The sequence below is a fragment of the Lewinella sp. IMCC34191 genome (assembly GCF_003390935.1).
Classification (GTDB): domain Bacteria; phylum Bacteroidota; class Bacteroidia; order Chitinophagales; family Saprospiraceae; genus Neolewinella.
The window spans coordinates 519,043-576,713 of sequence record NZ_QNQZ01000001.1 but is presented as its reverse complement, the minus strand read 5'-3'; the positions used below and the strand labels follow the sequence as shown (position 1 = coordinate 576,713).

The 57,671-nt window shown below is 57.5% G+C and carries 39 protein-coding genes (2 of these 39 only partly in view); 19 read left to right on the top strand and 20 right to left on the bottom strand.

Going from position 1 to position 57,671, the window contains the following annotated elements:
* A protein-coding gene (locus tag DRW39_RS02230) for a hypothetical protein (protein ID WP_116105349.1) crosses the window boundary here: on the top strand, window positions 1–27 show its end. 540 nt of this gene lie to the left of the window's left edge; only the last 27 of its 567 coding nucleotides appear in the window; the start codon falls outside the window, past its left edge; it ends in the stop codon at window positions 25–27.
* Window positions 28–87: 60 nt separating this feature from the next.
* On the opposite strand, the gene DRW39_RS02225 is transcribed toward DRW39_RS02230, so the two are convergent.
* Window positions 88–2,856, bottom strand: coding sequence for a putative LPS assembly protein LptD (locus DRW39_RS02225; protein ID WP_157975868.1), 2,769 nt, complete (start codon window positions 2,854–2,856; stop codon window positions 88–90).
* Between the two features lie 222 nt (window positions 2,857–3,078).
* On the opposite strand from DRW39_RS02225, the gene DRW39_RS02220 reads away from it, so the two are divergent.
* The gene (locus DRW39_RS02220; RefSeq protein WP_116105347.1) at window positions 3,079–4,482 is read left to right on the top strand and encodes a HEPN domain-containing protein; all 1,404 of its coding nucleotides are present in this window, start codon (window positions 3,079–3,081) and stop codon (window positions 4,480–4,482) included.
* A 644-nt stretch (window positions 4,483–5,126) separates the two neighbouring features.
* Here DRW39_RS02220 and DRW39_RS02215 read toward each other — a convergent pair.
* Together DRW39_RS02215 and DRW39_RS02210 are read right to left on the bottom strand one after the other, a co-directional pair.
* Window positions 5,127–7,106, bottom strand: coding sequence for an OmpA family protein (locus tag DRW39_RS02215; RefSeq protein ID WP_116105346.1), 1,980 nt, complete (start codon window positions 7,104–7,106; stop codon window positions 5,127–5,129).
* Window positions 7,107–7,214: 108 nt separating this feature from the next.
* Window positions 7,215–8,078: a hypothetical protein gene (locus DRW39_RS02210; protein ID WP_157975867.1), complete on the bottom strand. Its 864-nt coding sequence runs from the start codon at window positions 8,076–8,078 to the stop codon at window positions 7,215–7,217.
* Window positions 8,079–8,252: 174 nt separating this feature from the next.
* Here DRW39_RS02210 and miaB point away from each other — a divergent pair, with 174 nt between their 5' ends.
* The 4 genes from miaB (at window position 8,253) to DRW39_RS02190 (ending at window position 13,683) form a co-directional block, all read left to right on the top strand.
* The gene (miaB, locus tag DRW39_RS02205; RefSeq protein WP_116105344.1) at window positions 8,253–9,689 is read left to right on the top strand and encodes a tRNA (N6-isopentenyl adenosine(37)-C2)-methylthiotransferase MiaB; all 1,437 of its coding nucleotides are present in this window, start codon (window positions 8,253–8,255) and stop codon (window positions 9,687–9,689) included.
* 69 nt (window positions 9,690–9,758) lie between these two features.
* Window positions 9,759–11,021: a sigma-54 interaction domain-containing protein gene (locus DRW39_RS02200; RefSeq protein ID WP_116105810.1), complete on the top strand. Its 1,263-nt coding sequence runs from the start codon at window positions 9,759–9,761 to the stop codon at window positions 11,019–11,021.
* Between the two features lie 98 nt (window positions 11,022–11,119).
* On the top strand, window positions 11,120–12,160 hold the full coding sequence (locus DRW39_RS02195) for an MlaD family protein (RefSeq protein WP_116105343.1): 1,041 nt from the start codon (window positions 11,120–11,122) through the stop codon (window positions 12,158–12,160).
* A gap of 11 nt (window positions 12,161–12,171) precedes the next feature.
* Window positions 12,172–13,683, top strand: a complete 1,512-nt coding sequence (locus DRW39_RS02190; protein ID WP_116105342.1) for an NAD(P)H-hydrate dehydratase — start codon at window positions 12,172–12,174, stop codon at window positions 13,681–13,683.
* Here DRW39_RS02190 and DRW39_RS02185 read toward each other — a convergent pair.
* Window positions 13,677–14,447 (bottom strand): SDR family oxidoreductase, encoded by a 771-nt coding sequence (locus DRW39_RS02185; protein ID WP_116105341.1) that lies wholly within the window; start codon window positions 14,445–14,447, stop codon window positions 13,677–13,679. The genes DRW39_RS02190 and DRW39_RS02185 overlap by 7 nt on opposite strands.
* Before the next feature lie 78 nt (window positions 14,448–14,525).
* Here DRW39_RS02185 and lon point away from each other — a divergent pair, with 78 nt between their 5' ends.
* Window positions 14,526–16,943, top strand: a complete 2,418-nt coding sequence (gene lon, locus DRW39_RS02180) for an endopeptidase La (protein ID WP_198664758.1) — start codon at window positions 14,526–14,528, stop codon at window positions 16,941–16,943.
* On the opposite strand, the gene DRW39_RS02175 is transcribed toward lon, so the two are convergent.
* Complete coding sequence (locus tag DRW39_RS02175; protein ID WP_116105340.1) at window positions 16,909–18,309, bottom strand: hypothetical protein; 1,401 nt, start codon at window positions 18,307–18,309, stop codon at window positions 16,909–16,911. The two genes, lon and DRW39_RS02175, sit on opposite strands and share 35 nt — an antisense overlap.
* 409 nt (window positions 18,310–18,718) lie before the next feature.
* Between DRW39_RS02175 and DRW39_RS02170 the strand changes: the two genes are divergently transcribed.
* From DRW39_RS02170 to DRW39_RS02160, 3 genes are all read left to right on the top strand, one after another.
* Window positions 18,719–19,675, top strand: coding sequence for an SPFH domain-containing protein (locus DRW39_RS02170; protein ID WP_116105339.1), 957 nt, complete (start codon window positions 18,719–18,721; stop codon window positions 19,673–19,675).
* Window positions 19,676–20,200: an AAA family ATPase gene (locus DRW39_RS02165; RefSeq protein WP_116105338.1), complete on the top strand. Its 525-nt coding sequence runs from the start codon at window positions 19,676–19,678 to the stop codon at window positions 20,198–20,200.
* Between the two features lie 271 nt (window positions 20,201–20,471).
* The gene (locus tag DRW39_RS02160; protein ID WP_198664757.1) at window positions 20,472–21,839 is read left to right on the top strand and encodes a hypothetical protein; all 1,368 of its coding nucleotides are present in this window, start codon (window positions 20,472–20,474) and stop codon (window positions 21,837–21,839) included.
* An 11-nt stretch (window positions 21,840–21,850) separates the two neighbouring features.
* Here the strand turns inward: DRW39_RS02160 and DRW39_RS02155 are convergent, their stop codons facing one another.
* Window positions 21,851–23,377: a GH3 auxin-responsive promoter family protein gene (locus tag DRW39_RS02155; RefSeq protein ID WP_116105336.1), complete on the bottom strand. Its 1,527-nt coding sequence runs from the start codon at window positions 23,375–23,377 to the stop codon at window positions 21,851–21,853.
* Between the two features lie 3 nt (window positions 23,378–23,380).
* On the bottom strand, window positions 23,381–24,181 hold the full coding sequence (locus DRW39_RS02150; protein WP_198664756.1) for a patatin-like phospholipase family protein: 801 nt from the start codon (window positions 24,179–24,181) through the stop codon (window positions 23,381–23,383).
* 75 nt (window positions 24,182–24,256) lie between these two features.
* Between DRW39_RS02150 and DRW39_RS02145 the strand changes: the two genes are divergently transcribed.
* The gene (locus tag DRW39_RS02145) at window positions 24,257–24,976 is read left to right on the top strand and encodes an SDR family oxidoreductase (RefSeq protein ID WP_116105334.1); all 720 of its coding nucleotides are present in this window, start codon (window positions 24,257–24,259) and stop codon (window positions 24,974–24,976) included.
* 220 nt (window positions 24,977–25,196) lie between these two features.
* Here DRW39_RS02145 and DRW39_RS02140 read toward each other — a convergent pair whose 3' ends face one another.
* Window positions 25,197–26,516: a serine hydrolase gene (locus DRW39_RS02140; RefSeq protein WP_116105333.1), complete on the bottom strand. Its 1,320-nt coding sequence runs from the start codon at window positions 26,514–26,516 to the stop codon at window positions 25,197–25,199.
* 147 nt (window positions 26,517–26,663) lie between these two features.
* Here DRW39_RS02140 and ahcY point away from each other — a divergent pair, with 147 nt between their 5' ends.
* Window positions 26,664–27,977, top strand: coding sequence for an adenosylhomocysteinase (gene ahcY, locus DRW39_RS02135; RefSeq protein WP_116105332.1), 1,314 nt, complete (start codon window positions 26,664–26,666; stop codon window positions 27,975–27,977).
* 119 nt (window positions 27,978–28,096) lie between these two features.
* The gene (locus DRW39_RS02130; protein WP_116105331.1) at window positions 28,097–28,387 is read left to right on the top strand and encodes a hypothetical protein; all 291 of its coding nucleotides are present in this window, start codon (window positions 28,097–28,099) and stop codon (window positions 28,385–28,387) included.
* Between the two features lie 9 nt (window positions 28,388–28,396).
* On the opposite strand, the gene DRW39_RS02125 is transcribed toward DRW39_RS02130, so the two are convergent.
* The 3 genes from DRW39_RS02125 to DRW39_RS02115 all read right to left on the bottom strand — a co-directional run bounded on the left by DRW39_RS02125 (window position 28,397) and on the right by DRW39_RS02115 (window position 34,408).
* Window positions 28,397–30,316, bottom strand: coding sequence for a DUF3857 domain-containing protein (locus DRW39_RS02125; protein WP_116105330.1), 1,920 nt, complete (start codon window positions 30,314–30,316; stop codon window positions 28,397–28,399).
* Window positions 30,313–32,307 (bottom strand): DUF3857 domain-containing protein, encoded by a 1,995-nt coding sequence (locus tag DRW39_RS02120; RefSeq protein ID WP_116105329.1) that lies wholly within the window; start codon window positions 32,305–32,307, stop codon window positions 30,313–30,315. Before DRW39_RS02120 ends, DRW39_RS02125 begins: the two co-directional genes overlap by 4 nt.
* Before the next feature lie 106 nt (window positions 32,308–32,413).
* The gene (locus DRW39_RS02115; protein WP_116105328.1) at window positions 32,414–34,408 is read right to left on the bottom strand and encodes a DUF3857 domain-containing protein; all 1,995 of its coding nucleotides are present in this window, start codon (window positions 34,406–34,408) and stop codon (window positions 32,414–32,416) included.
* A gap of 134 nt (window positions 34,409–34,542) precedes the next feature.
* On the opposite strand from DRW39_RS02115, the gene DRW39_RS02110 reads away from it, so the two are divergent.
* Both DRW39_RS02110 and ppk1 read left to right on the top strand, forming a co-directional pair.
* Entirely contained in the window at window positions 34,543–35,451 is a 909-nt protein-coding gene (locus DRW39_RS02110) for a DUF72 domain-containing protein (RefSeq protein WP_116105327.1), read from the top strand.
* A 19-nt stretch (window positions 35,452–35,470) separates the two neighbouring features.
* Window positions 35,471–37,546 (top strand): polyphosphate kinase 1, encoded by a 2,076-nt coding sequence (ppk1, locus tag DRW39_RS02105; RefSeq protein WP_116105326.1) that lies wholly within the window; start codon window positions 35,471–35,473, stop codon window positions 37,544–37,546.
* Between the two features lie 3 nt (window positions 37,547–37,549).
* On the opposite strand, the gene DRW39_RS02100 is transcribed toward ppk1, so the two are convergent.
* From DRW39_RS02100 to DRW39_RS02090, 3 genes are read right to left on the bottom strand one after another with little or no spacing between them, the layout of a single operon-like run.
* Window positions 37,550–38,602, bottom strand: coding sequence for an XdhC family protein (locus tag DRW39_RS02100; protein WP_116105325.1), 1,053 nt, complete (start codon window positions 38,600–38,602; stop codon window positions 37,550–37,552).
* Entirely contained in the window at window positions 38,577–39,182 is a 606-nt protein-coding gene (locus tag DRW39_RS02095) for an NTP transferase domain-containing protein (RefSeq protein ID WP_116105324.1), read from the bottom strand. The genes DRW39_RS02100 and DRW39_RS02095 overlap by 26 nt, the downstream gene beginning before the upstream one ends.
* A gap of 1 nt (window position 39,183) precedes the next feature.
* Window positions 39,184–39,741, bottom strand: coding sequence for a hypothetical protein (locus DRW39_RS02090; RefSeq protein WP_116105323.1), 558 nt, complete (start codon window positions 39,739–39,741; stop codon window positions 39,184–39,186).
* A 91-nt stretch (window positions 39,742–39,832) separates the two neighbouring features.
* On the opposite strand from DRW39_RS02090, the gene DRW39_RS02085 reads away from it, so the two are divergent.
* Entirely contained in the window at window positions 39,833–40,666 is an 834-nt protein-coding gene (locus DRW39_RS02085; protein WP_232830040.1) for a YitT family protein, read from the top strand.
* Window positions 40,667–40,676: 10 nt separating this feature from the next.
* Here DRW39_RS02085 and DRW39_RS02080 read toward each other — a convergent pair whose 3' ends face one another.
* Genes DRW39_RS02080 through DRW39_RS02070 form a run of 3 tightly spaced genes read right to left on the bottom strand, consistent with a single transcriptional unit; the run spans window position 40,677 to window position 46,242 of the window.
* Window positions 40,677–43,817: an efflux RND transporter permease subunit gene (locus DRW39_RS02080; RefSeq protein ID WP_116105321.1), complete on the bottom strand. Its 3,141-nt coding sequence runs from the start codon at window positions 43,815–43,817 to the stop codon at window positions 40,677–40,679.
* A gap of 7 nt (window positions 43,818–43,824) precedes the next feature.
* Window positions 43,825–44,940, bottom strand: a complete 1,116-nt coding sequence (locus DRW39_RS02075; protein WP_116105320.1) for an efflux RND transporter periplasmic adaptor subunit — start codon at window positions 44,938–44,940, stop codon at window positions 43,825–43,827.
* Window positions 44,941–44,952: 12 nt separating this feature from the next.
* Window positions 44,953–46,242 carry a TolC family protein gene (locus DRW39_RS02070; RefSeq protein ID WP_198664755.1) on the bottom strand — a complete coding sequence of 430 codons (1,290 nt, stop codon included), beginning with the start codon at window positions 46,240–46,242 and terminating at the stop codon, window positions 44,953–44,955.
* 248 nt (window positions 46,243–46,490) lie between these two features.
* Here DRW39_RS02070 and DRW39_RS02065 point away from each other — a divergent pair, with 248 nt between their 5' ends.
* Window positions 46,491–49,037, top strand: a complete 2,547-nt coding sequence (locus DRW39_RS02065; RefSeq protein WP_116105318.1) for a hypothetical protein — start codon at window positions 46,491–46,493, stop codon at window positions 49,035–49,037.
* Here the strand turns inward: DRW39_RS02065 and DRW39_RS02060 are convergent, their stop codons facing one another.
* The 3 genes from DRW39_RS02060 to pgi all read right to left on the bottom strand — a co-directional run bounded on the left by DRW39_RS02060 (window position 49,038) and on the right by pgi (window position 53,802).
* Window positions 49,038–51,140: an alpha-glucuronidase family glycosyl hydrolase gene (locus DRW39_RS02060; RefSeq protein ID WP_116105317.1), complete on the bottom strand. Its 2,103-nt coding sequence runs from the start codon at window positions 51,138–51,140 to the stop codon at window positions 49,038–49,040.
* A gap of 109 nt (window positions 51,141–51,249) precedes the next feature.
* The gene (locus DRW39_RS02055) at window positions 51,250–52,116 is read right to left on the bottom strand and encodes a mechanosensitive ion channel family protein (RefSeq protein WP_116105316.1); all 867 of its coding nucleotides are present in this window, start codon (window positions 52,114–52,116) and stop codon (window positions 51,250–51,252) included.
* Window positions 52,117–52,149: 33 nt separating this feature from the next.
* Window positions 52,150–53,802: a glucose-6-phosphate isomerase gene (gene pgi, locus DRW39_RS02050; protein WP_116105315.1), complete on the bottom strand. Its 1,653-nt coding sequence runs from the start codon at window positions 53,800–53,802 to the stop codon at window positions 52,150–52,152.
* Window positions 53,803–54,003: 201 nt separating this feature from the next.
* Here pgi and DRW39_RS02045 point away from each other — a divergent pair, with 201 nt between their 5' ends.
* Together DRW39_RS02045 and DRW39_RS02040 are read left to right on the top strand one after the other, a co-directional pair.
* Window positions 54,004–55,299 (top strand): fasciclin domain-containing protein, encoded by a 1,296-nt coding sequence (locus DRW39_RS02045; RefSeq protein WP_116105314.1) that lies wholly within the window; start codon window positions 54,004–54,006, stop codon window positions 55,297–55,299.
* A gap of 114 nt (window positions 55,300–55,413) precedes the next feature.
* Window positions 55,414–57,671, top strand: partial view of a WD40/YVTN/BNR-like repeat-containing protein gene (locus DRW39_RS02040; protein WP_116105313.1) — the 5' portion only. Its footprint extends 628 nt past the window's final position; the window shows 2,258 of its 2,886 coding nt (coding positions 1–2,258); the start codon lies at window positions 55,414–55,416; its stop codon lies beyond the right edge, outside the window.

The window sequence follows — 57,671 nt, the reverse complement described above, 5'->3', positions numbered from 1 at the left end:
ACCAGGGCCTCCCGACAGACCCTCTAATTGACTTCCACGGTTAATCAACTAACCCGTCTTCCTTGCAGGAAGACGGGTTTTTTATTGTCAACTCCCAAAGAGATTCCGCCCGTCATAGCGGTTTTGATTGACCGGCACTTCCAGAAAGTCAAAGGTGCCCGGCTTGACGGCGATCGAAAACTGGTAAGTATTCCGCTGCGGGGCCCAACTGAAGCGCATCTCCCAGCAGTGGAGGTCACGGGCAAAACTGAGGTAGGGATAGGTGATCCGCTTGCTCGTGAAGTCGTAGCCGATCTGACCGATATTGACGCTCCAGTTTTCCGTGAGCTGGAGAGCGCCGCGCAGCTCGATGCTGTTCGCTCTGGTATTAAAGCGTAACGTATCCCGGGCACCCTCCTCGGCATTTAGCGCGACCTCCCGGTCGAGGCTATAATTGTAGGTGTGGCGTATGCTGAACTTCTCAAAGAGGCTCAAAATATCGGTCTCTTCGAAGAGTGTATTTTCCTCTTCCCGCAACTGCCGCCGCTCCTCGGCGATATCCTCGACGTACTCTTCTTCTTGCCCCTGGAACAGTTCCCGGATCTTGGCTACCGTAAGATTAGTCGATATCGTCCCGCTGAAGTTCGTAAGTTGAAAGGGCACGCCGCGCTCGGACAACGTAGTGCGGTCTACGCGATTCACCCGTCTGGTCCGCTCGTCGTACACGCTTACGTAGGGATCGACCGTGGCACGCAGGTTAACCTGCGTGAGTCCCTTGAAGAAGCGGGTGCTTCCACTGATTCGAACGGGACTCCAGTTCAGGGTATCGGCGGCCAGATCGTAGCTGCCGGTGACTCCTATATTCTGGAACAGTTTCACGATGTTGTCCGTACTATCCTTGCGATTCCAGACCTTGGCCTCAAACAGGTTGGAGATGCTGTAGCTGGCCCGGAAGCTCATATCGCTGCTGCTGGGAGCCCCGAATATCTGACCCGCGAAGGGGGAAACGAACCGGTTTGGATCCCCGCGATCGGGATCTACGATATTCTCCCGGATAAAGTACGGCACGTCGCCGCTGATAAAGTCACGGGAATCCTGGTAAGACGGGCTATACCCGATGCTCACCGACGGTTTCATCACGTGGCGTAGTCCCTTCAGCCCAAATAAGCCACGGCCTCCCATTTGTATCGTCCCGAACAACTGGGTGCTCACGCTTACGCCGGCGTTGAAATTTCGAAAGCCGGCCAGTCCGGGATTGAGACGGGATTTAATGGTGGCGAAGTTCGTGGTATCCACGGCGGGGTTTCCGTTTTCGTCTATGATGTCCTCCGTTTTCAAGGTCGACCGGTCCAGGTAGTACTCCAGCGTTTTGCCGTAATAGGTTTCGGCGTAGCTTACATTCGGACTCACGTTAAAGTACCGGAGCACATTGAGGCTCAGCGCGCTGGTCACCCGGTGGTTGAAACCATACTGCGCCTGATCGATTGCCTGCTCGAGGGTGGTCGTATCGGTACCCGCGAACTCACTTCGCAGCTCGCTGACGTAGCGCAAGCTCAGCTTCTTATACCAGGCCCGCTGACTTCCCGGCAGATTCCGCAGGGGGTAAATGGTCTGGGTCTGGAAGCGGGCATCGGGGAAATTCACGTTGAAGGCCCCGGTCTGGTTGTTCTGGCTGTGGGAAACGCCGGCTGTCAACGTACTCTTGAGATTCGGGAAGGTCTTGGTGATGTTCATGGCGGACCGGATCACGTTCGTGCTGGCCGCCTCGTAGCTATTCAAATAGCGCTGGTTGGTCTGGTTGGTCTGAAAGTTGATGCTTCCCCCGAAGGTGAAGGTGGGGTGCGCCCGGGGATCCTGCCGGTGCCGCCAGCCGAATGAGAAACCCTGATTACTGAATTCTTGGTAGCCGTCCGGTATACCGCTAGTTTCTACCAGCCGTCGGTAGCTAAAGTCGAAGTTACCACTGTATTTATACCGTTTGCGGTAGCTGCTGGCGGTGTTGATGGTGAAGGTCCCGTTGAGGTAGATGTCGCTGGTGACCTGCAGGTTGACGTGCTCTCCCAGCGGGAAAAACCACCCAATGCCCTGGAAGCCGAAGCCCCACTGGTTGCTGTACTGATAGTCACTCGGAAAAAGGAGACCGGTCGAGCGGCCGCTTTTTAAAGGAAAGAAGCCGAAGGGTAACCAGAAGGGCGTCGGCACGCCCATGATCTCCAGGTTGGAAGGGCCGATGATGGCCAGCTTATTCGGGATAACCTTCGCCTTCTGCGTCCGCACGCCAAAGTGCGGGTGTTCCGCCGAACAACTCGTAAAGATGGCTCCCTCGGTGTAGATCACGTCGGAGCGGGTACTGTCGTTCGTCTGCACGGCTCCGCTGACGAATTTCGATTTCCCGCCGCGGACGTACACATCGTCCTGGGTAGTTACCGTTTCGGTTACGATCCCCTTCTTGGACTTAAAGTTGTACATTATGTTCGTAGCGACAAATTCCTGACCTCCATCGCTAAATTTAGGATCACCTACCAGCGTTCCGGAACTATCCGGCCAAGCTTCGGCGGTTACCAGGTTGGTTCCGTAATCTAGTACGATGTGGTCGGCCTGCAGGCTGATGGACTGATAATTGACCTGCCCGGCCCCGTACAGGTGAATACGTTGCTGAACGAGATCGACTTCCATACTGTCCCGAGCCTGGTAATCAACCGGTGCCGTGAGGCTGTCTTCGCTGATCCGGTACTGGGCCGTATTGCCGCTGAAGGTCGGTTGAACGGGTATGCTGTCCACTGAACTGCTGTCTACCTGCGCTCCGCCGCCCAATGAATAGAGCAGGAGAAAGACTAGAATGGCGACGGGGCGCAGGTAGAAAGACAATCGGTTCAAGCTGGTAGTTAATAGTATGTAGCCAACGATACCGCGTGGGATTTCGCGGTTGGTCGGAGAGGCCTTTAACGCTTCGTTAATACTACTCCCGTCGGGCGGGCAAAAGTACGACAAGTGCCAACGGCCGCCCAAGCTAATAGCCGACCGGTTATGCTCTCCCTGGCTAAATGGCTATATTTCCGGAAATCAATATTTATCCAACCCTAGTCAATTATTTATGATATGTCGTCCAACTTCATCTTCGAATTGCTCTGTATCGACCCCGATGACATCAGCGATCAACGCGGATTTATTCATGCGATCAGCTACAGCAACGACGTCTGGAATGGCAAGTCTCCCATCATTACCAAAGACAAGAACGGCAACGACTTCATCAAGGGTGAAAGTGGCCTGACCGTAACCGTTATTAATGTTGACACCAGTAAAATCCTGACCGATTTAGTAGAGGCCGCCTTCGTTTTACGTGTTGAAAGCCCCATGTTCGAGCCGCTGGAGCCCTTCCGGCAGCGCCTGCTCCGCCACCTCAGCGAGAAGCTTCGCTTTGCCCACCTGCGCGTTCTGCAGGACGATATCAGTAGTGAAATCGCCAACCAGCTTTACCCCAAGATCAATGCGGTAGAAAATCTCCTCCGCCGCTACCTGATCAAGTTCTTTTTCCAGCGCGTGGGTATGTCGTGGTGGGAGGTGACCGCCACCCCTAAGATGATCGAGAAGGTCAAGGCCCGGCAGCGTAACCGGTCCAACCAATTTAGCTACTTCATCAACAGCGACATCGAGTTCGCCGACTTCGACGATCTGGGCCTGCTCATCTACAAGCAATCCACCGGCTTCAACGAACCGGAAAAAGTACTGGAGCGACTGACCAACATCGAAACCCTGGAGGAGCTGCAGGAGCTCAAAGGCAACCTAGAAGGAAACTATACGAAGTACTTCAAGACCTTCTTCCGCGACAAGAACTTCGAGCGCCTCTGGAAGGAGATGTCCAAGATTCGCAACAAGGTCGCCCACCAGGCCACCTTCTTCCACGCCGAGCTACGCAAGGGCATCGAGCTCTCCTCTGAACTGACCTCGATCATCAAAGAGGCCGAAAGCCACATCGACGAGATCGTACTCTCCCTGAAGGAAAAGCAAGCCATTCACCAGGCGGCGGCCGAGGTCGTCCGGGAGGAGCAGGAAGAAGCGGCCGTCCAGCAAGCGCACGACATCAACAACCGCAGCGGCCACCCTTCGGTCGTTGAGGGGGAGTCTTCTCCCCTGCCCCCCACCCCCCAGGAAAAGGAGGCCGCCGGCGAGTACCGCGTCAAGCTGACGGGCCCCAAGATCATCGGCAAGATCAAGCTGGAGCACAAGACCAATACCTACCGCGATACCGCTCCCCCCGGCTACCGCGTCATCACCGCCGAGGAAATCATGGAGGAGCTCCACGAGGCGCTGCACCTGAACTTCACCACCTACGTCGGCCTCAAGTGGTTCGTCACCCAGTACCTCGCCAATAAAGGCTACGCCATCGGTACGACCTACAGCCTGGTCAACATCCTCATCGAGCAGACGCACATCGAGTTGTACGACTACGAAAGTCCGGAGGGGTATATGATCAAGGCGGTGCGGCTACCGGTGGGTAAGTAGTGAATTTTTGAGGGACTGGATTAGTGAATGGCCTGCCTGGCTTGCTCGCTTCGCTCGTGGGAAGGAGTGAATGGTTGAAGGACTGGATTAGTGAATGGCCTACCGGTGTTTTTTGCTCGCTTCGCTCGTGCGGCTTAGGGCCTACCGGCGGGGTCCACTCGCTGCGCGAGGTATACTCGTGTGATAGGCACTGTAGACTCCACGGATTGATGCGTAGATTTTGAAGTCTAATCGGGTTAAGCAAATGACCGGCTACGCCTCCCCCCAAATAGCACTCCCCCCACCGCGGCCCTGGAAGGGACGCCAACCCCAGCGAGGTCAACGCCACGCGAGGCGTGCGGAGGCCTCGCGCCAAGGCCAGCAGCACGCCCCCCTCAACGAAACACGGCCCTGGAAGGGACGCCTACCCCCAGCGAGGTCAACGCCACGCGCAGCGTGCGGAGGCCTCGCGCCAAGGCCAGCAGCACGCCCCCCTCAACGAAACACGGCCCTGAAAGGGACGCCTACCCCCAGCGAGGTCAACGCCACGCGAAGCGTGCGGGGGCCTCGCGCCTATTCCCAACACCTATAACACGAATACCACCCGCAGAAACAAGCGGCAGCCAAATCACTAATCCAGTCCCTCAACCATTCACTCCCTACTCCTACTCCAAAATCCGGAAAGTAGTCCGCCGATTCAACTGGTGCTGCGCTTCCGTGCACCGCTCGCAGATACAGTCGGCGACGGGTTGGGTTTCGCCGTACCCGCGGGCGGTGAGACGTTCGGCGGGGATGCCCTGCTCGACGAGGTAGGTGACGGCGGCGGTGGCGCGGGCTTCACTGAGGGTTTCGTTGTAGCGGTCGGTGGCGCGGCAGTCGGTGTGGCTGCCGAGCTCGATGGAAATATCGGGATTGCGACGGAGCAGCTCGGCGAGTTCGTTGAGGGTGGGCTGGGCGTCTTCGCGGATGAAGCTTTCGTCCAGGTCGTAGTAGATGTTTTCGAGAACGATCTCGCGGTTGGGGAAGATCTTCTCGATTTCGAGTTCGAGCTCGTAGCGCTGCTCGGGGGCTTCGGGGTCACGGGGCAGGTTGCGGCTGCTGAAGCGACCTTCGGCCGCCAGGTAATCGGGGCGCTCGGCGCGGAACTCGTAGCGCTGATCGTCGGTGAGGACGAGGCTGAGTACGCCTTCCTCGTTGGTGGCTACGGTACGGCTCTGTTCACCGACGCGGGCTACGACGGTAGCATTCGGGACGGGGCGCAGGCCCAGCGTGCGGCTGGTCGGATCCGTGGGGTCCTCATAAATCTTTTCGACGACGGTGACGTCGAGTACGTTACGGTATTCTATGGGCGTCGGATCGGGCGGCGGTGGGGGTAGCACCGTTTTGGTATAGGCATAGATATCGTCGCTGCCGCTACCGCCGGGGCGGGAGCTGCTGAAGTAGCCGATCGTGGTGGCCCCCACACCGGTGCCGTTGCGTTGCATGATGGTATAGGCGAAATCGTCGGCGCCGCTGTTGATGGGCAGCTTCAGGTTGCGGGGAGCGGCGTAGCGGCCGTCATCCAGGGGCCAGGTGCGGAAAATGTCCAGGCCACCAAGACCTTCGAGACCGTCACTGGCGAAGTAAAGGGTATCGCCATCCAGGTAGGGGAACTGCTCGTTGCCGGCGGTATTGATGGCGCGGTTCATGAGATCGGGGGTGCCCCACTGTCCGTCGGCGGCCAGGTCGACGGCGTACAGATCGTAACCGCCCCACCCTTCCGATAAATTGGCGGAGAAGATCATGCGGCGTCCATCCGCGCTGAGGGCGGGGTGCATGAAGTTGGCTTCGGGAGTTACGAAGGGCAGTTTTTCGGCGGGGCTCCAGCCGTCGCCCAGTCGTTCGCTCCGGTAGATCCCGCAGTAGGCGTCGGCGCGCTTTTCGGGGGAGGTACAGCGGGTGAAATACATGACGGAACCGTCGGGGCTGAAGCTCGGCGTCCCCTCGTTGTATTCGCTGTTGACGGTCGGGTTGAAGGCCTGGACGTCACTAACCTCGGGGTCAACCAGAAAGAGATCGCTGAAGCTCCGGCCCGTCCAGTTATAGGTGGCATCGCCGGCGGCGGAGGCGCGATCGCTGGTGAAGACCAGCCGGTCGTCGTAGCTCACCGCGGCGTAGTCGGCTCCCGGGCTGTTGAAGTTGGCGGCGGTTACTTCGTACTCTTTCACCTCCTGGGCCGCGCGCTCGGCCTGTAGTCGCATGGCCATTTCGGCGCCGGCAATATCTTTCCGAAACTCATACCGCGATCCGATCTCGAAGCCGAGATCCGTGTAGGCCTGGATGGCTTCCTCGTACCGCTCCAGCCGTTTCAGGGCGTCGGCCTTTTCCCGCAGGGCTTCCGGCCCCACCCCGTTGTCGTAGGCGGTTTGAAACCACTCGACCGCGTCCTCGTCGTTGCCCGTTTCCCGGTAGCTGACGGCCAGGTTCATGGCGATATCGCCCTGTTCGACACGGCTTTTAGCGCGGCGGTACTCCCGCTCCAGCATAGGCACCGCTACGTCGTACTGCTTGCGGTCCACGGCCGTGGCCCCGTCGGTGATCTTGGCGGTGTACGTACAGCCGGCCACCAGGGTGACCGCTAGGACAAGAAACAGGTATCGGAACATCAACGAGCGATTTCCAGGAAAACGGTTCTTTGCGGCCTAAGTTGAGGGGGCGGCGGGGCGCAGGTGCAGCGCGTTTGACGAATCGGCCGGTTTCCACCTCAGCCTGATTCATTCCAAGCGTAACAGCGTGTAGAGATTCTCATTGGTACCCAGGTCCCGCAACTGCAGCAAGTAGTTCCCTGCCGACCAGCTTCGCAGCGGAATTTCATCCCGGCCACGGCCCACGGAAAAACGCTCGACAACCTGACCTTCCCGGGAAACCGTAAGTAATTTTTCCGCCCCCTCCAGCTGGAGAAGCAGCTTAGACCGCTCCTTTAATTTCAGTGTCCGCACCGGAATGTCCGGGTGCCTGGAGGTGAAGTCGGCCCGCTCCAGATCGTATCCCTCTACCGTTACGGGAAAGGAAGTGCGTTCACCGCTTTTCAGGTTTTCAATGGTCACGGTGACCCGGTGGCTGCCCGTATCCGGGATGATCGTAAAGGGTACCCCACTTTCAACGGCATGCTTCAAAACGATCTGCGTGTCCAGCGCGATGACGGAACTTGCCGTGTAGATGCGAACGCGCTCTCCCGGGCCGATTTCCGGGACACGCCCAATTTGCAAGGTGTCGTACAGCTCGGAGCCAACGTAGCCGGAATAGTAAGTTGCAGGAATGAAAACGCGGTGAGGATCCGGGCTGCGTGTACCACGAGACGGAAATAGCGGCGGCCGGGAGATAGCCCCGTCAGCCAAACGATTCCCCGCTGCGTCCCAGTAATGAATACTGTCCCGAATATATATGGTATCTCCTGGCTTCAGGTGAACGAGTCCCCTTTGAAAGGCTTCGGCCTTGGTTAAATCCTCACTCAGTTTGAGGGTGTAAAAACTGATACTGGCTACTTCGTGGTTGTCGTGATAGGTCGTGTCCAGAAGGTCCGCTTGCGCGGTCAACAGAAGCGGGAAAACCAATACCGCAGCGAGAAAATATTTCATCTTAAAGGGTGTGGTGGCCGAAAGATGCGCGGTAGACCGTCGCTGGTGGTTACGTAATATAATAGGATCGTGTCGTCTAACCGAATGATGCGACCTGCCCCGGATTACGGCTTCGGCCTGCACTGACAATCTGTCAGCCAAAATAACTACCTTTGCGGCCTAAAGCGGTGTGCGATGTATAATGACAACCCTACCCTAGCCAATGTACAGGACAAACAGGTTGACGAAGCCAAGCAGGGCCAAGTCTACGGCGAGGCGGCTACTCAGCCGGCTGCCGGTTCTAAGCAGTTTTATATAGAGAGCTACGGCTGTCAGATGAATTTCAGTGATTCGGAAATCGTAGCCAGTATCCTGGGCGAAGCCGGATACGGGCCGACCCGCGATCTGGAAGCGGCCGACCTGATCCTGATCAACACCTGCTCCATCCGCGAAAAGGCCGAGGAAACCGTTCGCAAACGGCTCCGCGTATTCGATAAAGTCAAGCACCGCAAACCCGGCACCATGGTCGGGGTGCTCGGTTGCATGGCCGAACGGCTCAAGGCCAAGTTCCTGGAAGAAGAAAAACTGGTCGATTTGGTAGTCGGGCCGGATGCCTACCGTGATTTGCCCACCCTCGTAGCCGGGGCGGAGGAAGGGGAAAAGGGGGTCAATGTATTCCTGAGCCGGGAAGAAACCTACGCCGATATCAATCCGCTGCGCCTGCAGAGCAATGGCGTGACGGCCTTTATCTCGATTATGCGGGGCTGCGATAATATGTGCTCCTTCTGCGTCGTACCCTACACCCGTGGACGCGAGCGGAGCCGCAATGCCTTCAGCATCGTGGCTGAAGCCACCAACCTCTTCGACCGGGGTTTCCGCGAGGTAACCCTGCTGGGGCAAAACGTCGACAGCTACAAATGGACCAACCCGGAAACGGGTGAGCTCGTGAACTTCGCGCAGCTGTTGGCCATGACCGCCGCCGTGCATCCCGATCTCCGCATACGCTTCAGCACCAGCCACCCGAAGGACATCACCGACGATGTGTTGTATACGATGCGAGACCACGAGAACATCTGTAAGTATATCCACCTGCCGGTACAGTCGGGCAACAGCCGCATTCTCGACCTGATGAACCGCACCTACGACCGGGAATGGTACAAGAGTAAAATCGATCGCATCTACGAGATCATGCCCGACTGCGCTATCAGCTCGGACGTGATCACCGGCTTCTGCTCCGAAACGGAAGACGAGCACCGCGAGACGCTGAGCATGGTGGAGTACGCGCGCTACAGCATGTCTTACATGTTCTATTACTCCGAACGCCCGGGCACGCCGGCGGCACGCAAGCTGACGGATGATGTCCCGCTCGACGTCAAGAAGCGTCGTTTGCAGGAGGTCATTGACCTGCAGACCACCATCAGCGATGAACTGAACCGCAAGGATATAGGCAAATCGTTCAAAGTATTGATCGAGGGAGAAAGTAAGCGGTCGGACGCCGACTGGAAAGGCCGTAACAGCCAGAACAAGATGGTGATCTTCCCCAAGGTACCCGGTACCCAGCCTGGCGATTACGTCGAGGTATCCGTCCACGATGCCACCAGCGCCACCTTACTCGGTACGCAAATCGCCTAAATCAATCTTTGCCCGAACATCCCCCCTCCCGTCCGGTACATGCAACGGACGACACTTTTTAATGTACACATGGCCAATATTCCCGCCACCAAACGCCGCTACGGCATCGTCGGTCGCTCCCCCGCGCTTGAGAATGCCCTCAACACCGCCCTTCGGGTCGCCCCGACCGATCTGTCCATTCTCATCACCGGGGAGTCGGGGGTAGGAAAGGAAGTCTTCAGCCGAATCATTCACGACAACAGCCCGCGCAAGCACGAGAAGTTCATCGCTATCAACTGCGGGGCCATCCCCGAGGGAACGATCAATAGCGAACTGTTCGGTCACGTAAAGGGCGCCTTTACCAATGCTTCCGGCGACCGCAAAGGATACTTCGAAACTTACGACGGCGGCACCATCTTTCTCGACGAGATCGGGGAAATGCCCCTGGATACCCAGACCTATTTACTTCGCGTGCTGGAGAGCGGCGAGTTCATTCGCGTGGGGTCCAGCACCGTACAGCGTACCGATGTCCGTATCGTAGCCGCCACCAATAGGAAGCTCGACGAGCGCATCCAAAAGGGCAAGTTCCGCGAGGACCTCTTCTACCGGCTGGCGACGGTCAACATCGAATTGCCCAGCTTACGGGAGCGACCGGAGGATATTTACCTGCTTTTCCGGCACTTCGCCAACAACTTCGCCGAGCAACAAGGTTTCGAACCGATCCAGATCGACGAAGAAGCCCGCTGGCTCCTCGAGAACTACCAGTGGCCGGGTAACATTCGCGAACTTAAGAACGTGGCCGAGCAACTGAGCATTCTCGCCGAGAAGCGGGAGCTGACCGGGGTGGATCTCATGACCATGATGCCGAAACTGCGGGAACGCCACTTACCGGCCACCACCCAGAATGGCGATGCCAACGGCATGCAGGAGCGGGAGATCCTGTACAAAGTGCTCTTCGACATGAAGAGCGACCTGAACGACCTCAAGGGATTGATCTTCGAACTGATCCGCAACAACGATCTACGGGTGCCCGACATGGGAAAGATCAGGTCATTACAGCTACCCGGCGCCTATCCCGACGCTGCGGACGAGATCGACCGGCGGGCCGGTGGCGAGGTAAATCATTTCCGTTCCGCCCCGGAGGATCCGATCATCGTGGACAGCAGCCTGCAACGGGAGTACGAGCGGAGTGAAATCGTGGAGGAAGACCTTAGCCTTGCCAATGCCGAGCGGGAGCTGATCCGTAAAGCGCTGAAAAAACACAACGGCAGACGCAAGGAAGCCTCTAATGAATTGGGTATCAGTGAGCGGACACTGTACCGGAAGATCAAGGAGTACGAAATCGAGGACTAAGCCCCCCGGCGCGACGCAAACCTAAGTCGATACGATGGCGTTACAGTCCCGTATCACTAGTAGGCTTATGCAGCAAATTCTCTACACCCCAATCCCTTATGCGTAACGAAGTCAAAATTGGAATCCTGGCCTTAGTGGCTATACTACTGGCCTTTTGGGGTTTCAAGTTTATCCAGGGGAGCAATCTCTTTTCATCATCCCAGGTTTTCTACGTGGAATACACTGACGTAGCCGGCCTCACGGTAGGCACGCCGGTCCAGATCAGCGGGGTGAACATCGGATCGGTCAAGGCCATCCAACTCGACCAGCAGAAAAAGCAGGTCGTGGTCACCCTGGAAGTAAAAAAGAACGTCAACATTCCCGAGAGCACGCAAGCCTATATCACCACGGTCAGCCTGCTGGGCGAAAAGGCGGTCGTGCTTCAATATGACCGCCCATGCTTCGGCGACGGAGACTGCGCCGAAAGCGAAACGTACCTCAACGGAGCCACCAAGGGAATTCTCGCGTCCTTCCTGGGCACGGACCCCGATGCCGACCCAGCCGAAGGCGTAAAGGCGCAGATCGGCGAAGCCGTCGACAGCCTGCAGTGGACGCTTTTCAGTGAAGACAGCAATAACCCCATCGCCCGGGCCTCCCGCGACCTGGCCGTAACGATGGAAAACCTGAAGGGGACCAGCAACCGGCTGGATCGTATCCTGGCCGCCAACAGCCGGGAGATCGAGGAAACCTTCGGCAATCTGGCCAGTCTTAGCCGGACCCTTACGGAAAATGAAGAATCCATCGCCAGCATCCTGCAGAATGCGGACTCGCTGACTGAGAACCTGAGCGGGCTGGAGCTCGATCAATCGATCGAGGAATTTAATACTACTATTGCCAGCCTCCGCAATACCTTGGATGAGGCCGATAGGGCTATCGGCGGCGTCAGTTCGGTGATCGCCGACGTACAGAATGGCCAGGGAACCCTGGGCAAATTACTGACCAGCGACGAGGTGTACAATCAGTTGAACGACGCTACCCTGGCGGCGGACACACTATTCACTGACCTACAGGAGCGTCCATATCGTTACGTTCCCTTCAAGAGTCGCCGTCGCGTCCTCAAGTTCGACCGCAAAGACGAAGCCGCCAACGAGGACGAATAAGCCTACCCTATATGCGCATACTGACCGCCGAAGAGCATCGCCAGCTGGATGCCGCCACCATAGAGCAGGACGGTATCACCAGCCTGGAACTGATGGAGCGGGCCGCCACGGCATGGGCGAAGCGGTTTATGCAGCTCTATCCTGACAAGGACCGAGAAATCGTGGTCCTCTGTGGCCCAGGCAATAATGGGGGTGACGGACTTGTCATCGCCCGTCTCTTGCGCTTTGAGGCGTACACCGTCAGCGTGATGTGGGCCGAAATAGCATCCGGATCGGATGATAACCTTACTAATCGCCGCCGCGCCCGGGATATCGGGGTGCACATCCGCACCCTTAGCGAAGGCGACGCATTACCGACTTTCCGCCGCCACAGCCTGGTCTTGGATGCCCTATTTGGCACGGGCCTTAGTCGGCCGATCGAAGGCTACTGGGGCAGGCTCGTCGAGCATGTGAATGAACAGCCCGTGACGCGAGTAGCCGTCGACCTGCCCAGCGGATTGTATGCGGACCGCCCCTCCGAGGGAGCGATTATCAGGGCCCACCGGACGCTAAGTCTCGGCTACCCTAAACTGTGTCTGTTTGCTCCATCAAATACCGAATTCCTGGGCCACTGGGAACTCGTACGCTTTCGGCTGGCCCGGCCGGCCGAGGCTACCGATGGCGAGGTCCCCAATATCATGCTTAGCCGCGCCCTCGTGCGACCCTTACTGCGGGAACGTAGCGCCAACGACCACAAGGGCACCTTCGGGCATGCGCTCCTGATTGCCGGCAGTTACGGCAAAATGGGGGCCGCCATCATCTCCGCCCGTGCCCTGCTACGGGCGGGCGCCGGATTGGTCACGGCCCACATTCCCCGCGTGGGTTATGAGATCATGCAGATCGGGCTACCCGAAGCGATGTGCATCGTTGACGATCACCGGTACCATTTCACTTCCGCCGAAGGCGTTTCCGACTATGACGCGGTGGCCATCGGCCCCGGTATAGGGAAGGATTCCGCTACGCAAGACGGACTATTCCGATTGATTGAGGACCGCGACGGTCCACTCGTGGTCGATGCCGACGCGCTGAATATATTAGGCGAGAATCCGGATTGGATAGCGCGTCTACCGAAATCGAGTGTCCTGACCCCCCACCCGAAGGAATTCGAGCGCCTCTTTGGCAAAACGGAGAATGACTTCGATCGATGGAAACTCCAGCGGGCGAAAGCACGGGAACTCGGTCTCGTTATACTCCTTAAGACCGGCTATACGACCATTGCCGACCCGAGCGGACAGCTTTACTTCAATACAACCGGGAACCCGGGGATGGGTACCGGGGGCACGGGAGATGCCCTGACCGGCATCATTACCGGCCTGCTGGCACAGGGATATGCTTCCGTCGATGCCGCCCGCCTGGGCGTGTTTCTGCATGGCCTGTCGGGAGACATTGCCGCCCGCGAGTTACAGCAGGAAAGTCTGTTGGCCGAGGACGTCGTCAGCCACCTGGGGCGGGCCTTCGGTAAATTGAAAAAGGGTCGTCAGTAGCCGATCACCCTGCGTAGTACCCACCGCCGTAGCCAAAACGGGAACACCTTCCCGGCCATGGCGTACACTTTCGTATCCGCTCCAACGTAATGATGGACTTGATTACTGTCTAAGCTGGCGTAAATAGCTTCGGCCACATCCTCGGCTGTAAGCCGGATGTCGCGCTCGGGTAGCTTCCGCAAAAACTCCCGGTTCGTAGCCATCATATTGGTGCGTGCGTACATCGGATTGATATCGCACACTCGAATGTCATCCTTTGCCCATCCAATATCCAGGCTTTCCGTAAAGCTGTTGACCGCTCGCTTCGTCAGGCTGTAGGCGACCAATTCGGGATTGCCGTGCAGGGCGGACGCACTACCGAGATTGATCAAGCGAGCGCCGGGAGTGTCGCGCAATAAAGGGTGCGCGTGGTAAGCGACGTTCATTGTACCCCGGAGATTGACGTCCACGATGCGGTGTTCCTCCGCTAGTGCGCGCGACTCGAATTCGCCCACGCCCATAATCCCGGCGTTGTTGAGCAGCACGTCCATACGGCCGTCGGTTCGTTCTCCAAAGAAAGCTACCGCACCTTGACAGTCTTCGGGATCGGTCACGTCCAGTCTACGCGTGCAGCAAACCTCCGGGCCGTATTGATCCGCCATCTCGGTCAGCCCCCGCTCGTCCAGATCGAAGAGTCCTAGGTAATACCCGTGGCGGGCGAATAATTGCGCGCAGGCTCGGCCGAAACCACCGGCCGCACCCGTGATAAATATGGTTTTTGTCATCACCGACCAAGGTAAGCTTCCGCCGAACAAATCCTTCCGGGCCTTAGTAATGTACCGAAAGCTAAAAAGAAGCCCCCCTTGCAAGACGGAATTGACCACAACGACTTAAACGACCTGATGCCCGACGGTTCGATGCAATTAATCGACCCGAGTTTGCCCCAGCTATTAACTATTCTCCCCCTTTCCCAGCGCCCGATCTTTCCCGGCACCGCCCTACCCATGACCTTTTCGGGCCAGGATAAACTGATGGCTATTAAAATTGCCGTCGAACAGCACGACGGCTTCATCGGCGCGGTCCTGGAGCGCGAAAGCGACGACGACGATTACCGGGAGTCAACCTACTACGAAGTCGGTACCGTATACCAGATTATCAAGGCCATGCCGATGGGTCCGAACGGGATGCAGGTGCTCGGTCGAACGATCAAGCGCTTCCGCAAGCAACGGGTCGTCCAGACCGAGCCCAGTCTACGCTGGCGGGTGGAGTACGACAATCAGCCGCAGGTCAAGCCCGACGCTGAACTCAAAGCGTACATGCTAGCCATCAGCTCGGATATCAAGAGCCTGCTCGCGCTTAACCCGTTGTTTCAGGAGCAGGTCAATATGGTGGTCACGCAGCTTAACTACGATAAACCGGGGCAGACCATCGACGTAATCAGTAACCTGGTCAGTTCCGAAAAGGAAAAACTACAGGAACTGCTGGATCTATGGGATATCTCCGAGCGGGCCAAGATGCTGCTCAACATTATTAAGGACGAGCTCCAGGTCGCGAAGATTCAGTCCCGTATCAATAAGCAGATCGAGGAAGGCGTGAACGCCAAGCAAAAAGAGTATTTCCTTCGGGAACAACTCTCGGCCATTCGCCGCGAACTCGGGGAGGAGCAGGATGACGGCGACTCCATTTCGGAGCGTATCATGACTATGCTCGAAGGGAAGGAAATGCCCGAAACGGTCCGCGAGGTATTCGATCGGGAAATGAATAAGCTGCGCACCCTGAATACCCAGAGTCCGGAGTTCAACGTAACCCGCACCTACCTGGAAACCCTGGCCAGCCTGCCCTGGGGCATTTTCAGCCCGGATACGAATGACATCGCCGAGGCCCGCCGCATCCTGGATGCCGATCATTACGGCCTGGAAGATGTGAAGGATAACATCCTCGAGTTTCTGGCGACCATTATTAAGCGCGATTCCGTCGCCGGCAGCATCATCTGCCTCGTGGGCCCTCCGGGCGTAGGTAAGACCAGCATCGGCCAGAGTATAGCCAAGGCCCTGGGCCGGGAGTTTTACCGCTTTAGCGTGGGCGGTATGCGCGACGAAGCCGAAATTAAGGGGCACCGCCGCACCTATATAGGGGCCATGCCAGGTAAACTGATTCAGGCCATCGACCGCGCCAAGAGCAGCAATCCCGTGATCCTGATCGATGAGATAGACAAACTGGGCAGCGGACAGGGTGACCCCGCCTCCGCCCTCCTGGAAGTGCTGGATCCGGAGCAGAATGATTCCTTCGTCGATCACTACCTCGACGTTCCTTACGATCTGTCGAACGTGCTCTTCCTCACTACGGCTAACCAGCTGGATAGCATCCCCGGTCCGCTACTCGACCGGATGGAAATTATCCGCCTCAGTGGTTACATCAAGGAGGAGAAAATCAAAATCGCGCAGCAGTACCTGATTCCCCGCCAACTCAAGGATCACGGGTTCGCTACCGATGAAGTTACTTTCACGCAAGAGGCCCTCAATTTCCTTGTCGACCGCTACGCCCGGGAAGCCGGCGTCCGGAACTTGGAAAAGCAGCTTCGCAAGATCATCCGGAAGCTCGTTCTGAAGCAGGCGGAAACCGATCAGCACACCTTCCAGGTTACACCGGACACCATCAACGAAATGCTGGGGCGTCCGCGCTTTAACACCGAAAAGTTATACGAGCGGACTATACCGGGCGTTGTCCTCGGCCTGGCTTACACCGCCCTGGGTGGGGCTACTCTCTACATTGAGGCCACGGGAATTCCGGCGGAGAATGCCGGTTTCCGCCTCACCGGTCAACTCGGGGATGTTATGAAGGAAAGTGCTCAGATCGCACTGAGCTACGTGCGATCGATCTTGAGCAAGGAAGGATCCGACTTCTTCGATAAGCACCATATCCACCTGCATGTCCCCGCCGGAGCCACCCCTAAGGATGGGCCGAGCGCGGGCATCACGATGGCTTTGGCACTTTACACACTGGCTACGGACCAACCCACACGGGACAGCCTGGCCATGACGGGTGAACTCACCCTTACCGGTCGGGTACTTCCAATTGGCGGCGTGAAAGAAAAAACCATTGGCGCCCGCCGTGTAGGTATAGATACCCTCATCTTCCCGGAGGAGAACCGACGCGACTACGAGGACCTGGACGAATACCTGCGGGAGGGACTAACCGCTCACTTCGTCAAGACCTTCGACCAGGTCCTCGAGGTAGCGCTGGAAACTACGCCGTCTTCTTCCGTTTCCGTGGTGTCTTGAAGAACTCCTTCAGCTGCTTCTCGGTCATGAAGTTGTAGTCCGTCCAGGTTGCAACGGTCGTCTTCTTGATGTCGCGGTAGTCCTTGCCGCGTTTATTGGTGTGCACTTTGATGAGGCGCTTGGTATACCGGATGGCCAGCTGGCGAAGCTCCTGGTTGAACTGCTCGTTGGCGAAGATCTTCATGTAAATCGGAAACTGCTTTCCGGTGAGGGCGAACCACTCGTTGTAATCATCGGTGCCGAGGCTGGCCGCGAAGGTGTCGAAGTAGGCCAGAACGGACTGCCGGATGTTCTCATTGAACTCGCTAAGCCCTTCCTGCTTGAGCACCTCCTCCTGTACCGCTTCCTGCACTTCGGGCTCGGTGTAGCCGTCGTTATGGATTTTGTCCGTCAGGTTGAAGTAGGCGGTGAGGTCGTCGTCGATGTCCCGCTCGACAATCTCACCCAGGTTCAGCTCCTCAAGTTGGCCGAACGTGATCGTAGGATCGTTCTTCAGGCGTAGCATAAAGGCCATTACCTGATCATTGACGCGCTTCGGTTCCGCCTTCCGCTCACGGGTCAATACATCCTTGATGGCCTGCTGGGCATCGCCCTCCGGACTCAGATATGCCGCGTAGATTACGATGGGCTCGATGAGTTCCTTACGACCGGCGAACGCTTCGTTGGTAGCCATGTCGTACAGCGGCCCGGGCAGGGCATCGTTATTCATCTCCTCCTTGCTGACACGGTATAGCAGAAAATCTACCATATGGTCGGTGTGGGAAATGAGTTCGTTCTCGGCGAGCGGGAAGGGGGCGTAGTGGTAGTTCCGACTACGGAATTGCCGTTGATAGCGCTGAAATATTTGCTTGCGGCCATCCGCCGTACGAGCGTTGTCCGCCTTCTGGGTCAGCAGAAATTGCCGTACCCGCTTGGTGGGGATCTCGTCAATGAGACCGGTAACGTAGATGTCACTACTCAGCGCGAAGCCGACCTGCACGGCCTGGCCGATACGGCTGCGCAGTTGATCGAAATTGACGTTGCCGGCGATGTACGAAAGGATTTGCCCGAAGTGATCGTTCTGCCGCGAGTAGAAAAAGAGCTCGTTGATTTGCGGCCGCAGCACGCTGTACCCCAGAACGCGGGGCAGGAACAGGCCCTCGAAGCGGTCGTCCAGCAGGTAGCGCTCGAATGATTCGATCTCAAAGGGGGAATAATGGTTGATCTGCTCGTGGGCCGCCTCCAGTTGGGGTTCAAACTCCGCCTTCAGCGCTTCGTAGTATTCATCTTCCTCTTCTTCCAGGTACTGGGCGAGCGTGGGGCTGGCCTGAATTGCCTCGGCGATCGAATCGAGGTGGGCTTTATAGGTATCGTTCAGTTCGTACATGACGGTCGTTTAGCTTAGCTTAGTAAAAGAAAACCCGGTAGTGCCATTTAAGGCATTACCAGGGTCCGGCGGCTCCCGTGAGCGCGCTTGTGGGGCGAAGATAGGGAAAATGAGCGGCTTAGCGTCGGTTGATCGAAGGTAAAGTGGTTTGCCTAATAATGTTTGAATAGGAATCACCGGCCCCGCTCCCGATCGGCTGTATATAACCTGCGCTCCGCCGCCCACTTCCTAATAGAAGATTTCTGCGGCGGAGCGCAGGTATAAGCCCTGCCAACGGCCGGAAATTTGCCAAAAAGTCGCCATTCCCCCAATCGAACGCAACCGCTGCGGCCTTGCGGAGCAGGCGGTGAGTGTAACAATTCGCAACTGCAATGCATCCATAACGTTATCTTTCCATAAATTCGGTCTCATGTCTATCGCACTTATCGTTATTTTAATACTGGCTCTCCTGATCGTCACGGGTAGCTTTTTCACCGTTCGCCAGCAGAACGCGGCGGTTCTCGAGCGCCTGGGGCGATTTACCTCCGTACGGGGGTCCGGCTTTCACTTCAAGTTACCCTTCATCGATAATGTCGCCGGAAAGGTCAGCCTCAAGGTTCAGCAGCTCGACGTCAACGTGGAGACGAAGACTAAAGACAATGTTTTCGTCAAGCTGAAGGTGGGCGTCCAGTTCGCCGTCGGGCCGGAAAGCGTCTACGATGCTTTCTACAAACTGGATAACCCCTACGAGCAGATCAACTCCTACATCTTCGACGTGGTCCGCGCCGAGGTCCCCAAGATGAAGCTGGACGATGTGTTCGAACGCAAGGACGACATCGCCAATGCCATTAAGTTGGAGCTGCAGGACGCCATGAATAGCTACGGATATAATATCGTTCGGGCACTGGTTACCGATATCGACCCGGATGCCACCGTCAAGGTTGCCATGAACCGCATCAATGCCGCCGAGCGGGAGAAACTCGCCGCGGAGTATGAAGGCGAAGCCGACCGCATCCGCATCGTCGCCAAAGCCCGTGCCGAAGCCGAATCCAAGCGCCTGCAGGGTCAGGGTATTGCCGACCAGCGTCGCGAGATAGCGAAGGGTCTGGAAGAGTCCGTCGACATTCTAAACAGCGTTGGCATCAATAGCCAGGAGGCATCCGCGCTCATCGTCGTTACCCAGCACTACGATACCCTGCAGAGCATGGGCGAAAACGTCAACTCCAACCTGATCATGCTTCCGAACGCGCCCACCGCCGGATCGGATATGCTCGCCAATATGACCGCCAGCTTCATGGCCAGCCAACAGATGGGCGAAGACATGAAGGAACAGAGCGAAAAACTGAAGGCAGAGAAGAAGCGTAAGAAAATCGAACTGGAGCGGTAATTGAAGATACTGGTCACCGGCCCGGAATCAGCCGGCAAGTCCACGCTAGCACGGGGACTCGCCTGGGTTCTGGACGGTATATACGTAGAGGAGCAAGCACGAAGCTATTTACACGCTCGGGGTGGTCACTATACGGCTGAGGATCTTCCCCGGATTCTCGCGCAACAACTGAGCGCCGAGCGTCAGGCTGTTGCCCTAAACTCATCGTTCGTACTGTGTGATACCGGCGCCGAGGTTATTCGGGTCTGGTCGGAGGTAAAGTATGGAGGTTGCGATCCATTCGTACTGAATGCATTTCACGACAGCAGTTACGATCTTACGCTGCTCTGCGCGCCCGATATTCCCTGGGCGCATGATCAGCTGCGCGAATCCCGTAGCCGTGAAGAACGCGAAGCTCTTTTTCATAGGTATCGGTCAATACTGCCCAACGCCATCATCATCGACGAGAAACACCGTCTCGAACGTGCCTTGTCCATTGTGATCGACTATTCAAGGCGCTCAGGAGCCCCTGATGGGATCACTTAGCTATATATTTCCCCGGACTACATGCGAAAGATAACCCGTGCTGCGCAAGGGTTTTTTAGTTTTGCACGTAACCTTCGATTAGTCTACCGGATGTATCCAATGTCGCTATGCAGCGGCTGAACGGTTGCTGACATAGCCCATATACCCCAATAAACGCGTCCGCTCCGTGGCGAAATATCTCCTTCTAGCTTTAGTAGCGGTAGCTCTCGTAGTTCTCCATGCCTTTTACTTCTACGGGCATTTTGGAGCGGACGATATGACGTACGCACAGATGGGCTATGACCTGCTTCATGGTAAAGCCGACTGGACGCATCCATTCACTTACCGCATCATTCCGATAACGCTGCTCGCGGCTTGTTACCGACTCTTTGGGGTGAATGACTGGGCTTCCGCTATTCCGGCGATGACGGCATCATTCTGCATCGCCTGGCTCTTTTATCGAGCCCTCCGCTATCAAGCCTGGTGGGTGCTGGCGCTGGCTATCTCGGCCTACTTCGGCATGCGATGGAACACCTTCTACTCGGACAAAATAATGGCTGACATCCTGGTCAGCGCCTTGTCTCTGGGAGCTTTAGTGGCTTACCTGAATCACCGGTGGCATGGCGCTTCTCCTATCCGCAATGCCGCGCTTGCCGCTCTGCTGCTGTTTCTCGCGTATAACTGTAAGGGTTCGGTCATCCTGTTAGCTCCGGTATTTATACTCCTTTTGCTGCTGGACTTGTGGCGCGGTAGGTCCAAAACGTTCTGGTTCACCTTCATCGGGGTCAACACCGCTCTCCTTCTAGCCTACCTGGTGGCTTGCTACGTTTTTTTCGGGTCGGCGCTAGCACGGTTTCAAGTGATTGAAGCTCATCGCTATTTGAATGAGTGCAGCTACGACATCTTGCCTTTGAGCCATTTAATCGAGCGATTGACCACCGGCTACTGGGCTATGCTGGTCGATTCCCGAATGGTGGTTCACCTTGTCATTGCGATCCTGTTCCTGACTTACCTCTTGATCCGTCGTAGGCTGCGCAGCAGGGAAGCGATCCTGCCGGTAATCGCCATAATGGTCTTTCTCTCCATCAACTTCATGACGATCTCTTTCAATTCCTACAATCCGGTCTGTACCGACCCCCGGCATATCATGCTATTCGGTCCGATCCTGAGTTTGTGCAGCGCGCTTTCCGTAGCCAGCGTGGTTGAGTCATTTGGTCTGCACAAGAAATCACCGTGGTTTGAGATGGGCGTGATTAGTATTTGCATCGCGTTGCTCTATCCCGCATATCAGATCGCGACTTATAGTAAAACCCTCGAGTACGATAAGGTAAAGGCACGTTACGAAGCGGCTTTACCCCGGCTTCAAGGCCCTGCTGTCGTGTATGGCACGCGGGTTACGCGTATGATCAGTCCATACATCCTGGGCTTCAAGCACGAAGAGCAAAAGCTGACTTTCGTTGACTTCCGTGATCTTCCACCCTGCAATGCAATTTCCACCGATACGACGCGATACATTTTGCAGACCTGGTACGCCGACTGGCATTCCAAGGTTGGCAGTACGGAGATCGACACGACGCTGTCGAACAAGGGCTACATCCGCAAACCTTCTGAAGCATCGGTAACCGGACTGGACGTTTACCTGCTGAAATGTGATCCTTAGAAAGGCTTTCTTCAGGAATCGCGCGGCAATCTGGCCAGGATATCCTCGACAAATCGACGGTGGTTCGCCAGGCGAGGTACCTTGTGCTGCCCCCCCAGCTTCCCTTTATCCCGTAGCCACTCCCGAAAAAAGCCCGCGGGCAGCACGGTGAGTTCGTGTCGCGTGATGGCAAAATCGTTGGACCGCTTGGCAGCGTAATTGTTATTCTTATCCCGAAGCGCGCGATCCAGCGTCTGGTTAAAAAGCTCCATGTCCTCCGGCGGTCGCTCGAATTCGATCAGCCAGTGGTGGCGCCCCTTTTTGCCTACCTCGATATACTCCGGTGCCACCGTGAAGTCGCGCACGATAGCGGATGCCGTCTCGCAGGCCTCCATCAGCGCGCTTTCGGCCTCCGACCGCAAAAGGTCTTCGCCAAAGGCATTAATGAATTCCTGCGTGCGACCGAGGATGCGAATGCGAAATGGATCGGTCTCCGTAAATTCAATGAGGTCACCCATCGGGTAACGGTATAGTCCCGCTACCGTCGTTATCAGCATGACGTAGGCCGTATCCGTCTTGACGCCGGACAGATCAACGGCCGCCATTTCGCCACGCTGGTAGGCTTCCCAGGGAATAAACTCGTAGTAGATGCCCGTGGTCAGCAGAAGCAGCATGGTGCGTAGCTCGTCCCGGTCCTGTACGGCGAAGAAGCCTTCGGTGGCATTGTAAATTTCCTGGAAGATGAAGCCTGGTTTTGGAAACAGCCGTTCGAACTGGGCGCGGTAGGGCTCAAAATTGACCCCGCCGTGCTTGAAGGCTGCCGCTTCGGGCCAGACGTCAAGCATATTGTCCCCACCGTGAATTTCCAGGATTCGGCGATACAGTGGCAGGTTCCAGGTGGGAACCCCGCCCAGGATGGTGATGCCCGGTTCATGGGCGGCCAGGTGAGCGATCTTCTCGATCTTGTCTTCGTAGCTGGGTGCGGTAGCCAGATCGATGTCGGGGATATAGAACGGCCGCATGACCCGCGGAATGCTCTTGATGATGATGGCACTAATGTCCGCCTTCGGCAGTCCGGACGGCTGGTGGACGCCCTGGAATGCCCCGCCGATCAACAGGTTCTTATGGCTAAACACCTGAACGGACTCGTCTTTGTCGTACAGGATTGCCAGGCTCAGCCAGCTTCCCTTTAAGTGAATTTCCCGCACCGCGCTCTGGGGCACCGGCAAGTACTTCACCGAGCCGGTCGTGCCGCTAGTTGTCGCAATCCAGGCTGCGGGGTCGGCCGTCAGGGTGGTCAGTTCCCCGAGCAGTATACGCTCGATGTAGGGGGCATGATCGTCATAATTCCGTACCGGTACCCGGTGGGGAAAGCTCTGAAGATCGCGCAGGATCTGGTCAAATTGGTGTTCGCGCCCGAAGGGAGTCGATTGATTGGATCGCAGGATATGCCGCAGGGTCTCCGCTTGCAGCGCCAGCGGCTCCTCATAGTGCGAGCGGATCTCCTTCCGGTACCTGCCCAGGTAGGTCTTGAATAGGGTGTTTACAACGCGGAGCATGACCTAAAGAATTTCCAGCAGTTCGCGCTTGCTTTCCAGTGAGCGCTGAATGTGCGGCAGGCGTTTTCGGGTGTGTTCATAGCCAACGTCGTGTAGATCCGACAGCCGGTTCAGGTTAAAGATATGGTAATCGTTGAGGGTACTGGGTTCCAGCACCACGTCACAAAGCTCCGCGGAGGGAAGCGTATTGGCCATAATACTCAGGTCGAAGCACCGCCAGACGATACCGACCACGGTTTTTACATCCGCAGCCTTCAGGTTTTCGTAGGGCATCAGGTTGCTGCCAATGATGAAGTCCGCCTGATTAAGCAGCGGTTTGACCGGCATGTTCTCGATTACACCGCCATCCACGTATTGCGCTCCGTCAATGACTACGGGACGGAAGAGAAAGGGAATGCCACAGCTTGCCGCGACCAATTCATGCAGCGGGCCTTTGTCATGGCATTCCAACTGCCCGGTGTTCAGGTTGGTGACGCCGACGTAGAAGGGGTACTTCAGGTTTTCAAAGCTATTGTCGGGGATCACGGTAGCTAACCGCTCTTGCAAGTAATCGCTACTGGTAAGCCCGGTCAGGGGAACGCCCAGTTTATAAAAACGGAACAGAGAGGATTTCAGAGCGAAGTCCAGCATATCGTCCGGCGAAACTCCCGCGCAGTACAGCGCTCCGACCAGCGCTCCCGCACTGACGCCGACGACCTTGGTGGGAATGATGTCGGCTTCAAGCAAAGCCCGTAGCGCTCCGATATGCGCCGCGCCCCGCGCCCCGCCGCCCGAAAGCGTTATTCCGATGGTTAGCTTGCTCATCCATGCATAGAGACACTCCATCCCCGGCCGGGGTTTAGCGCCCAACCTTTAGGAATAGCCCACGTTGCAGGAGGTATGGAAAATCTCAGTAAAAAGACCGCCTACGTAACCGGCGGCAGCAAAGGAATCGGCTACGGAATCGCCGAAAAGTTAATGGCCAACGGCGCCAACGTCGTCATCACCAGCCGCAGCCAGGAATCGGCTACCAAAGCCGCCGATCAGCTCAACGGACTGGGTCATCCCGGAAAATGCACCGGCGTGGAAGCGGACGTTCGCGACCTGAACAGTCAGAAAAAAGCCGTGGAAACCGCCACCAAGGAATACGGGGGTCTTGACATCGTGGTTGCCAACGCCGGCGTCGGCCACTTCACCTCCATCCAGGAAATGACGCCCGAGCAGTGGAACGAAGTAATCGACATCAACCTGACGGGTACATTCAACACGATCAAGGCATCGGTCGACGAGCTCATCGCCAGCAAAGGTTACTTCTTCACGATTGCCAGCCTGGCCGGCACGAACTTCTTCGCCGGCGGAGCAGCCTATAACGCCAGTAAATTCGGTGTTGTCGGCTTCACCCAGGCCGTCATGCTCGACGTACGGAAGCAGGAAGTCAAGTGTACCACCATCATGCCCGGCTCGGTCGCCACCCACTTCAACGGCAACGAACCCGACGACAGTGATGCCTGGAAGATCCAGATCGAAGACCTCGGCCAACTCGTGGTCGATCTGCTGAAGATGCCCGCCCGGACGCTACCCAGCAAAGTGGAGGTCCGGCCTGCGGTACCGAAGTCTTAGTAGGGTAGTCATTGGCCGCGCCAATGGAGTAGTACGGTAGTCGCCGGCTTCGCCCGCGGGGTACTCACGTAGTCGCGACGTGCGCCGTTAGTCGGAATAGCATTTACCGCTACGGGCAAATGGTATTCCGACGAACGGCATGCCCCTACCGACAGCAACCCCACGGCGCTACTACCGTACTACCCCGGATGGCGAAGCCAACCGACTAAACACTACCGTACTAATCATTCCCACTTTCCCCGGCATCCTCCCCCGTACCGATGGATTCACTGGGGTCCGCTGCTTGGGTACGGCGTACCACCTTATCGATACGCGTGGCCAGTACCTGGTGGTCGTAGGCGGAGTTCCGGCCCAGGACGTTGGACATCAGGGCAACCAGGTAGCGGGTACCGTCCGGCTGCTCGATGATGGCCACGGAGTTCATGTAGTTCATGCGGTTGCCCTTATATTTGGCGCAGCTCGTTCCCGGCTTGCAGCCGTAAAGGCTTCCCGACTTGAAGTAGACAGCCGCGGAGTCCAACACCGGGGCGTGGGCGTAGCGGATGCGGCGGTCGGTCATGTACATCAGTCGCTTAAGTTCGAGGCTACTGGCGGGGTCCGCTACCCTACCCGACTCCAGAGCGGTGAGCCATTTCATCAGTCCGCGGACCGTTCCGAGGCTGCCGCCCTTCGGAGGTACGATGGCGCTCGCACCGCGGGTAAACATGGTACCGAGTCGCCAGGCGTCCCCGTCGATGCCCATATCGCGGAGGGGCCCGTTGACGATGTCCTCTCCCAGGTCACGCAGGGTGCCGCGATCGGTGGTCCGGAAATAGTCCATCATTTCATCGTAGGATAGATCCTTGTAGTCCTGTCCGAAGACACGCATGAGCAGGGCCTCCCGCCACACGATACTGGCCGCACCGTTATTACTGACCGAGAGCATGTGATCCACCCATTGATACAGGTTGAAGCGATCGTTCTGGTCGACCCGCTTGCGGGCGTACCGCTCGGTTTCCGGATCGAATAGCGGGATGGTATGATGATCGTATACGCCGAAGGGGCCGGCCTGTACGACCTTTTCCTCCATGAGATCCCAGCGTTTCTGGATGCTGTCCGGGTATAAATTTTGCAGCTCGCAGAAAAAGGCGGTCGCTACGGCGAGCTTGCCTACGCTACCGGGTTGATAACCGGCAGTCGGGTTGCGTTCGGCGTAGCGGTGGGGCCGCCCCGGGGACATATCGAACACCGCCACGGAGTATGACGGGTGCATATTGGGAAAGATCTGGCTGATCTCTTCCTGCAGCTCGGGGTCCACCTCGGGCAAGTCAATGACCGGATCTTCCATCAGGTTCAGACGGATGTATTCCAGGCCATGGCGGGCTCCATAGGGCAGCGTACGCATAAGGCGCGTGCTATCCATGCGCTCCAGACGCAACAGGCGTTCGATGCCCGTATCGGCAAAACTCGCGATGGGGTAAGAACCGGCGGGCTGCCAGGGGTAAACGATGGCGATTAAAACGGCGAGAAACAAGGTAATCCGAACGGAGGATGCGGTCATAAGGCGGGTATAAAAAAGCTAATACGTTTAAATCGCCTGCGGCAAGCATTTGTTTTATTTGGCGGCGGAGCGCAGGTAGTCAACTATTTATGGCCGAACGTAATTTCCTTACCGAAGCATTACCTTTGCACGCTAAAAATAAGCACTATGCCCGCTACGGACACCCGTACCAACTATAAAGTAAAAGACATCAGTCTCGCCGACTGGGGTCGTAAAGAAATCCGCTTGGCCGAGGCTGAGATGCCGGGCCTGATCGCGCTGCGCGAGGAGTACGGCGCGAGCCAGCCGCTCGCCGGTGCCCGCATCGCCGGATGTCTCCATATGACCATCCAGACCGCCGTACTGATCGAAACGCTCGTTGAGCTGGGTGCACAGGTGACCTGGTCCAGCTGCAATATTTTTTCCACCCAGGATCACGCCGCCGCAGCCATCGCGGAAGCCGGCGTTCCCGTCTTCGCCTGGAAGGGTATGACGCAGGAAGAATTTGATTGGGCGATCGAACAGACCCTCCATGCTTTCCCCGACGGCGAGCCCCTGAACATGATCCTCGACGACGGTGGTGACCTGACCAATATGGTACTGGACAAGTATCCCGAGCTGGTCGGTAACATCAAAGGCCTCTCCGAAGAGACCACCACGGGCGTACACCGCCTTTACGAGCGCATGAAGAAGGGCACCCTTCCCATGCCCGCCATCAATGTCAACGACTCGGTAACCAAGTCCAAATTTGACAATAAGTACGGCTGTAAGGAGTCGGCTGTAGATGCCATCCGCCGGGCAACCGACGTCATGATGGCCGGAAAAGTCGCTATCGTGGCCGGATACGGCGACGTCGGTAAGGGAACGGCAGCCAGCCTTCGCGGTGCCGGTGCCCGGGTCATCGTAACTGAAATCGACCCGATCTGCGCCCTGCAGGCCGCGATGGACGGTTACGAAGTAAAGAAGATGGACAGCGTCGTACCCCGCGCCGACATCATCGTCACCGCTACCGGTAATTTCAACATCCTCAGCGAGCGCCACTTCCGCGCCATGAAGGACAAAACCATCGTCTGCAACATCGGTCACTTCGACAACGAGATCGACATGGCGTGGCTGAATAAAAACTACGGCGACACCAAAGACAACATCAAGCCCCAGGTTGACCTGTACAACATCGACGGCAACGACGTCATCATCTTGGCGGAGGGTCGTCTGGTCAACCTCGGTTGCGGTACCGGCCACCCGAGCTTCGTGATGTCCAACAGCTTTACCAACCAGGTACTGGCCCAGATCGAGCTCTGGAAGAACAGCGACCAGTACGAGAACAAAGTGTACATGCTGCCCAAGCATCTGGACGAGCAGGTTGCCCGCCTCCACCTGGAGAAGATCGGCGTGGAGCTGGAAGACCTGACCGCCGAACAGGCCGAGTACATTGGCGTGGAACAGGACGGTCCGTTTAAACCGGAGCACTACCGGTACTAGACTTCAGTCTTTAAGCCTATTAGACAGCCCCGCGCGCCCGCAATGGTGTTCGGGGCTGTTTGCGTTTACGGGACACTGGAAGGCGGCAATTTGCAACCCTTCCCCTGACTTGGGGTTGGATGTACAAAGAGATCAAAATGGGGAGACCGAGCGAGGGCGCTACACCGCCGACCTGGAAAATGATGCTAGTGAAGTGGCTGGGGCTGTTTCCCGCCCTGCTGGTGGTGGCTTACGTCCTGCAGTGGTGGGAGATTGAGCCCCTCTGGTTTAAGCTGATCCTCGAGACCGCGGTGCTCGTGCCGCTGCTGAATTACGTCATCACGCCGCTGGTCGATAGCCTATTCTCCGAATGGTTGTACGATGGCGTGGACGAAGATCAACAACATAAAGGAATCAATATCGGAAGCTGAGCGTTCCGGTCACTTCGTCCGGCGTTCGCGGAGGACGAGCCGCAAATTTTCCGCCTTCGCCACGTCCACGAAGAACTGGCGGAATTCCGCGTAAGCTTCCGGTTCCAGGCGAGCGGGCTGGAGCTTGAGCGTTCGGGTCCAGACAACTTCGTTATCCTCAAGATGCATGTCGGCCCGGTATTCGCCAACCGTTTGCGAGTAGACGAGCGGCTCGCTCATCAATCCGCTCTCGATCTCCATTTCCGGTGGCAGCGTCAGCCGAACGGTGTCGACGTAGAAGCGACACTTACTATAGTCGATGGGCAGCGACCGGGAGGTAGTCTGCTCGGGGATCCAGGATATAGGAAAAGGGTTGAGAGTGACGAATTTCCGGCTACCCATGCTCGCCACCTTATCGCGCAATACCGTTTGGTAAGCCAGGCTGACTTCTGGCTTCTCGGTCGATACGGCAAATTCGTAGTTGCTCCCCGTTACGTCCGGCAGGAAATCATTATGGTGCAGCCAGTCCAGTTGATCCTGCCGGTCTCCGCGGTAGGCTCCTAGCTGGCGGAAGGTCTCCTGTGCCGCTCCGTAGTAGGTAGCCGCCATCGAAAAGTCCAGGTTATTATGTTCCGTAAAGGTCAGGGAAGTAGTGCGCAGGTGACCGTTCTCGCCGGGTTTGAGGGCCGGCGTACGGACAAGTTGGCCACCCTCCGGGGTGACCCAGAGTACGTTGCGATCCTGCTTGCCTTCACCGAGGTAACCCGTGGGGGCGTACTTGCTGGTACATTCCAGGTACATATCCTGGGAAGGAATATAAAGCACCATATGATTAAAGGCGGAGGATGCGAATCCGGAATGGACCGAGTAATATGGCTTTTCGTCCCACATGATTAGGACGGGATAGGACGCTATGCCTACCTCCTTCAGCATCGCGCCCATGAAGTTGCTGAGGGCTTTACAATCACCGAAGCGATTCTCCTCGACGTAAGCCGCGCTAAAGGGTTGCCAACCGCCAATCCCCAACTGGATACTCACGTAGCGGCAGCGCTCCTGGAGTAGCCGATACAAGCGGTCGATCTTCTCCGCCTCGTCCGTTACCCCGTCGACCGCCTCGTGGACGGCGGCGGTTAGTATGGGAGGTAATTCAGCCCGGCCCTCGAGAAGTTGATTCATGAATGCGCCGAATGATTGCCAGCTCCGATAGCTGCCGGCGTACCCTTCCATCTCAAAGTCGGCTAGTTCGGTACGTACGTAAGGCAAGGTCTCCGAGTAGGAAGGGGCCAGGGCTTCTTCGGGCTGGGCGGGAATGTTCGTTAATTCCCAGGCGTACGTACGGACTTTACCGTCGTCCGTCACGGTAGGGTCCGCTACGTGCTTTCCTTCGAATAACAATTCGTTATCCACCGGTACATTGACCCGTAGCCGGCCGCTCAGCAGCGATTGTTCCCTGCCGACGGGAATCCAGTGGGGGAAACTGGTGACGGCGGCGAAATCCTTCACCTCCTTTTCCACTTCGGTGACGATCGTGCAAGGGTAGCCGTCACAGGGGGCCTTGACGGATTTGATCCACATATCCTGAAGGAAAGAAATGTCGTCATCGTACCGCTGATCGGATAGATCTTTCTTGCGAGCCCGGTAGGTTTCATTGCCGGCGGCATCGAATACGGTCATCTCGAAAGTGGTGATCTTCGAATCATCATTGTAAAACTCAGTCAGTACTTTTTCGGCCTTAGCCTTTCCATTGAGTAAGGTAATCGCCCGCCGACGGTGCAGCACCGCGGTATTCCTGGAGGTTGCGGTGTATTCTTCTTCAACCGAAAGGACGACGGAGTTTGCCCCCTCGCGGAGGCTATCGGACAGCGTGAGGTACCTGAGGCCTTCCGATTGGGCCATTACCTGCGCTGCGCCGCAAAAAGGGAGGAAAAGTAGCAGTAAAAAGGTTCTCATTTGGTCTGTCGTTTGAGCACCAGCGGCGCTTCCTGCATTTCGATGATGCGGCGGAACATGTCGCGCAGCGCGTCATACTCGTGCGCCGCATAAAGCGTCCGGCCGAGCTGAACGGTCAGGGCTACGGAAATGAGGCCGGGGACGGTTTCCTGGCTTGAAAAGGTGGCTACAATACTTCCGTCTTCCGCCTTCAGGCGAACCGGGGCGGGCGCTTCTTCCAGGTGATACCCTTCTGGTAAGTGAACGCTCGCGATGTAGCGGTGCTCCCAGGGATAGGGAAAATCTATGGGGAAGCTCCTTTGATCGGCGTCAGCGAGGTCCCCCTCCAACAACGGCAGGATGACGGTCTGTAGATAGAGGTAATCGTCCAGCACCTGCGCCGCCGGTACCGTAAGCTGGGCTTCATAATTGAATTGTTCCGCCTGGTCTGATTTGCCCTCCAGCACGGTAAAGGAATCGACCGTAGCCTCGGGGAAGGCGGCCATAATGTCCCGAACGACGGGTTTTTCCCGCTCCGTAGTCGCTTCACTGAGCGTACTGCGGCCGGCGAAGGCGAAGTAGTTTTCGAGGCGCCCCTGAATCTTTCCGGTGGCACGTCCGTCGGCACCGACATTCATCTCCACCATAGTCACCTGCCGCGAAGAGGGGACGTCGATGGTTACCCAGCGGGGGTTATCCTTGTCTGCGATCCATCCGCGGTGATTGAGGGCGCGCTCCCGCGGAAGTCCGGGGGGGCGATCGGCGTCGCCGGCATCGAGGAAGAAGGGATTGCCGTCCAATTCGGTATAGACCATCAGATGGTTGAACTGATCCAGCAGCGGGTACTGCTCGATCGGTGCTCCGGTGTTCCGCAAGGAGACGAGCAGCGGATGTGCCTCGATACCGGCCTCGTTGAGCAGGCTCAGCAGTACGATATTCAGGTCGGCGCTGTTACCCGCCCGGTTATCGAATATCTTATTAGGAGAATCCGTTGCCAGGAAATAGTAGCGACCAGTCCAACCGATAGACTGCGTAACGAAGCGGTAGGCGGCTACCACTTTTTCACGGTCGGATTGCAGACCGGCGAGGTCGGGTTCAAAGGCTTTCCAGACTTTCGAGTAGTTGATCTTGTTGCGGTAGTACCGCCCGAAGTCCTGGCGGGCCTGCAGTTCATCCACCGTTTCCTGCCAGTCGCCAAAAATGGTCTGTTTGGGCCGGTTGGGGTACTGGACGGACTGGAGTTGCAGTTGGATCTTCGGCAGGTAATCGGAAGCATTATTGCTATAGGGCTGTGACCGGAAGGCCGGGAGGTCGCGCTTCGCCCACAGGATATCCGAATGTTCGATTTTATCCTGATCGGTGCGGTACGCGCCGGTTGTCCACCGGGGTCCCCAGGCGCGCTTGGTAATCTTCACCTCGTTCACGTCGAGTGCCCCCGTCCCCAGGCTCACGTAGCCGTAGTAGGGCGGGATCATGGCGTCGTACTGGGCCCAGCGCACGGGAATATCCTGCTGGAAGACAAAGGGGGTTGGAATAAGAATGTTCTTGCCCCGGCGAGTGTACCGGTACTCAATGATCGTTCCTTCGCTGACGCGTGGGAAAGTGAATTTGACGACGCGTTCGTCATCTTCTTCGACTTCGTCCACGATTTGCTCCGGGCGAACGGCGATCGTTCCGCCACCAGCCGGATGCAGATAGGCTTCTACGTTGCTAATTTGCTCGTAGGCCCGGTTATAGCGAAGGACGACATCCGCCCGGTCGAAGGACGATGGCCGAAGCAGTTTGATGCGCTGGTGAAAGGTTTCAATCAGAGACGGGCCTTCGGCATCGCTGTATCCAAAGTCTAAGCTTTGCCGGTCGTAGAGAACGTAGGCCTCGGCGGTTGGATCCCCCGGCACCTCGGTCAGCCGGCGATCTTCATCGGATACCTTTCCAAACACGACCTCAGGAACATCCTGTGCGGTGAGGGTAAACGATACCAGCCAGACGGGAAGTAAGATGAGTTGGCGCATGAAGAGTAATTGTTGCCCGGTATGACGCCGGGACTGAATAAAGTTACGCGGTGGAATGCCGCCTCCTGGTTAAATATGGAGAATTAATTTCGGCCATTTCACCACCCTATTTTGCCCGCTTGAGGACGATAGGCGCTTGCTGTAATTCGATAATGCGTCGGTACATACCGCGTAGTGCGGGATAGGCGGCGGCGGGATAAACGGTGCGGTCAAGATTGACGGCAAGACGAACGGTAATGGTATTGTCCGGGTGTACGGTGGCGGAGTACATCGCGTCCATTCCGCGGTCTTCGGAAACCAGCCTGATCGCTTCCGGGAGCTCATCGACCACGTAGCCTTCCGGCGGTGTGATGTTGGCAATGAACTGTTTCTTCCAGGGGTGGGCGAAATCGATCGGGTAGACGCGCGTTTCCACGTCGTCCAGGTCTTCGTCGAGGAGACGCAGCAAAATGGGTTGAACGTATATATAATCGTCAGCAGCGTAGGCCGCGGGGATTTCCATGCTGAAGTCAGAGGATAAAGGTGCGTCGGGGCTGTTGTCCCCGTCATTTTGGTGGTCCAGTACCCGGGCTTCGGGAAAGACACTGACGATATCGGCGGCAACGGGCATCTGGGATAGCTCGGAGGAGGCGTTTGCCTGAAGCCGTCCTTCGAAGGCGAAGTAGCTGCTTAGTCGAGTTTTTATTTGGGCCTTCGCCATCCCGGCGTCATCCACCGCGATGTCCGCCATAACGATATGCTGAGCGGGCGGCATTTCAAGGGCGATCCACTGCGGCGCACCCGGGCGGGCGATCCAGGCCCGGTGATTGAGGGCATCGATGCGAGGAAGGCCCGGCGGGCGATCCGTTCCGTTGGCATCCAGCATGTATGGACGACCGTCCACTTCGGTATAGACCAGGACGTGATCGAACTGGTCGATGATGGGGTATACCTCGATATGGTTACCCTGGTCACGCAGAGAAACCAGGGCGGGATGCGCTTCGATGCCGGCCTGGCGCAGCAGTGCCAGCAGGCAAAGATTCAGGTCGGCGCTGTTGCCCCCGCCGTTCTTGAAGATGTTGTCGGGATTATCGCTGGCCATGAAGGAGTAGTTCCGGTTCCATTCCAGATTCTTACAGATGTAGTAGTAGGCCCGGTCAATACGCTCCTTATCGGTCTTGCCCGCCATGACTACCGGCCCCGCAGCCTCCCAGAGCTTGTTGGAGGCCCCGGGAGACGTATAGCATTTTCCGAAGCTGCTGCTGCTCGCGAGATCTTCCGCGGTTGCAAACCAGTCTTGTAATACGAAGTCGGTAGGTTGGTACGGAATGTTAACCGTCCGCAGCTGTAGCCGAACCTTGGGAAGGTAATCGTGTGCATTGTTGGAGTAGGGTTGAACGTCGTAGGCCGGTACGTTCTCCATTACGTAGCGCGTCCATTCGTGGGGAACACGGGCATCGACCGCACCGCTTGTCTGGTGATGGCTGGGACCGAATGGTCGCATCAGCGTCTCATTTTCGCTGATCGTAAAATTACCGTGTGTCCCGAGGCTGATATAGGTGAAGTATTCGGGGATGAGGGCGGTATACTCAGCGTAGGCAACGGGAATATTTTCCTGGAATACGAAGGGCGTGGGAACCAGGAGGCTTCCCGTCTCCAACTCGTACATGTATTCTATTACGGCCCCTACCTCCACGCGCGGAAAGGTGAACTTTATGGTTCGGTAATCGTCGTTGAGATCCTGACGGATAAAGTCCCTGCCGGAAAGTTTTTCCTTCTCTCCGTTGGGAAGATAGATGACGGCGCGCAGTCCGGATACATCCGCGTGCTGATCCGGGAAGGTGATCGCTATATCGGCCAGATCGAAACTGGAAGGTTTGAGAAGCTTGATCCGCTTGTGGTATTTCTCCTGGCGGACAAATCCTTTATCGGGTTTGTAGTCAAACGTAAGGTTCCGGTGATGGTAGAGTACGTATGCGCTGGCCGTGGAATCGTCGGGGGCAGACTTGAGCGCGAGCTCTTCGTCGGATATCTTCCCAAATTTAGTTTTGCCATATTGCTGGGCTACCGCCGATACGGGTAGACATAGCGCGAGCATAAGCCCGCAAAGGAATCTGTACATGGGTAGGTGAGTGTAAGGCTACGAAAGGCGACTGGGCCACCTTCCTCAAGGTCAAGTGCAAATAATCTTCAATACCAACCAAACTTAAGCAGATTTTATTGAGTTTTCACTCTTTTGATTGAAGATTTAACAGAATGAAATTTGGCAAAGTCCCGAACCCGGAAGAACTCGAATACGACCTGCCGGTGGAACCCCTTGCCAATTCCGCCCGCCTCAACCGCTACGAGCTGGGCAGTGGCGCGGGGCGCCCGCAGATATACATCGGGGCTACGGGATGGAGTATGAAAGAGTGGGTCGGCCAGTGGTATCCTGCCGGGGCAAAAGCCGCCGATTTTCTTAAATACTACGGGCAGCAGTTCAATACGATTGAACTGAATACCACGCATTACCGCATCCCGAAGCCCGATACCATTCAAAAATGGTACGAGACCGTTCCGGCTGATTTCCGGTACTGCCCCAAAGTCCCCCAGTTTATTAGCCACAGTCGCGACTTGGGTGCCAGTGACGATGGCCTGCAACGCTTCGTAGCGGCGTTGGACGGGTTAAAGGAAAAGATGGGTTGCGCCTTCATCCAATTACCGCCCTTCTTCGGCGCGGACCGGCTACCCCTGATCGAGCGCTTCCTGCAGCGTTGGCCGTCCCTGCTGCCGCTGGCGCTGGAAGTCCGCCACGAGAGCTGGTTCGCGGACCCCTTCGCTACCGAAGCACTAATGGATACGCTGGCCGCCCACCAGACGGCGGCGGTGATCACGGACGTGGCCGGCCGCCGGGACGTGCTGCACGGCTACGTTACCGCTCCCCGTACGATGGTGCGATTTGTAGGTAATGGCTTGATAGAGAGTGATTACACCCGTTTGGCCGCGTGGGCGGAAAAACTTCGGGAGTGGAATCTACCGGAAAATTATATCTTCCCCCACGAGCCCGATAACATTCTGGCCCCCGATATGGCGGCTTGGCTGGGCGATCATCTGCGAAGGATGGACTTTGCCGATAGCCGCGGCCCAAAGCCGGACGCCGGCCCCGAACAGATGAGTTTCTTTTAGTCTAACCGTTCCTCTTTCCATGAAAAACGATTACCCGGTCATTCCCCGCGACATCAGCTGGCTATCCTTCAACCACCGGGTATTGCAGGAAGCTAAGGACGAGAGCCTTCCGCTTTTCGAACGCCTGAAATTTCTGGCTATTTATAGCTCTAACCTGGACGAATTTTTCCGCGTCCGGATGGCCAACCACCGTAATCTGCTGCGGGTGAATAAAAAGACGAAGCGGGAACTCGACATCAGTCCTAAGCAAACCGTGCGGACGATCCAGCGGATCGTCAACCGCCAGCAGGAAGAGTTCAGCCGCATCTTCGAGAAGAAGCTGATCCCGAAACTGGCCAAACAGGGAATTTACCTAAAGCGCCGTCTGGATATGACGGAGGAGGAACAGGAGTATGTCCAGAGCTACTTCCGCGAATACATGCTGCCCTACGTACAGCCGGTCCTGCTGATCAAGGACATGGTGCGGCCGTTCCTGAATAACGCCCAGCTGTACCTGTCTATCCTGATGAAGGACAAGGTCAAGGGGAAGGTAGCTTACGCGATCGTAAAGGTCCCCAGCGATCACCTTCCGCGCTTTATCGAGCTCCCGAGTTCGGACGGGGACCGCAACATCATCATGCTGGACGACATCGTCCGCCACTCCGTCAGCTGGATGTTCCCCGGTTACGAGATTGAGGATACTTACAGCATCAAGCTCACCCGCGATGCGGAACTGTACATTGACGACGAATTTTCCGGCGACCTCCTGGCCAAAATCAAAACCAGCCTGAACCGCCGCCACGTCGGCCCCGCAAGCCGCTTCGTGTACGATCGGACCATGCCCGATCAGCTTCGGGAATACCTCGAGGATACCTTCGAACTGGAGCGCTACGATATTCTCGCCGAGGGGCGCTACCACAACAACTTCGACTTCTTCTCCTTCCCTACCTTTGGAATGAGCAAGCTGCAGTACCCGCCGCAGCCCCCCCTGCCCTACCCCGCCCTGGAGGAAGCGGAAGACTTCTGGGCCGCGGTCAGGGACTCTGATCACCTGCTGCACTACCCCTACCACAGTTACGAGTCGGTGGTGCGGTTTTTCGAGCGGGCGGCCGAGGATCCGGCCGTGAGCCACATCAAGATCGTCCAGTACCGGGTGGCCCGCAAATCACGCATCATGCAGGCCCTCATGCGGGCCGTCACCTTGGGTAAACAGGTAAGTGTATTTATCGAGGTGAAGGCGCGCTTTGACGAGGAAGCCAACCTGCGGTGGGGCGAGAAACTGGAAGAGGCCGGCGTACACGTCCACTACAGTTTCCCCGGCGTCAAGGTGCATTCCAAGCTGGCGCTGGTGCGCCGGGTAGAAGACGGGGAAGAACAGATATACAACTACCTCTCCACCGGCAACTTTCACGAGGACACGGCGAAGGTCTACAGCGACTTCGGCATCTTCACCGCCGATGAGCGACTCACGAGCGAGGTATCCCGGATCTTCAGTTTCCTGGAAAACGTAATGATCCCCGACGAACCCTTCCAGCACCTGATGGTCGGACAATTTAACCTCCGTAGCGGGCTGGAAGGCCTGATCGAATACGAGATCGCCGAGGCGGAAGCGGGGCGTCCAGCGGCCATGACCCTGAAGATGAATAGCCTGCAGGACAAAGCCATGATCGAACTCCTCTACCGGGCAAGTCAGGCCGGTGTGATGATCAATCTTATCGTGCGCGGCATCTGCTGTCTGGTACCGGGTCGTAAAGGATACAGTGAAAATATCCACGGCGTAAGCATCGTGGATCGTTATCTGGAACACGCCCGGGTCTTCCATTTCCACCATTCCGGGGAAGAGTTGGTTTACCTGTCCTCGGCGGACTTCATGACCCGGAACCTCAGTCACCGGGTAGAGACCACCTTCCCCATCTACGATGAGGAAATAAAGGATAAGATCCTGGAAATACTGGATATCCAGTTAGCCGATAACGTAAAGGCCAGATTGCTGAGCGACCAGCAGGGCAATTCCTACTACCGGGGGGGCAGCGACCTCTCGATCCGTAGTCAGGAGGAAACCTACCACCTGATCAAGCGGACGCTGGTAGCGGAAAAGATGGAGCTGGAAGAATAGTTTTTAGTTCCGCAGGTGGATGGTACCTGATTTGTCCTTCAGGCTGCTTCCGGGCCGCTCACGGAATACCGAGATGATCTCGGCCACCACGCAGGCACTGATTTCCTCCGGCGTTTCGGCACCGATATCCAACCCGATCGGGGTGTACAGATTAGGGTAATCCAACAGGCTCATCCCGTGCTCGGCTCGAAGCTCCTCGTCCATCCGTCGGGCGCGCTTGCGTGGCCCGAGCAAACCCAGATAAGGCGGTGACTGCGGCAGGAACAGGCGAACCATATCCTTGTCGCGCTCCAGATCGTGGGACATGCAGGCGACGGCGGTATACGCATCTACGGTAAGCGAATCTGCTTCCTTGTAATCGTACAAACCATCCGCGGCGGCCGCCAGATGCTTATTGAACTTGCGACGCAGGCCGATGACGCTGCACCGCCAGCCAAGCTGTTTGGCGGCGTGGGCCATCGGGGGAATGTCGTAGTTGTCACCGACCACGATGAGATGCAGCTCGGGGCGCACCAACTCGTAAAGCCGCTGGTAGCTTCGGTCGTCGGCGTCGCGGTACTGTTTAACGGTACTGCGGCCGAGCGGCAGGTCGACGCTGTAGAGTGGCACCTCTTTTAGTTTGCCGCTAGGGACCTCGCCGTCGGGGCAGCTGACCACCTGCATGAGCAAGCGGGGTTGCCGCGTGTCGACAATGCCGCGGAGGACCTCCACCTGATTTTCCGGATCGTCGTAATCCAGGGGGACGAAGAGCACGTCGATGCGCCCGTTACAGCCCAGACCGATCCCGATCTCCCGGTCTTCCCCCTCGAGGGTATCGTATACCTGCTTGGACGGCGAGCCGCGGTGAATGGCCTTCTGCGCCCGCCGCAGGGCATCCCCCTCCAGGCATCCGCCGCTGATGCCCCCGGTATAGCGGCCGTCCGCCCCGACAATCAGCCGGGCGCCGATACGACGGTAGCTGGATCCGGCAATGGACACGACCGTAGCCAGCGCGCAGGGAGTCTTGGATTCCCGAAAGCTGTCGTACAGCTTAATAACGTTCCTGATCTCCTTCATAACGGCGGTAATCTTCGGGGGTGTCGATATCGAACAGGTCAAAATCGGGTTGGATCAAAGCTACGGGGAATGTACCGCCATTGAGCAGGCGCCCGGCACCTGTGTCCCCGTCCAGACGCGTCAATTGGTCGAAGTAGGGTTCGGGAAAGACGGCGGGCACGCCCGCGCGGCCGGCGTAAGCAGTGGCCGTAATACCATGACCGCCTTCGGAGTGACGGATCAAGGCGGACAAGTATTCCGGCGTAACCGCCGGCTGATCGGCCAGCATAACCAGAATTCTTTTTGGGCGGCGGTGCGCAGGTTTAATGATTTCCCGAACGCCGGTGGCTAATGAACTTCCTAGACCCTTTTGATAATCGGCATTATCTACTATGTTGACGGATAACCCATTAAGTTCGCCCATCACTTCACTCTTACGGGCACCCAACACCACGAATACCTCAGCGCTGTCCACGGCGAGGGCGGTTAGGGTAGCGTGACGCACCAGAGTCGTATTCCGCCAGGGAAGGAACTGCTTCGCTCGCCCCATGCGTTCCGAAGAACCCGCCGCCAGCACGATTACGGCTACCTTTTCGGCCATCCTAATCGATTTCGATGGTCAGGATAGGGGTAGCCGGGTCAATTTCCGAGGTGTCGACCGGACCGGGGCCCGCATTCATCCCGAGCCGGTACCGGAAAGGCGCTTTGGTAGCGAAAACCCTGGCTTCGATCTCGCTGCCTTTTACATCGACGACTCCCAACCGCTCGGTGAGCTCCCCAAAGGTATTGCCGACCCGTATCCCGTCTTGCGTTACGGCATCCGTGGACTCGATAATAATACTTTCGATGGTTCGCTCATCAGCGGAGTAGACGTAGCCGAGGGTGTCGCTACGTCTGCCCAGTATGTAGTAGACATCGAACTCTCCTTCCCCATTGACGAGCGTTCCGGGGGCTAGCCTATCCGAATAAGTCTCCAGAATATCACCCGGCCGCATATCCATGAAGCTACCGCTTCCGATCTCGTAAGGGTCGTCCGGGTCGACGTCGTAGATTGCGGTGTTTCCGGCGTTGGGATTCTCTACGGGGCGGGTTTCCGGGGTGGTGGGCGGTTTATCCGAACAGGCCCAGAGAAGCGGCAATAGCAGGAGTAATCGAATCATGCACGAAACTTTTGTGGCGGATGAAGCCTGACGAAGGAACGATTGTTGTGTAGCAAACGGCGTAAAGATGACCCGAAATTACCGCTCTATAGTGAGTGATACCTTTCTTATCGTACTGGGCGTAGCCTGCGCGGCCTTTGGCCTGGAAGGCTTTTTATTACCGAGTAATTTTATTGATGGTGGCGTTACCGGCATTTGCCTCTTGCTGAGACAGGTGACGGGTTGGCCGCTTTCGCTACTGTTGTTGGTGATCAACCTACCCTTTCTCTATCTCGCTATCCAGGTTATCGGGCGCCAGTTCGCGATCAAGACGGCCGTTGCGATCGTTTTGCTCGCCCTGACGCTTTACTTCGTCCATTTCCCCGAACTCACGGAGGATAAACTACTGGTTTCCGTCTTCGGTGGATTCTTCATAGGCACCGGAATCGGGCTGTCCATGCGGGGCGGCAGCGTGCTGGACGGGACGGAGGTCATGGCCATTTTCCTGAGCCGTAAGCTGGGCGTGAAGGTGAGTGACTGGGTCATCATGATCAACGTGGTCATCTTCTGCACGGCGGCCATGCTCCTTTCCGTCGAGCAGGCACTCTACAGCGTGCTGACCTATTTCGTGGCTTCCAAGGCGCTGGACTTCATCGTGGACGGCGTGGAGGAATACACCGGCATCTTTATCATCAGCCCGGAGAGCGAGGGCATCCGGGATGCGCTCATCACGCGTATCGGATGTGGCGTGACGCAGCTGCACGGACAGGGCGGTTTCGGCCCCTCGCCCGTGATCACCAATCAGCGGGTGCTCTACGTCGTAGTGACGCGACTGGAAATTCATAAGCTATTGAAGGTCGTCCGCGATATTGACGACAATGCCTTCGTGACGATGAACAGCATCAATGACGTCCACGGCGGCATGGTGAAGAAGCGGAAAATATAGTCGGTCTCCCCTACTCTTCTTCCTGCCGGTAGCTTTCCAGTTCCTCCTTGCTGTAGGCCAGCCGGGTGATCCGGTCGTAGAGCACGGGGACGAAGAAGATAGCCAAGCTGGTCACGGCGACTAATCCCCCAATGACCACGTAGCCAATCGTTTGACGGGAGTTGGCCCCCGCCCCACTAGCGGCGGCCAAGGGGATCATGCCGAAGACAAAGGTGGCACTGGTCATGAGAATGGGGCGCAAACGGGCGCGGGAAGCGTTTACCGTGGCCTCGCGAATTTTTTGTCCTGACTCCACGTTCTGCTTCGCGAACTCGACGATCAGGATGGCATTCTTCGCCGCCAGTCCCACGATAGTAATCAGGCCGATCTGCGCGTAGACGTTGTTGTCAATCTCCGGGAGCAGCCAAAGGGTCAGCAGGGCTCCGAAGATACCGGTGGGTGCCGCCATGAGTACGGAGAAGGGGACCGTCCAGCTTTCGTACAGGGCCACCAGGATGAGGAAGGCGAGAACGATGGAGAAGATGAAGATATAGATGGTGGTAGAACCGGACTCCGCCTGTTCTTTACTCAGGCCGGAGAATTCATAGCCGTACCCGGTGGGTAGCGATTCCGCTTCTTCCCGGAGGGCATCGAGCACCTGTCCGCTGCTGAAGCCCGCGGCGGCATTGCCGGTGATGCTGGCCGAGCGGAAGAGATTGTAGTGCGAGATCAACGGCGCGGTACTTTCCAATTCGTACGTCAGCAGGTTGGAAAGCGGTACCATCGTACCCTGGGTGTTTTCGACGTAGTACTCCGACAGGTCTTCGATCTCGGCCCGGTAGGCCGTGTCCGCCTGCGCGACGACGCGGAATGTGCGCCCGTAGAGGGTAAAGTCATTGATGTAGGAGCTTCCCAGGTATGTAGACAGCGTACTGTAAATGGAGTTAAGCGGCACGCCGAGCTGCTTGGCGCGTATGCGATCGACGGACAGTTGGTAACTCGGCGCCTGGGCCGTGAAAAAGCTGAAGGCGCCCGTGATTTCCTCCCGCTGATTGATCCGCCCGATGAACGCGTTCATGTTGGTTTCGAATTCCTGGATGGTGGCGTTGCCGGACCGGTCCTGGAGGATAAAGCTGAAGCCGGAGGTGCTGCCCAGGCCGGGGATCGGAGGCGGGGGTATGACCACCACCCGTGCATCGACGATGGTGCCGAAATACTGCTCCAATTTGCCCACCATGGCGAAGATGCCCTGGTCGTCATCCTTCCGCTCACCCCACGGCGTCAACTGTACGAAGATCGTTCCGGTGTTGGACCGCTCCGTGAAGGTGATGGCGTTCAGGCTGGCTACGGCAGTGTAGGATTCGATCTCGGGAACCGTGTCGAGGATGCCCATGATCTCTTCCATAACGCCCAGGGTACGGGAGTTAGCCGCGGCCTCCGGAAGCTCGAAGGTGACGAAAATCCGGCCCTCGTCTTCTGTGGGCACGAAGCCGGTGGGCTCGACCTGAAACAGTACGTAAGTGGCCACGATGATGCCTAATAGCAGCGCCAGGGCGATGTAGTAGTGCGTGAGAACCCAATCCAGGCCGCTGGCGTATCCGCGCTTCAGTTTCTCCAGTCCGCGGTTGAACGGTTTGAATACCTTTTCCAACCGGCCGGCCTGCTTCCGGTCGGTGCTGAACAGCATGACGGCGAGAGCGGGTGCCAGCGTAAGGGCCACCAATGACGATAAAAGGACAGCCACCGAGATGGTGATCGCGAACTGCTGGTACAGCTGGCCGGTCAGTCCGGTGATGAAGGCTACCGGCACGAAAATGGCCACGAGGATCAGCGAGGTAGTCACCACCGGCGTGGCCACATCGTCCAGCGCCGCCTCGGTTGCCTCCACCACGCTCATATCACCTTCCTCCAGCTTAGTCTGAATAGCCTCCACCACGACGATCGAATCGTCCACTACGATACCGATCGCCAGGACGAAGCCGAATAGCGTGAGGGTATTGATGTTGAAGCCCAGGGGGCTGAAGAAGATCAGCGCCCCGATGATCGATACGGGAATAGCCAGCAGCGGAATCACGGAAGCGCGCCACCGCTGTAGGAAGAGAAAGACGATAAAGGCTACGATGGCCAGGGCGATCAGCAGTGTATTAACGACCTCGCGGATAGACACCTCTACAACGGAGGCGGCTTCGTAGGGTACCTGATAGGATACGTCGGGCGGGAAGTCGGCCTTGAGCTCTTCCATGGCGGCGTAAACGCCCTTCGCCGTGGCCAGGGCATTACTGCCGGGGGCCTGGTACAGAATCAGGATCGACCCTTCCTCGTGGTTCACCAGCGACTGGTTGCCGTAGGAGAAGGTTCCCAGCTCGACCCTCCCGACATCCTTGATGCGGATCAGTGCCCCGGTTTCCGGGTCGGTTCGAATCACGATGTTCTCGAATTCCGAGACGCTTTCGAGGCGACCGTCCAGGAAGACCGTGTACTCAAAGGCCTGGCTGTCTCCCTGCGGCGGGGCACCCACCGATCCGGCGGCCACCTGCTGATTCTCGGCCCGTACGGCCTCGATCACGTCGGTAGGGGTAAGCCCTAACTGCGCCATTTGGTCTGGGTACAACCACAGGCGCATGCTGAAGTCCTTGGTCACCGCGAAGGCGTCGCCAATTCCTTCTACGCGCAACAGGCGGTCCTTAACGTAAATATTGGCGTAATTATCCAGAAACGCGGCGTCGTGGGTACCGTTGGGGGACTGCAACGCCACCAGCATGAACAGGCCGGGGTTGCGCTTCCGAACCGTCAGCCCGAGCCGGCGTACCGCCTCTGGCAGCGCCGGTTCGGCGATCCCCAGGCGGTTCTGTACGTCCAGCGCGGCGATATCGATGTCGGTGCCCAATTCGAAGGTCACGTCGATACCGACGACCCCGTTGTTCGTACTGTTGCTGGTGAGGTAGTCCATCCCCGGGGTGCCGTTCACCTGCACCTCGATCGGCGTCGTCACGGTTTGCTCCACGGTGCGCGAATCCGCCCCGATGTAGCTGCCGCTGATGGACACGCTGGGTGGCGTGATCTGCGGGAACTGAGTGATCGGCAGACTGATCAGCGATATGGTACCGACCAGCACGAGGACCAGGGATAGAACGATAGCCGCCTTGGGCCGGTAGACGAAAAATTTCAGCATGGGCGGGCTAGTTCTTGGCGGATTGGATACGTACGCGGCTGCTGTCCCGGATGGCCTTGAGCCCCTCGGCGATGATCGTGTCGCCCGCTTCCACCCCGTCTAAAATGATCTGCATGTCCCGTACCTGTTCTCCCGTCTTCACATTCTGCCGGAAGGCCATGCTGTCCTGTACCCGGTAGACGTAGAATTCCCCCATCTGCTCGGCCAGGGCCTGGGACGGTACGGTCAGCTGCCGGCCCGATTGCTGGTTCAGCACTTCGACGGAAACCGTCATACCGTTGCGCAGGATGTTGGCTTTGTTATCGAACTGCAGGCGTACCGTCAGGCTACCGGTACGGGAGTCGACGGTTTGTTCCGTGGCGTATATCTCGCCGGGGATGCCGTAGAGCGTCCCGTCGGGTAACCGGAGACGGAAGGTGGAATCCAGCTCGGCTGCCGACATGGCTTCAAAACGGGCGAAGCGGGGGATCTCCTGCTGCGGTAGCGCGAAATCTACGCCTACCGGTTCCTGCCGGGTGATCTCGGTCAGTACCGGGCTGCCCGGAGACACCTGGGTGCCGACTTTGGCACTACCCAGACCGGTGAGTCCGGTAAGGGGAGCGCGGATGGAGGCGTAATCCAATTGAGTTTGCGCGGAGTTGAGTTGGGCCTCCGCCTGGTTCAGTGCTTGCTGCCGGCTTTCGAGCTCGGCCTCCGACTGATCGAGTGTTTGGGTAGCGATGGCCTCCGCTTCGGCCAGACGACGGTAGCGGGCCACGTTCTTCTCGGCCAGCGCGACATTCGCGCGGGCCGCCTCGATACCGGCTTCGGCTTGATTCACTTCGGCCTGGTATTGGCGCACGTCGAAGGTGTACAGCCGCTGTCCCTTCACCACCCGTTCGCCATCCCGGAAGTGACGGGCGGTGATGTAGCCGCTTACCTGCGGACGGACCTCCACCCGCTCCAGCGGGGTTACGGTTCCGGGAAAGGACTCGTAAAAAACTAACTTCTGCTCCTCGACCTGGACCACCCGCACCGCGGTAGCCTGCTCTTTTGCCTGCGCTCCGCCGCCCGATTGTTCTTTCGACTCTCCTCCCCCACAGGAAAAGAAGAGCATCATCAGGATCAGGAGATTCAATTTCATAGTTCGGTTAGCTTAGAGGGTTCCGGCGGCGTAGCGCAATCCTACCCGGGCAAGGGCCGCGTCCAGCAGGCTGTTGATGACGGCCAGTCGCGCCTGCTGCAGGTCATTCTCCGCGATGATCACGCTCAGAAAAGTGGTGATCCCCTCCCGGTACTGCAGGTCGACAACCTCGTAAATCTCATTCGCCAGATCGACGTTCTCCCGCGCTACGGCGTAGGCGTTCGCGGCCTGGTCGAAGTTGTTGCGGGCAACCCGATACTCCAGCTCAACTTGATTCTCTACCGCCTGCAGATCGTACCGTAGTTGATCCCGCAGAACCGACTGGCGCTCGATCTGCCGGAACCGGCGCCCCCCGGTAAATAGCGGTACGCTGACGTTGACGCTCGCCAGGGAGTTAGGAAATACCCGATCGTACAGGTTACGGAGCTGGTTGCTTTGCCAGGTCAGGTTGTAGGTGCCGCCGAGGTAAAAGTCGGGCAGCCAGGCCTGACGATAAAAGAGGGCGTCCAGCGCAATCAGTCGGTCCTGGGCCAGTATCTGCCGGTATTCCACCCGTTGGTCAGGCCGCAGGACCGTGACCGTATCACTGAATACGGTTAATGTCAGCCGATCGATACTGTATTCCAACTCCAGCTCCCGCTCGTTGGGGTAACCCATCGCCTGCTTGAGCTCGGCCAGTCGCGTCCGGGTTTCGATGATGGTGTTCTGCAGTTCGAGCTTCGTCCGGTTGAGCGTGATGGTGGCCCGTTTGTAGTCCACCTTGTCGTTGAGGCCTTCCTCGAACAGGAGAACAGCGTCGCGGAGCGCCCGCTCTTGCCGGTCCACGTCGGCCTGCAGCAGACTCAGTTGTTCCCGGTTACGTACGACCTGGTAAAAGGCCCGGCTCACGCTTTCCCGCAGTTGAATCTCGACCGCTTCGATATCCAGTCGCGTGGCGTTTAACAGGGGTACCTGCCGACGCAGGGCCGCCGCAACCGTGGGGTTGTAGATCGTCTGCCGCGCCCCGATCGAAAGCGTGGAAGTATTGATCGTACCGACCTCCACCTCCCGCGTTTCCCCGCTCTCCGGATTTTCAAAGTCGGGAAAAATGGACACGGGTCGCTTAAAGTAATGCTGTAGGTCACCCGAGACAAACACCTCAGGGAACCACGAACTCAGTGCAATCTGATTATCCAATCCCGTAAGCCGAAGTTCCTCGCGCTGCGCCAACAGCTCCGGGGAGTTCGCTTCGGCGTAATCAATGCACGCTTCGAGCGTATAACTCTCCTGAGCCCGGTTCCAGGCGGGGAAACTTATAAGCAACCAAATGAAGAAAGCGCTACTGCGTGTAACCATACGTGCTGTCCGGGGTCCTGCCTGTCATGCTTGCGGCGTTCTGGAAGGCTAAATGGGTAGAGACAATTGTTGTTCAAAGGGCGGGGCAGCCGGGCATATTTAACAAAGGCAGGCACTAGGGTGTATTTCCCCTAGTACCAACCGTCTTGCATATGGCCTGCGCGCCGATTCTTTCCCTTGAGCCCCCCTCTCGTTTGCTGTTCCTTATCGTAAGTATGCTGATTATCTGCCAGCTCAGTGCTCAGGGAACCGTCGGGCCAGGCGGGGCATCCACCTACGTGGACGGGCAAGGCGTCATCCGCTGGAGTGGTTCCGATGAGGAGATCACCGGCTTTGGCGTCAACTATACGGTGCCCTTTGCCCACGCTTACCGCTCGGCGGAGCGGCTCGGACTGGAGCCTAAACGGATGATCGACCGCGACGTATACCACTTTTCCCGCTTGGGCTTCGATCTCTACCGGGTGCATGTTTGGGACACCGAGATCAGCGATACGCTCGGCAACTTGCTCGACAACGAGCACCTCGATGCCTTCGATTACCTGATTGCCGAACTCGGTAAGCGCGGCATCAATTACGTGCTCACCCCAATCGCCTACTGGGGCAACGGATGGCCCGAGCCGGACCGCCCGACGCCGGGCTTCTCCCATAAGTTCGGGAAGGCGGGCAGCCTGACTACGCCGGAAGCCATCCGCGCACAGGAGCGCTACCTCCGGCAATTCATGGAACACGTTAACCCCTATACGGGTGTTGCGTACGCGGACGATCCGAGACTGCTTGCCGTAGAAATCAGTAACGAGCCCCACCATGACGGGACGCCCGAAACCGTGACCGACTTCGTACGCCGTATGCGGGAGGCCGTGGAAGCCAGTGGAACGGAAAAACCCGTCTTCTACAACATCAGCCACAGCACCCACCTTATGGAGGCTTACTTCGCCGCGGATATCCGCGGCGGCACCTTTCAGTGGTATCCCACGGGGCTCGGCTATGGTAAGGCACTGCCGGGGAATGTCCTGCCTAACGTGGACCGGTACACGATACCCTTCGACAGCATCATCCGCGCGGCGGGAGGGGCGAAGATCGTTTACGAGTTCGACCCCGCGGACGTCAACTCGGCCTACCCCTACCCCGCCATGGCCCGATCGTTCCGGTCCGCGGGGATTCAGCTGGCGACCCACTTTTCCTACGACCCAACCTACCTGGCTGCGTACAACACGGAGTACAATACCCACTACATGAACCTCCTGTACGCCCCACAAAAGGCCATCGGACTGATGATCGCGGCCGAGGTGTTCCGGCAGGTGCCCCGCTACGCCGACTACGGTTCCTACCCCGCCGATACCACTTTCGATGCCTTTAGCGTGAGTTACGAACGCGACCTGGCGCTGCTGAATGACGGGACGCACTACTATTACAGCAACGATGTAAAGGATAGTCCCCGGATGCCGGACTCGCTAAGCAGCATAGCGGGTTTCGGCAGTTCTCCCCTGGTACGGTACGGGGGGACCGGAGCCTATTTCCTCGACCAGCTGGAGGAAGGGGTTTGGCGGCTGGAAGTCCTGCCGGACGCTTTGCAGATACGCGATGCTTACGGACGCAACAGTCTCGACAAGGTGGTCACGGTATTGCAGGAAAATATCCATGACATGACGCTCTCCCTACCCTCGCTGGATGGCTCATTCATGGTGCGTCCGATCAATGCGGGTAATGACTGGGCACCAGGCGTCCGGGAGCATCGGTTTGCTATCCGGCCCGGCGTTTACCTGTTGGGCGATTCCGGTCGCGTGGCGACCAGGGAGATGGACGCCCCCTGGGCCGGCGGACGCTTACGGGATTACGCGGGAACCGAGGGCACCGTCGACCGCGTCCATGTGGTACACAGCCCCCCGCCCGTCGTGCAGGCAATACCCTACACCGTTGCAGCGGACATCGTATCACCCGATTCGATAACCCGTGTCGAACTGGTTGCCCCGCTGGGCCCGCCCATCGAAATGAAGCGGACTTCCGGATTCACCTATTCGGCGACCGTCCCGATCGACCGGGTTAAACCCGGGGCCTTTACCTACTACATCAAGGTGACCACCCGTGATTCCGAGCGCACCTTTCCACCCGACGTCGACGGTGATCCCTACGAGTGGGATTTTTACCAGCGCACCCCTTATGAAACGCGGGTCGTGCCCGTAATGCACGACATTCGGCTTTTCGATGCGCACCGGGACCGGGACGCGCTGGTGCTCTCGCAATGGACAGACGGGCTGAGCCTACGTCCATCGGGGCCGGGCCTTGAGGATGAATTTCTAATCCGCCTTAGTAGTTTGGCTCGGGCCGGCAATGGTGGCGGTACCGATTCCGAGGCCAGTGATTACGCTATTCGCCACTATCTCAAACCGGTGCTGGGCGGCCTGCGCGGTCGGTGGATGTACCACGACAGTCTGGTTATCCGCGGCGAGTCGCTTTACGGGCAACCTCAGCCGATCGAAGTAGGCTTAACGCTGTCCGACGGATCGACCTTCGCGACCGTAGTGGATATCCCCGTAAACGTTGGAGAGGTCGTCGTAGCGCTGGCGGATCTGGAGCTCGCCCCGACCGTTTTGCTACCACGGCCTTATCCGGGTTTCCTACCCTATCTATTTGAAAGCCAACGCGATAAAGCCTTTGATTTGTCAGAGGTGGAAAGCTTACAGATACGGATCGGTCCCGGCCAATCCAATGACCAACTCGCGCAACCCCAGGGTTTGGGATTGATCAGCGTAGATATTCGCTAATCACCATTGGGGGCGAATGCCCGGTGCGTAAGGGTAAGACAGTGACTTGTAGTAGGCCAGATTATGCGCCGGCTCCGGCACGCCCGCGGGGATGGGCAGCCCCGACAGGCTCTGGAAATAGGCGATCGACGCATCCCGCCACCAGGCGGCTTCCCGCTGCTGTACCTGTAGGTACTGGCTGACTTCCCGGTGCCGGTCGCTGTCGACCTGACCTTCCAGGCCCGCCCACTGCTCCGCCAGCCATTGGGTGCCTTCGACCCCTTCCTGGTAGCTGCGACAAAGTTCGTCCCACAGCCGCTCCCCGTTCTGCATGTTCCAGTCCCAGGGCAGGTGGTGAAACCACAGCAGGTACTCCGGCGGGCAGGTCTTCGGATCCGCAAACATAGCTTGCACTTCCGGGGCGTACTGGGCCAGGGCATTGCTGCCCGATTCCGTCCGGTCAAAACCGATACCCATACTGTCCGCCCGGTTGTAGTAAGCCGGGTTCCATTCCGGCCGCCCGAGGTTCGCTACCCATGGCCCGGGGCCGTAGTGGTGCCCGGTGGCCATCTGATGGGTCAGGCCGAGGGGGGTCATGTAGTTTACGCAGATCTCCCGCGAGGCAAGTAGCATCTCGACGATGGTATTCGTCGCCGATTCGTCGCCATCGTAGGTGAGCGTAGCCCATTCTTCGTAGATCTCCTTGGCCGTCAGGCTCGGCTGCCAGGCCGTTCGGCCGAAGGCGTACCAGTCAGCCTGGTTGAACGGGTGGCCGGTCCAATTACGGTCGGTACCGATATTGGCAACACCGGCCAGGCCGGCGACGGTCGAGGCCACGGTCGTTCCCTTGCCATCCTGGTAGGTATCGGCATCCAGCGTTTCGGTGAACATGGGCGCCAGGCCGACCAGGTGCGTTCCCTGTCCCAGGTATTCCTTGGTGATTTGGAGTTCCAGCAGGAGCGGCGTCTCGGGTGTCGCGCCGAAGAGCGGACTGAAAGGTTCGCGTGGCTGAAAGTCAATGGGGCCGTTCTTGACCTGCACGAGTACGTTATCGCGGAACTTTCCGTCAAGCGGCACGAACTCTTCGTATGCCTGCATCGCCCGGTCGGCTTCCGGGTCGCTGTTGTAGACGAAAGCCCGCCACATTACGATACCACCGTGCGGTTCCAGGGCCTCGGCCAGCATATTGGCACCCTCGGCATGGCTGCGCCCGTATTCCCGGGGGCCTGGTTGCCCCTCGCTGTTCGCCTTAACGACGAAGCCACCGAAGTCGGGGATCCGTTCGTAGATCTCGTTTACTTTTTCCGTCCACCAAGACTTGACGGCCGGGTCCAAGGGGTCGGCGGTTTCCAATCCACCCAGTTCCATGGGAGAGCTGAAACGGGCCGTGAGGTACAGTTTGATGCCGTAGGCACGGAACACCTCCGCCAGGGCGGCGGCTTTCTCCTGGTAATCCGGGCGGAAGATCAGGGAATTGGCGTTTACGTTCGTCACGACGCTCCCGTTGATGCCCACCGAGGCGCAGGCCCGCGCGTAGTCGATATAGCGCTGATCGATTATCTCCGGCAGCGTATGCCATTCGAAGATGGAGAATCCGGCGTAGCCCCTCTCCACGGTGCCGTCCAGATTGTCCCAGTGGTTCAGGATGCGAATGGCCTTGCGGGGTGCCTCGGCGACTGAAACGCCATCGAGCGACTCCCCCGATTGTACCAGCCGCAGCAGGTGGAATACCCCGTACAGAAAGCCGGCATCGTCGCTGGCCGATAGCACGATGCCATCGTCCGCATCTTCTATCCGGTACCCTTCAGCCGCTACCTCGTCGCTGCCGACGCGTTGTAAGCTCAGGCTAGCGCCTTCAGAATTTTGGGCGGCGCGCGCAGGATAAATGCTTTCCCCTAAAAGGCCGCCGAGTCCGCGCCGAAGTTCACTCATGGCCGACTGCATGATCGCGGTGGTCGTGTCCACTTCTCCCGTCCGAAACGTCCGCAGCTGATCCAGGTAGGCGGTGCGGAGGTCTTCGTTCGCGATGCGATCGTAGCGTAACCACAGCCGATACCCGTCCTCCGCGAGGAGCGAGCCGGTGGTTAGCAGACAGAAAACAAGAAGGGAAAGATATTTCAGCATGATTCGAACGCGGTTAATTCTGCCAAAGTAACACAATCCATTGCGTAAGGCTACCTCAATGGCTAAGCGGCAGCCGTTTGGTTCAATTAGTGACATGTTATGGTTTGGCTCAACGGGGTTTATGGGAACTCACGTAGCTGAATACTTCCCGCACCACCTTACGCTTGACTTCCCGTTGCCGCTCGCGGTCCATGTACTTCAGGCGGAACTGAAACTTCACTTCCATATAGTCCTTCTTCACCTCCACGATCTTGAGCAGATAGCTATTGGGCTCGATCAGGTCGCTGTAGCCACGGATGCATTCGATAAGATCCCGCTCGAGCTCGTTGACGTCCGTGATAGCCTTGATGTCCATCTCGAAGTCGATGCTGAGCAAACGGACGTCGCGCCGGGTGTAATTGATGATCTCGCTGGTGTAGATCTTCCCGTTTGGCAGAATAACGACGTCGTCATTATCATTCAGGATCTTAACCTTCAGCAATCCGATGTCGGTTACCCGGCCGCGGTAGGTGTAGAAGCGGACGTAATCCCCAACCTCGAAAACATCGGTGAAACTGTAGTAGATACCGACGATGAGATCGTTCACGAAGTCTTTCGACACGATCGCGATTGCCGCCGCTACCAGACTCAGGCCGGTAAAGAGCGCCGTAAAATCAATGCCGATCAGGGAAAAAACGGTAAATACCACTACCCCGCCGATGAGGAGTTTACGGATGTTCTCCACTCCGTAGATGAAGTTCTTGGCCCCCCTTCGCTTGGCGTAGTTCTGCCGCTGATACAACCACTTGATGAAGCGGGTGACCACGTTCAGTACGGCGACCGTCATGACGAAGTACAACAGGACGCGCCAGAACTGCGGCGTACCCGGCGCGTACAGCAAGCGATCGTCGAAGTGGATCAGGTAGATACCGGCTAGGAGAATACAGATCTCCAGGCTCGCCAAAATCAACGTACCGGTAAGACTACGGTCCTTCATTCACTATTCTTTACCGCGGGGCCCGCTATCAATTCAGCGCCACTTCTTGTAGGCGTTGATCAGTCCGTTCGTGGAGCTATCGTGCGATTGCACCTTGTCCTCACCTTCGAGTTCCGGGAGGATAGCCTTGGCCAACTGCTTGCCCAGCTCTACTCCCCACTGATCGAAACTATAAATGTTCCAGATGATGCCCTGAACGAAGATCTTATGCTCGTAAAGGGCGATCAGCTGACCCAAGGTATAGGGCGTAATTTTCTTGACGAGGAGGCTATTCGTTGGTTGGTTGCCGTCGAACACCTTGAAAGGCACCAATTCGGCGATCCGTTCGTCGCCCATTCCGTCGGCCTTCAGTTCCTGCTCTACCTGGGCGGCGGTTTTGCCATTCATGAGTGCTTCCGTCTGGGCGAAGAAGTTGCTCAGCAGGATCGCGTGGTGCTCGCCCATCGGGTTATGCGATACAGCGGGGGCGATGAAATCGCAGGGGATGACCCGCGTGCCCTGGTGAATTAGCTGATAGAAGGCATGCTGGCCGTTCGTGCCGGGTTCTCCCCAGATGATGGGTCCGGTCTGGTAATCCTCGATCGGTTCGCCATCGCGGTCTACGCTCTTTCCATTGCTCTCCATATTACCCTGCTGGAAATAGGCCGCGAACCGGTGCATATACTGGTCGTAGGGAAGAATGGCTTCCGTTTCCGCTTCCCAGAAGTTATTGTACCAGATTCCGATCAGGGCGAGTTTCACGGGCAGGTTTTCCTCCAGCGGGGCGTGGCGGAAGTGGCGATCCATGGAGTGAAGACCATCCAGTAATTCGGCGAAACGGTCGAAGCCGATGGTCAGCGCGATACTCATCCCGATGCTGCTGGACAGGCTGTAGCGACCGCCGACCCAGTCCCAGAAGCCGAACATATTTTCTTCCGCGATGCCGAAGTCCTTCACGCCTTCCGCATTGGTTGACAGGGCAACGAAGTGCTTGGCCACATCCTCCTGGCTGCCGCCCTGGTCCAGGAACCACTGCCGGGCGCTCCGGGCATTGGTCATGGTTTCCTGGGTGGTAAAGGTCTTGGAAGCAATCAGGAAGAGCGTCGTTTCCGGATCCACCTTTTTAAGCGTTTCGGCTAGGTGGGTGCCGTCGATGTTGGATACGAAGTACACTTCCCGGCCGTCTATCCAGTAGGGCTTCAGGGCTTCGGTAACCATCACGGGACCGAGATCGGAGCCGCCGATGCCGATGTTGACCACCTGGGTGAGCGGTTTGCCGGTGTAGCCCGTGTGTTCCCCGCCGTGGAGGCGGCCCGAGAAAGCTTTCATCCGGTCGAGTACTTCCTTGACTTCCGGCATGACATCTTCGCCGTCGACCATAATAGCTTGACCGTCGCGGTTGCGAAGGGCGACGTGCAGCACGGCCCGCTGTTCGGTTCCGTTAATGACCTCGCCGGTAAACATCTTTTCGGTGGCCTCCTTGATGCCGCAGTCTTCGGCCAGGCGGTAGAGTAGTTCGAGGGTTTCCTGGGTAATGATATTCTTGGAATAATCGAGCAGGATGTCCTCAAATTGCTGGCTGAAAGTAGCAAAGCGATCGGGATCCTGGGCGAAGAGGTCCTTCATGTGCCGCTGCTGCATTTCGTGGGCATGCATTTCCAGCTCTTTCCAGGCCAAAGTTTTCGTGGGATTGAGGTTGTGCAGCATATCGATTGATTTTGCCACTAGATACGGATAGCTGGCCCGATTGTGCGGTCGGAACCAAAAAGTCACTCTCGGCACGCCAAGCGTTAAGGGATCGTAGATAAGCGCCCGAATTATGAACACCTTTACATAGCCCACGTTGGAATAATGAACACAAGCCGGGTCGCCCCGGCCGCTCGCTTTCTATAAACCAACCAACCGAAAATGAAAAACTTATTCTCTTACTTTGCCGCTATTCTGGCTATCGTCGCGTTCCTCCCCGTGAGTATGTCCGCGCAGGACCAGGATATGAACAGCGGAGACCAGACTATTCTGGAGGTCGCCCAAAGCAACGGTGATCTGACCATTTTAACCCGCGCCATCCAGGCTGCCGGACTGACCGACGCCCTCTCCGGTGAAGGCCCCTTTACGGTCTTTGCTCCGGTCGACCAGGCTTTTTACGGACTACCCGAAGGTGTCCTTTCCGCGCTGACCAAGGCTGAAAACCGCGAGGCGCTCATCGATATCCTGAAGTACCACGTCGCCGAAGGTGAACTCACCGCCGACGCCGTTACGTCGGGAATTGAAGGCGCTAGCGACGGTATGCTTGCCGCCGAAACCATGAACGGGGAGCTCAGTGCTATGCTGGAAGGCGACGGTGTTGCCCTGAAGGACGCCGCCGGCCGGACCGTTATGGTAACTCAGACCGATATCATGGCCTCGAATGGTGTTATCCACCTTATTGACGGCGTACTGCTTCCCGAAGGTGTTGATCTTGACGCCCTGACCGCGGGTGCGGAAATGGCCGATACCGAAGGTGCCATGGAAGAAGCCGGTGAGGCAGTCGACAACGCCGCCGATGCGACTGCGGACGCCGCCAGTTCTGCTTACAATGAAGCCGAAGAAGCTGTAGAAAGCGCCGCTGATGCTACGGCCAACGCCGCCGAAGAAGCTTACGGGGAAACCAAGGAAGCCGTTACCGGTGTCATGGATTCCGATGAGGAAATGATGGAAGAAGATCAGGACGGTGTACGTGCCGTTGGCAGCGATGTCAACTACTCCAGCGCCCCCGATGCCACCATCGTTGAGGTAGCTTCTGAAAACAGCGACTTTTCGACTCTCGTTAGCGCGATCGAATCCGCCGACTTGGTCGACGTTCTGAATAGCGAAAGCGGATTTACCGTATTTGCCCCTACCAACGCCGCCTTTGAAAAGGTTCCCGCCGACAAGCGCAGCGAACTGATGGCTTCCGGCAACCAGGAAATGCTCCAGGGATTGCTGAAGTACCACGTAGTTGCTTCGCGCATCGACGCTGCCAGTCTGATGAAGGCCATCGAAAAAAGTAATGGCTACTTCCGTATCCAGACCATTGGCGGAGAAAGCCTGATTGCTTCCATGCAGGACGGCAATGTTATTCTGACCGACGGAAACGGCGAATACGCTACCGTCACCCAGACCGATGTTGAAGCCAGCAATGGTTTGATTCACGCAATCGACGGTGTCCTTACTCCCCGGATGTAAACACTGTTTCAATAAATTTTAAAGGCTGCCATCCCCCCGGATGGCAGCCTTTTTTTTTGCTGTTGCCCTCCATCGGATAGCAGCCCTTAACTTAGGCGGTCATAATCCCGAAGAATGCGTCTCGTTCCCATAATCTTTGCCCTTTTAAGTATACTTTCTACCCGCGCTCCGGCGCAAAATTATCAGCCCACTTCCGCCGACGACCGACAGGCTGGCTATAGCCAGCGGGAGACGCTGCTGGAATCTTCCCCGCTAAAGGGCCTAAATTTCACCAATATCGGCCCCAGCATCATGAGCGGCCGGGTAGCGGATGTGGCGGTGGACCCCGCTGATGCCACTCACTTCTACGTGGGATATGCCAGCGGCGGCCTCTGGGAAACCCGCGATAACGGAAGTACATATACCCCACTATTCGATAAGGAGTCCGTCATGACCGTGGGCGACCTGGACGTTCACTGGGCAAGTGGGACTATCTACGTCGGAACCGGCGAAGTCAACAGCAGCCGGAGTTCCTACGCAGGCGACGGCGTTTACCGCAGCGATGACGGAGGGAAAACCTGGCAACATCTCGGCCTGGAGGAAACGCACCATATCGGTCGCACCATCGTAGACCAGGCGGATCCTGACCGCGTATGGGTGGCCGCACTCGGCCACCTTTATGGCCCGAATGCAGCACGTGGGGTGTACGTGACGACCGACGGTGGCGCTAGCTGGAATAAAACGCTTTTCGTCAACGATAGCACCGGTGCAGTCGACCTGGTCCGGGATCCCCGCAATCCGGAAGAACTTTTCGCCGCCACCTGGGAACGGGAACGTAAAGCCTGGAACTTCGTGGAAAGTGGTCCGGGAAGCGCGATCTACCACAGCAGTGACGGCGGTCAAAACTGGACCCGTCTCAGCACTGAGAACAGTGGCTTTCCTACCGGCCAGGGTGTTGGTCGAATTGGACTAGCTATTAGCTACGATGACGATGACGTCCGCCATCTGTATGCCAGCCTGGATAATTACTTCCTGCGGGAATCCTCATCGGAAGAAGAAGATAAGCTGACCAAGAACCAGGTACGGGAGATGCCGACCGAGGATCTGCTTCGGCTGGAGACCTATTTGCTGGAGGACTTCCTCCGCTCGAATGGCTTTCCCCGCGAGCTGGACGCCGCGACCGTCCGGCAGCGCATGGAGGACGGTGAGCTCAGTCCCCTGCAGTTGGTGCAGTATCTCGAAGACGCGAACGCCGACCTCTTCGATACGCCGGTAAAGGGGTTTGAGCTATACCATAGCACCGATGACGGACAGCGCTGGTCACGAACCCACGAGGATTACATCGACGGCGTCTACTACAGCTACGGTTACTACTTCGGCCAGATCGCCGTCCACCCGGAAGACCCCTCCACGATTTACGCGATGGGGGTACCGATCATAAAATCCATGGACGGGGGCGAGACCTGGAAGGGAGCGAACGGGGCTAACGTCCACTCCGACCATCATTATATGTGGATCAACCCCGACACCCCCCGGCACCTGATCAACGGGAACGACGGTGGGATCAACATTAGTTATAACGGTGGCGAGAGCTGGCTAAAGAGTAACGTTCCTCCCCTCGGGCAATTCTACGCGGTGGCCGTTGACAATCACCCTGACGGCTACCGGGTATACGGCGGGCTGCAGGACAACGGTACCTGGAGGGGGCCGCACGACTACGAAGCGAGCAACGGCTGGCAGCAGGATGGCGATTACCCCTACGACGCGCTTATGGGTGGTGACGGCATGCAGGTAGAGGTCGATCCACGCGACAATGAAACGGCCTACGTCGGCTTTCAATTCGGAAACTATTTCCGGGTCAACCAAAAGCAGGGTGAACGGAAACTCATCACGCCAAAGCACGAGCTGGGTGAGCGACCTTACCGCTGGAACTGGCAAGCGCCCATCCTGATCAGCCCGCACCAGCCCGACATCTTCTATATGGGCTCGAACTTCCTGCACCGCAGCTTTAACCGGGGTGACGATTTCGAAAAAATCAGCCCGGACCTGACGGGGGGCGGACGCTTCGGTGACGTAGCCTACGGTACGCTGACCACCATATCGGAAAGCCCGGTACGCTTCGGTTTGCTGTATACCGGCAGCGACGACGGCCACGTGCACCGCAGTACCGACGGCGGGGGTAATTGGGACCCGATCGATAGCGGTTTACCGAAAGATCTCTGGGTCAGCCGCGTCTACGCCAGTCACGCCGACGAGCAGGTCGTCTACCTTTCGCTGAACGGCTACCGGGACGATAACTTCGAAAGCTACGTCTACCGGAGTACCAACCGGGGAGACAGCTGGTCGCGGATCGGTAATGATCTTCCCGCGGAGCCGGTGAACGTCATTAAGGA

Coding starts and splice junctions, on each gene's coding strand:
- DRW39_RS02220 (WP_116105347.1), top strand. CDS start 3,079: ATGTCGTCCAACTTCATCTTCGAATTGCTCTGTATCGACCCCGATGAC.
- DRW39_RS02215 (WP_116105346.1), bottom strand. CDS start 7,106: ATGTTCCGATACCTGTTTCTTGTCCTAGCGGTCACCCTGGTGGCCGGC.
- DRW39_RS02210 (WP_157975867.1), bottom strand. CDS start 8,078: ATGAAATATTTTCTCGCTGCGGTATTGGTTTTCCCGCTTCTGTTGACC.
- miaB (WP_116105344.1), top strand. CDS start 8,253: ATGTATAATGACAACCCTACCCTAGCCAATGTACAGGACAAACAGGTT.
- DRW39_RS02200 (WP_116105810.1), top strand. CDS start 9,759: ATGGCCAATATTCCCGCCACCAAACGCCGCTACGGCATCGTCGGTCGC.
- DRW39_RS02195 (WP_116105343.1), top strand. CDS start 11,120: ATGCGTAACGAAGTCAAAATTGGAATCCTGGCCTTAGTGGCTATACTA.
- DRW39_RS02190 (WP_116105342.1), top strand. CDS start 12,172: ATGCGCATACTGACCGCCGAAGAGCATCGCCAGCTGGATGCCGCCACC.
- DRW39_RS02185 (WP_116105341.1), bottom strand. CDS start 14,447: ATGACAAAAACCATATTTATCACGGGTGCGGCCGGTGGTTTCGGCCGA.
- DRW39_RS02175 (WP_116105340.1), bottom strand. CDS start 18,309: ATGTACGAACTGAACGATACCTATAAAGCCCACCTCGATTCGATCGCC.
- DRW39_RS02170 (WP_116105339.1), top strand. CDS start 18,719: ATGTCTATCGCACTTATCGTTATTTTAATACTGGCTCTCCTGATCGTC.
- DRW39_RS02160 (WP_198664757.1), top strand. CDS start 20,472: ATGGGCTATGACCTGCTTCATGGTAAAGCCGACTGGACGCATCCATTC.
- DRW39_RS02155 (WP_116105336.1), bottom strand. CDS start 23,377: ATGCTCCGCGTTGTAAACACCCTATTCAAGACCTACCTGGGCAGGTAC.
- DRW39_RS02150 (WP_198664756.1), bottom strand. CDS start 24,181: ATGAGCAAGCTAACCATCGGAATAACGCTTTCGGGCGGCGGGGCGCGG.
- DRW39_RS02145 (WP_116105334.1), top strand. CDS start 24,257: ATGGAAAATCTCAGTAAAAAGACCGCCTACGTAACCGGCGGCAGCAAA.
- DRW39_RS02140 (WP_116105333.1), bottom strand. CDS start 26,516: ATGACCGCATCCTCCGTTCGGATTACCTTGTTTCTCGCCGTTTTAATC.
- ahcY (WP_116105332.1), top strand. CDS start 26,664: ATGCCCGCTACGGACACCCGTACCAACTATAAAGTAAAAGACATCAGT.
- DRW39_RS02130 (WP_116105331.1), top strand. CDS start 28,097: ATGTACAAAGAGATCAAAATGGGGAGACCGAGCGAGGGCGCTACACCG.
- DRW39_RS02125 (WP_116105330.1), bottom strand. CDS start 30,316: ATGAGAACCTTTTTACTGCTACTTTTCCTCCCTTTTTGCGGCGCAGCG.
- DRW39_RS02120 (WP_116105329.1), bottom strand. CDS start 32,307: ATGCGCCAACTCATCTTACTTCCCGTCTGGCTGGTATCGTTTACCCTC.
- DRW39_RS02115 (WP_116105328.1), bottom strand. CDS start 34,408: ATGTACAGATTCCTTTGCGGGCTTATGCTCGCGCTATGTCTACCCGTA.
- DRW39_RS02110 (WP_116105327.1), top strand. CDS start 34,543: ATGAAATTTGGCAAAGTCCCGAACCCGGAAGAACTCGAATACGACCTG.
- ppk1 (WP_116105326.1), top strand. CDS start 35,471: ATGAAAAACGATTACCCGGTCATTCCCCGCGACATCAGCTGGCTATCC.
- DRW39_RS02100 (WP_116105325.1), bottom strand. CDS start 38,602: ATGAAGGAGATCAGGAACGTTATTAAGCTGTACGACAGCTTTCGGGAA.
- DRW39_RS02095 (WP_116105324.1), bottom strand. CDS start 39,182: ATGGCCGAAAAGGTAGCCGTAATCGTGCTGGCGGCGGGTTCTTCGGAA.
- DRW39_RS02090 (WP_116105323.1), bottom strand. CDS start 39,741: ATGATTCGATTACTCCTGCTATTGCCGCTTCTCTGGGCCTGTTCGGAT.
- DRW39_RS02080 (WP_116105321.1), bottom strand. CDS start 43,817: ATGCTGAAATTTTTCGTCTACCGGCCCAAGGCGGCTATCGTTCTATCC.
- DRW39_RS02075 (WP_116105320.1), bottom strand. CDS start 44,940: ATGAAATTGAATCTCCTGATCCTGATGATGCTCTTCTTTTCCTGTGGG.
- DRW39_RS02065 (WP_116105318.1), top strand. CDS start 46,491: ATGCTGATTATCTGCCAGCTCAGTGCTCAGGGAACCGTCGGGCCAGGC.
- DRW39_RS02060 (WP_116105317.1), bottom strand. CDS start 51,140: ATGCTGAAATATCTTTCCCTTCTTGTTTTCTGTCTGCTAACCACCGGC.
- DRW39_RS02055 (WP_116105316.1), bottom strand. CDS start 52,116: ATGAAGGACCGTAGTCTTACCGGTACGTTGATTTTGGCGAGCCTGGAG.
- pgi (WP_116105315.1), bottom strand. CDS start 53,802: ATGCTGCACAACCTCAATCCCACGAAAACTTTGGCCTGGAAAGAGCTG.
- DRW39_RS02045 (WP_116105314.1), top strand. CDS start 54,004: ATGAAAAACTTATTCTCTTACTTTGCCGCTATTCTGGCTATCGTCGCG.